Annotated in this window: 46 protein-coding genes and 1 pseudogene (2 of these 47 cut by a window edge); 19 read left to right on the forward strand and 28 right to left on the reverse strand. The window is 72.5% G+C overall.

Features of this window, described 5'->3' with window-relative positions; all coding sequences use genetic code 11:
• The 5 genes from ACFTZC_RS00210 to ACFTZC_RS00230 form a co-directional block, all read right to left on the reverse strand.
• Positions 1–366: the beginning of a 3-hydroxyacyl-CoA dehydrogenase NAD-binding domain-containing protein gene (locus ACFTZC_RS00210; protein WP_382885310.1), read on the reverse strand. It extends 1,770 nt beyond the left edge of the window; only the first 366 of its 2,136 coding nucleotides appear in the window; it begins with the start codon at positions 364–366; its stop codon lies off the left edge, out of view.
• On the reverse strand, positions 363–1,583 hold the full coding sequence (locus ACFTZC_RS00215) for a thiolase family protein (RefSeq protein ID WP_382885311.1): 1,221 nt from the start codon (positions 1,581–1,583) through the stop codon (positions 363–365). The genes ACFTZC_RS00210 and ACFTZC_RS00215 overlap by 4 nt, the downstream gene beginning before the upstream one ends.
• A gap of 120 nt (positions 1,584–1,703) precedes the next feature.
• Complete coding sequence (locus tag ACFTZC_RS00220) at positions 1,704–2,999, reverse strand: HRDC domain-containing protein (protein WP_382885313.1); 1,296 nt, start codon at positions 2,997–2,999, stop codon at positions 1,704–1,706.
• A 106-nt stretch (positions 3,000–3,105) separates the two neighbouring features.
• Positions 3,106–3,765, reverse strand: coding sequence for a response regulator transcription factor (locus ACFTZC_RS00225; RefSeq protein WP_329823583.1), 660 nt, complete (start codon positions 3,763–3,765; stop codon positions 3,106–3,108).
• 399 nt (positions 3,766–4,164) lie between these two features.
• On the reverse strand, positions 4,165–4,872 hold the full coding sequence (locus ACFTZC_RS00230) for a DUF3000 domain-containing protein (protein ID WP_382885315.1): 708 nt from the start codon (positions 4,870–4,872) through the stop codon (positions 4,165–4,167).
• A 91-nt stretch (positions 4,873–4,963) separates the two neighbouring features.
• Here ACFTZC_RS00230 and hemE point away from each other — a divergent pair, with 91 nt between their 5' ends.
• Complete coding sequence (gene hemE / locus ACFTZC_RS00235) at positions 4,964–6,028, forward strand: uroporphyrinogen decarboxylase (protein WP_382885317.1); 1,065 nt, start codon at positions 4,964–4,966, stop codon at positions 6,026–6,028.
• Positions 6,029–6,117: 89 nt separating this feature from the next.
• On the opposite strand, the gene ACFTZC_RS00240 is transcribed toward hemE, so the two are convergent.
• Both ACFTZC_RS00240 and ACFTZC_RS00245 read right to left on the reverse strand, forming a co-directional pair.
• Positions 6,118–7,497, reverse strand: a complete 1,380-nt coding sequence (locus ACFTZC_RS00240; RefSeq protein WP_382885318.1) for an FAD-dependent oxidoreductase — start codon at positions 7,495–7,497, stop codon at positions 6,118–6,120.
• A gap of 75 nt (positions 7,498–7,572) precedes the next feature.
• Positions 7,573–8,511, reverse strand: coding sequence for a DUF4349 domain-containing protein (locus ACFTZC_RS00245; RefSeq protein WP_382885320.1), 939 nt, complete (start codon positions 8,509–8,511; stop codon positions 7,573–7,575).
• Between the two features lie 161 nt (positions 8,512–8,672).
• Between ACFTZC_RS00245 and hemG the strand changes: the two genes are divergently transcribed.
• The 3 genes from hemG (at position 8,673) to ACFTZC_RS00260 (ending at position 12,558) form a co-directional block, all read left to right on the forward strand.
• Positions 8,673–10,118 (forward strand): protoporphyrinogen oxidase, encoded by a 1,446-nt coding sequence (gene hemG / locus ACFTZC_RS00250; RefSeq protein WP_382885322.1) that lies wholly within the window; start codon positions 8,673–8,675, stop codon positions 10,116–10,118.
• A gap of 4 nt (positions 10,119–10,122) precedes the next feature.
• Positions 10,123–10,839 (forward strand): hydrogen peroxide-dependent heme synthase, encoded by a 717-nt coding sequence (gene hemQ / locus ACFTZC_RS00255; RefSeq protein ID WP_382885323.1) that lies wholly within the window; start codon positions 10,123–10,125, stop codon positions 10,837–10,839.
• Between the two features lie 420 nt (positions 10,840–11,259).
• Positions 11,260–12,558, forward strand: a complete 1,299-nt coding sequence (locus ACFTZC_RS00260) for an alginate lyase family protein (protein ID WP_382885324.1) — start codon at positions 11,260–11,262, stop codon at positions 12,556–12,558.
• A gap of 58 nt (positions 12,559–12,616) precedes the next feature.
• Here the strand turns inward: ACFTZC_RS00260 and ACFTZC_RS00265 are convergent, their stop codons facing one another.
• Complete coding sequence (locus ACFTZC_RS00265; protein ID WP_382885325.1) at positions 12,617–13,690, reverse strand: alkene reductase; 1,074 nt, start codon at positions 13,688–13,690, stop codon at positions 12,617–12,619.
• 301 nt (positions 13,691–13,991) lie between these two features.
• Here ACFTZC_RS00265 and ACFTZC_RS00270 point away from each other — a divergent pair, with 301 nt between their 5' ends.
• Positions 13,992–14,450: a MarR family winged helix-turn-helix transcriptional regulator gene (locus tag ACFTZC_RS00270; protein WP_382885974.1), complete on the forward strand. Its 459-nt coding sequence runs from the start codon at positions 13,992–13,994 to the stop codon at positions 14,448–14,450.
• Positions 14,451–14,563: 113 nt separating this feature from the next.
• Here the strand turns inward: ACFTZC_RS00270 and ACFTZC_RS00275 are convergent, their stop codons facing one another.
• The 7 genes from ACFTZC_RS00275 to ACFTZC_RS00305 form a co-directional block, all read right to left on the reverse strand.
• Positions 14,564–15,130: a signal peptidase I gene (locus tag ACFTZC_RS00275; RefSeq protein WP_382885327.1), complete on the reverse strand. Its 567-nt coding sequence runs from the start codon at positions 15,128–15,130 to the stop codon at positions 14,564–14,566.
• Positions 15,127–15,714 (reverse strand): hypothetical protein, encoded by a 588-nt coding sequence (locus tag ACFTZC_RS00280; RefSeq protein ID WP_382885329.1) that lies wholly within the window; start codon positions 15,712–15,714, stop codon positions 15,127–15,129. The genes ACFTZC_RS00275 and ACFTZC_RS00280 overlap by 4 nt, the downstream gene beginning before the upstream one ends.
• A 518-nt stretch (positions 15,715–16,232) precedes the next feature.
• On the reverse strand, positions 16,233–17,915 hold the full coding sequence (locus tag ACFTZC_RS00285) for an alpha/beta hydrolase (protein ID WP_382885331.1): 1,683 nt from the start codon (positions 17,913–17,915) through the stop codon (positions 16,233–16,235).
• A gap of 122 nt (positions 17,916–18,037) precedes the next feature.
• Positions 18,038–19,447, reverse strand: coding sequence for a DUF692 domain-containing protein (locus ACFTZC_RS00290; RefSeq protein ID WP_382885333.1), 1,410 nt, complete (start codon positions 19,445–19,447; stop codon positions 18,038–18,040).
• 207 nt (positions 19,448–19,654) lie between these two features.
• Entirely contained in the window at positions 19,655–20,467 is an 813-nt protein-coding gene (locus ACFTZC_RS00295; RefSeq protein WP_382885335.1) for a DUF4142 domain-containing protein, read from the reverse strand.
• A gap of 210 nt (positions 20,468–20,677) precedes the next feature.
• Positions 20,678–21,790 carry a DUF4037 domain-containing protein gene (locus tag ACFTZC_RS00300; protein ID WP_382885337.1) on the reverse strand — a complete coding sequence of 371 codons (1,113 nt, stop codon included), beginning with the start codon at positions 21,788–21,790 and terminating at the stop codon, positions 20,678–20,680.
• A 66-nt stretch (positions 21,791–21,856) separates the two neighbouring features.
• Positions 21,857–22,711, reverse strand: coding sequence for a peptidyl-tRNA hydrolase (locus ACFTZC_RS00305; RefSeq protein ID WP_382885339.1), 855 nt, complete (start codon positions 22,709–22,711; stop codon positions 21,857–21,859).
• 98 nt (positions 22,712–22,809) lie between these two features.
• Between ACFTZC_RS00305 and ACFTZC_RS00310 the strand changes: the two genes are divergently transcribed.
• Genes ACFTZC_RS00310 through ACFTZC_RS00325 form a run of 4 tightly spaced genes read left to right on the forward strand, consistent with a single transcriptional unit; the run spans position 22,810 to position 25,435 of the window.
• The gene (locus tag ACFTZC_RS00310) at positions 22,810–23,499 is read left to right on the forward strand and encodes an AIM24 family protein (RefSeq protein WP_382885341.1); all 690 of its coding nucleotides are present in this window, start codon (positions 22,810–22,812) and stop codon (positions 23,497–23,499) included.
• A 12-nt stretch (positions 23,500–23,511) separates the two neighbouring features.
• Entirely contained in the window at positions 23,512–24,531 is a 1,020-nt protein-coding gene (locus tag ACFTZC_RS00315; RefSeq protein ID WP_382885343.1) for an ATP-binding cassette domain-containing protein, read from the forward strand.
• Complete coding sequence (locus tag ACFTZC_RS00320; RefSeq protein ID WP_382885345.1) at positions 24,528–25,211, forward strand: ABC transporter; 684 nt, start codon at positions 24,528–24,530, stop codon at positions 25,209–25,211. Before ACFTZC_RS00315 ends, ACFTZC_RS00320 begins: the two co-directional genes overlap by 4 nt.
• A gap of 14 nt (positions 25,212–25,225) precedes the next feature.
• A complete protein-coding gene (locus ACFTZC_RS00325; protein ID WP_382885347.1) occupies positions 25,226–25,435 on the forward strand; it encodes a hypothetical protein in 210 nt (69 codons plus the stop codon).
• Between the two features lie 46 nt (positions 25,436–25,481).
• Here the strand turns inward: ACFTZC_RS00325 and ACFTZC_RS00330 are convergent, their stop codons facing one another.
• The 5 genes from ACFTZC_RS00330 to zapE form a co-directional block, all read right to left on the reverse strand.
• Complete coding sequence (locus ACFTZC_RS00330) at positions 25,482–26,330, reverse strand: polysaccharide deacetylase family protein (RefSeq protein ID WP_382885348.1); 849 nt, start codon at positions 26,328–26,330, stop codon at positions 25,482–25,484.
• Positions 26,331–26,461: 131 nt separating this feature from the next.
• Positions 26,462–27,355, reverse strand: a complete 894-nt coding sequence (locus tag ACFTZC_RS00335; RefSeq protein WP_382885350.1) for a PPK2 family polyphosphate kinase — start codon at positions 27,353–27,355, stop codon at positions 26,462–26,464.
• 128 nt (positions 27,356–27,483) lie between these two features.
• On the reverse strand, positions 27,484–28,848 hold the full coding sequence (locus ACFTZC_RS00340) for an alkaline phosphatase PhoX (RefSeq protein WP_382885352.1): 1,365 nt from the start codon (positions 28,846–28,848) through the stop codon (positions 27,484–27,486).
• A gap of 107 nt (positions 28,849–28,955) precedes the next feature.
• Positions 28,956–29,381: an OsmC family peroxiredoxin gene (locus ACFTZC_RS00345; RefSeq protein ID WP_382885354.1), complete on the reverse strand. Its 426-nt coding sequence runs from the start codon at positions 29,379–29,381 to the stop codon at positions 28,956–28,958.
• A gap of 113 nt (positions 29,382–29,494) precedes the next feature.
• Positions 29,495–30,595 carry a cell division protein ZapE gene (zapE, locus tag ACFTZC_RS00350; RefSeq protein ID WP_382885356.1) on the reverse strand — a complete coding sequence of 367 codons (1,101 nt, stop codon included), beginning with the start codon at positions 30,593–30,595 and terminating at the stop codon, positions 29,495–29,497.
• Positions 30,596–30,632: 37 nt separating this feature from the next.
• Here zapE and ACFTZC_RS00355 point away from each other — a divergent pair, with 37 nt between their 5' ends.
• From ACFTZC_RS00355 to msrB, 4 genes are all read left to right on the forward strand, one after another.
• Positions 30,633–31,475 carry a pyrimidine reductase family protein gene (locus ACFTZC_RS00355; protein WP_382885358.1) on the forward strand — a complete coding sequence of 281 codons (843 nt, stop codon included), beginning with the start codon at positions 30,633–30,635 and terminating at the stop codon, positions 31,473–31,475.
• 150 nt (positions 31,476–31,625) lie between these two features.
• A complete protein-coding gene (locus ACFTZC_RS00360) occupies positions 31,626–32,096 on the forward strand; it encodes an indole-3-glycerol phosphate synthase (RefSeq protein WP_382885359.1) in 471 nt (156 codons plus the stop codon).
• Positions 32,097–32,168: 72 nt separating this feature from the next.
• Positions 32,169–33,575 carry a UDP-N-acetylmuramate--L-alanine ligase gene (gene murC, locus ACFTZC_RS00365; protein WP_382885361.1) on the forward strand — a complete coding sequence of 469 codons (1,407 nt, stop codon included), beginning with the start codon at positions 32,169–32,171 and terminating at the stop codon, positions 33,573–33,575.
• A 41-nt stretch (positions 33,576–33,616) separates the two neighbouring features.
• Positions 33,617–34,024 (forward strand): peptide-methionine (R)-S-oxide reductase MsrB, encoded by a 408-nt coding sequence (msrB, locus tag ACFTZC_RS00370; protein WP_382885363.1) that lies wholly within the window; start codon positions 33,617–33,619, stop codon positions 34,022–34,024.
• A 316-nt stretch (positions 34,025–34,340) separates the two neighbouring features.
• Here msrB and ACFTZC_RS00375 read toward each other — a convergent pair whose 3' ends face one another.
• On the reverse strand, positions 34,341–37,511 hold the full coding sequence (locus ACFTZC_RS00375; protein WP_382885365.1) for a tetratricopeptide repeat protein: 3,171 nt from the start codon (positions 37,509–37,511) through the stop codon (positions 34,341–34,343).
• Between the two features lie 289 nt (positions 37,512–37,800).
• Between ACFTZC_RS00375 and ACFTZC_RS00380 the strand changes: the two genes are divergently transcribed.
• Positions 37,801–39,057 (forward strand): hypothetical protein, encoded by a 1,257-nt coding sequence (locus ACFTZC_RS00380; protein WP_382885367.1) that lies wholly within the window; start codon positions 37,801–37,803, stop codon positions 39,055–39,057.
• Between the two features lie 439 nt (positions 39,058–39,496).
• On the opposite strand, the gene ACFTZC_RS00385 is transcribed toward ACFTZC_RS00380, so the two are convergent.
• The 3 genes and pseudogenes from ACFTZC_RS00385 to ACFTZC_RS00395 form a co-directional block, all read right to left on the reverse strand.
• Positions 39,497–41,632, reverse strand: a complete 2,136-nt coding sequence (locus ACFTZC_RS00385; RefSeq protein ID WP_382885369.1) for an ATP-binding protein — start codon at positions 41,630–41,632, stop codon at positions 39,497–39,499.
• A gap of 150 nt (positions 41,633–41,782) precedes the next feature.
• On the reverse strand, positions 41,783–44,299 hold the full coding sequence (locus ACFTZC_RS00390; RefSeq protein WP_382885371.1) for a GTPase-associated protein 1-related protein: 2,517 nt from the start codon (positions 44,297–44,299) through the stop codon (positions 41,783–41,785).
• Between the two features lie 182 nt (positions 44,300–44,481).
• Positions 44,482–44,888, reverse strand: a pseudogene (locus ACFTZC_RS00395) (VOC family protein).
• Between the two features lie 277 nt (positions 44,889–45,165).
• Here ACFTZC_RS00395 and ACFTZC_RS00400 point away from each other — a divergent pair.
• Positions 45,166–46,116 carry a hypothetical protein gene (locus ACFTZC_RS00400; RefSeq protein ID WP_382885976.1) on the forward strand — a complete coding sequence of 317 codons (951 nt, stop codon included), beginning with the start codon at positions 45,166–45,168 and terminating at the stop codon, positions 46,114–46,116.
• 246 nt (positions 46,117–46,362) lie between these two features.
• Positions 46,363–47,121: a class I SAM-dependent methyltransferase gene (locus tag ACFTZC_RS00405; RefSeq protein ID WP_382885978.1), complete on the forward strand. Its 759-nt coding sequence runs from the start codon at positions 46,363–46,365 to the stop codon at positions 47,119–47,121.
• A gap of 62 nt (positions 47,122–47,183) precedes the next feature.
• Here ACFTZC_RS00405 and treZ read toward each other — a convergent pair whose 3' ends face one another.
• Complete coding sequence (gene treZ / locus ACFTZC_RS00410; RefSeq protein ID WP_382885979.1) at positions 47,184–48,959, reverse strand: malto-oligosyltrehalose trehalohydrolase; 1,776 nt, start codon at positions 48,957–48,959, stop codon at positions 47,184–47,186.
• 181 nt (positions 48,960–49,140) lie between these two features.
• On the opposite strand from treZ, the gene ACFTZC_RS00415 reads away from it, so the two are divergent.
• Positions 49,141–49,689, forward strand: a complete 549-nt coding sequence (locus ACFTZC_RS00415; protein WP_382885373.1) for an FHA domain-containing protein — start codon at positions 49,141–49,143, stop codon at positions 49,687–49,689.
• 171 nt (positions 49,690–49,860) lie between these two features.
• Here ACFTZC_RS00415 and ACFTZC_RS00420 read toward each other — a convergent pair whose 3' ends face one another.
• The 3 genes from ACFTZC_RS00420 to glgX all read right to left on the reverse strand — a co-directional run bounded on the left by ACFTZC_RS00420 (position 49,861) and on the right by glgX (position 55,814).
• Positions 49,861–50,928 (reverse strand): lytic polysaccharide monooxygenase, encoded by a 1,068-nt coding sequence (locus tag ACFTZC_RS00420; RefSeq protein WP_382885980.1) that lies wholly within the window; start codon positions 50,926–50,928, stop codon positions 49,861–49,863.
• Positions 50,929–51,100: 172 nt separating this feature from the next.
• A complete protein-coding gene (gene treY, locus ACFTZC_RS00425) occupies positions 51,101–53,443 on the reverse strand; it encodes a malto-oligosyltrehalose synthase (RefSeq protein ID WP_382885375.1) in 2,343 nt (780 codons plus the stop codon).
• Between the two features lie 250 nt (positions 53,444–53,693).
• Positions 53,694–55,814, reverse strand: coding sequence for a glycogen debranching protein GlgX (gene glgX, locus ACFTZC_RS00430; RefSeq protein WP_382885377.1), 2,121 nt, complete (start codon positions 55,812–55,814; stop codon positions 53,694–53,696).
• 376 nt (positions 55,815–56,190) lie between these two features.
• On the opposite strand from glgX, the gene ACFTZC_RS00435 reads away from it, so the two are divergent.
• Together ACFTZC_RS00435 and ACFTZC_RS00440 are read left to right on the forward strand one after the other, a co-directional pair.
• A complete protein-coding gene (locus ACFTZC_RS00435) occupies positions 56,191–57,423 on the forward strand; it encodes an SAV2148 family HEPN domain-containing protein (protein WP_382885379.1) in 1,233 nt (410 codons plus the stop codon).
• Positions 57,424–57,526: 103 nt separating this feature from the next.
• Positions 57,527–57,671, forward strand: partial view of a 3'-5' exonuclease gene (locus ACFTZC_RS00440; RefSeq protein WP_382885381.1) — the 5' end (the start) only. The gene runs 560 nt beyond the window's last position; 145 of the gene's 705 nt are visible here — the first part of the coding sequence; the start codon lies at positions 57,527–57,529; its stop codon lies beyond the right edge, outside the window.

Genomic DNA, 57,671 nt, shown 5'->3' on the forward strand with positions numbered 1-57,671 from the left:
GGCGATCCGCTTGAAGACCTCGTGGCCGCCCCGGCCGATCGCGAGCGCGTCCTCGTGGCGCTTCAGCAGCTCCACACCCTTGAGGTCGGCGCCGACCGCGAAGATGAACGGCTTCCCGGTGATCCCGACCCCGACGATCGATCCCTCGGACGCCTCCGCGCCGACCTGGTCGAGCGCGGCGTCCAGGTTCGCCAGCGACTGCGGGCCGAACGTCGTCGGCTTCGTGTGGTCCAGGCCGTTGTCCAGCGTGATGAGCGCGAACCGCCCGGCTCCCGCCGGGAGTTCGAAGTGGCGTACGTGCGCCTGGGTGACGACCTCGCCGGGGAACAGCTCGGCCGCGCCCTTCAGGAGTTCAGCGGTGCTCACTTGGTGCCTCCGTCGAAGTGCGGGTTCTCCCAGATGACCGACGCGCCCATGCCGAAGCCGACGCACATCGTGGTCAGGCCGTACCGGACGTCCGGCCGCGCCTCGAACTGCCGGGCCAGCTGGGTCATCAGCCGTACGCCGGAGGAGGCCAGCGGGTGGCCGAAGGCGATCGCGCCGCCGTACTGGTTGACGCGCTCGTCGTCGTCCGCGATGCCGTAGTGGTCGAGGAACGCGAGCACCTGCACCGCGAACGCCTCGTTGATCTCGAAGAGACCGATGTCGGAGATGGAGAGACCCGCCTTGGCGAGGGCCTTCTCGGTCGACGGGATCGGGCCGTACCCCATCACCTCGGGCTCGACCCCGGCGAAGGCGTACGACACGAGCCGCATCCGGACCGGCAGCCCCTGCTCGCGGGCGAAGTCCTCGGCGGCGATCAGCGAGGCGGTGGCGCCGTCGTTCAGCCCCGCCGCGTTGCCCGCGGTGACCCGGCCGTGCGGCCGGAACGGGGTCTTCAGACCGGCGAGCATCTCCAGCGTCGTGCCCGGCCGCATCGGCTCGTCGGCGGTGGCCAGGCCCCAGCCGGTCTCCCCGGTCTCCGGGTTCGTCCGGCGGACCGAGATCGGCACCAGGTCCTGCTGGATCGAGCCGTTGGCGTACGCCTTGGCCGCCTTCTCCTGCGACCGCACCGCGTACTCGTCCGCGCGCGCCTTGGTGAGGTGCGGGAAGCGGTCGTGCAGGTTCTCCGCCGTCATGCCCATGAACAGCGCGGAGTCGTCGACGAGCTTCTCGGAGACGAACCGCGGGTTCGGGTCGACGCCCTCGCCCATCGGGTGCCGGCCCATGTGCTCGACCCCGCCCGCCACGACGACGTCGTACGCGCCGAAGGCGATGGAGCCCGCGGTGGAGGTCACGGCGGTCAGCGCGCCCGCGCACATCCGGTCGACCGAGTAACCGGGCACCGACTGCGGCAGCCCCGCGAGGATCCCCGCGGTCCGCCCGAGCGTCAGGCCCTGGTCGCCGATCTGCGTGGTCGCGGCGACGGCCACCTCGTCGATCCGGGCCGGGTCGAGGTCCGGGTTGCGGCGCAGCAGCTCCCGGATCGACTTGACGACGAGATCGTCGGCCCGGGTCTCGTGGTACATGCCCTTCGGGCCCGCCTTGCCGAACGGGGTGCGGACGCCGTCGACGAAGACGACATCCCTGACGGTACGAGGCACGATGGCTCTCCTCCAGGGTGCGGGATGGCACTGCGGGGCACGCCGAAAGGCGTGCTTCCGCCCCCATGCTACTTACCAGTAACCAAGTTGCCCAGCCCTGCTGTCCTTCCGGCCGTGCCCCTACGCCGCGACCAGCGCTTTCGCCAGGAGGGGGGCCACCAGTTCGACCTGCCACCGGCGGGCGCCGTGCGCGGTCAGGGCCGCCGCCACGTTCTCCACCGTCGGCTCCTTCGGCGGCTCCCAGCAGACCCGGCGGACCGTGTCCGGTGTGATCAGGTTCTCCTGCGGCATGGTGATCCGCTCGGCCAGTTCCGAGACCGCCGCGCGCGCCGCCGAGAGCCGCGCCGCGGCCTCCGGGTCCTTGTCGGCCCAGGAACGCGGCGGCGGGGGACCCGTGAGGGGCTGGCCGGGCTGGGGCAGCTCGGTGTCGGGCAGCGCCTTCGCCCGGTCGACCGCCGCCTGCCACTGTTCGAGCTGGCGTCTGCCCATCCGGTGCCCGAACCCGGGAAGGGCCGTCAGCGCCTGCACGGTCGCGGGCAGCGAGAGCGACGCCTCGACGATCGCGGTGTCGCTGAGCACCTTGCCGGGGGAGACGTCACGCCGCTGCGCGACGTGGTCGCGGGTCGTCCACAGTTCCCGTACGACCGCCATCTGCCGGCGGCGGCGCACCTTGTGCATGCCCGACGTGCGGCGCCACGGGTCCTTGCGCGGCGGCGCGGGCGGGGCCGAGGCGATCGCCTCGAACTCCTGGTGCGCCCAGTCGAGCTTGCCCTGCCGGTCCAGCTCCTTCTCCAGGGCGTCCCGCAGATCGACGAGGAGTTCCACGTCGAGCGCGGCGTACCGCAGCCAGGGCTCGGGGAGCGGGCGGGTCGACCAGTCGACGGCGGAGTGGCCCTTCTCCAGCGCGTACCCGAGGACGTTCTCGACCATCGCGCCGAGGCCGACCCGCGGGAAGCCCGCGAGGCGGCCCGCCAGCTCGGTGTCGAAGAGCGTGGTGGGGATCATGCCTATTTCCCGCAGGCAGGGCAGGTCCTGGGTCGCCGCGTGCAGGATCCACTCCGTACCGGAGAGTGCGTCGCCGAGCCCGGAGAGGTCGGGGCAGCCGACCGGGTCGATCAGCGCCGTGCCCGCGCCCTCGCGGCGGAGCTGGACGAGATAGGCGCGCTGACCGTAGCGGTAGCCGGAGGCGCGCTCCGCGTCGACCGCGACGGGGCCGGTGCCCGCGGCGAAGGCGGCGGTCACCTCGGCGAGCGCCGCGTCGGTGGCGACCACCGGTGGAATGCCCTCGCGGGGCTCCAGCAAGGGGATCGGCGCCGATTCGACGTCGTCCGGGGGCAGCGACACCAGCGACTGCCGCCGCGGGCCCCCGGTGGTTCGCAGTGCTGGCTCTGCTGCGGTCTCTTGGGCGTCGGTCACCTGTCAAGGGTATCTGTGAACGGACGGCGCCCGTCGACGGAACGTTCCGTCGACGGGCGGTGGGGGCGAGAAGCGGTCAGTGCTCCTGTCCGGTCGCGTGCCGGGTTCAGTGGATGATTCCGGTACGGAGGGCCACCGCGACCATCCCCGCCCGGTCACCCGTGCCGAGCTTGCGCGCGATGCGGGCGAGGTGGCTCTTGACGGTGAGCGCGGACAGGCCCATGGAGACGCCGATGGCCTTGTTGGACTGGCCTTCGGCGACCAGCCTGAGGACCTCGACCTCGCGGCCCGACAGCTCCCGGTAGCCACCGGGGTGGTTCGGGGCGCCCGGGGGGCGGCGGTGCATCCGCTGCCCGGCGCCCAGCGGGGCGACGCCGGGGCGGCCGGGGTGGCCGATGTTCGTACGGGTGCCGGTGACGACATAGCCCTTGACGCCGCCCGCGAGGGCGTTGCGCACCGCGCCGATGTCGTCGGCGGCGGAGAGGGCGAGGCCGTTGGGCCAGCCCGCCGCCCGGGTCTCGGACAGCAGGGTCAGCCCGGATCCGTCGGGCAGGTGGACGTCGGCAACGCAGATGTCGCGCGGGTTGCCGACGCGGGGGCGGGCCTCCGCGATGGACGACGCCTCGATGACGTCACGTACTCCAAGGGCCCACAGGTGGCGGGTGACGGTGGAGCGGACGCGTGGGTCGGCCACGACGACCATGGCCGTCGGCTTGTTCGGGCGGTAGGCGACCAGGCTTGCGGGCTGCTCAAGGAGAACGGACACCAGGCCTCCTGGGGAAGGTGCGGGACGGGGCCGGCTGCGGGGGATGAAGCCGGGGCGAACCGTGTGTGAAGGGTCATTGACCTCTTCGGCAGCAATCCCGCTCGCCTTTAGAGAATGATCACGAATTAGTGAGTAACAATTCGGGCAATTCGGATGCGTGATCGATCATCCTACGAGTGGTCCCCCGGACGGGGGAGCGCGGGGGACGTGGTGTGGCGGAGTGGTGAAGGCGCGTGCGGAGGGAGCGCCGAGGTGGGGGGCCCGGAGACGGGGCGTGCGACGGGAGCGCGGAAGCGGGCGCGCGGTGCCGCCGCCGGGGTGGCGGAGCGGTGCGGTCGGGCGGTCAGGGGGGGGGAAGTGGGGGAGTGGAGTGGGGGCGCGACGGGGCGTGAGAGGGCGTCAGGAGACCTGGGGGCCCCGTCGCTGGGGCAGCGACACCACGCCCGCCCCCATCGTGTCCCCCGCGTTCCCTGTGCTCCCCGTGGTCCCCGCGTTCTGCGGTCCGCCCGCACCCGGCGGCAGCCCCGCGACCTGGCAGAGCAGATCGCACCACGCCCCCAGGTGCGCCGCCGCGTCGGGCCCGCCGCGGTCCTCGCGCGGGGTCCAGGACGCCCGGATCTCGATCTGCGTCGCCGGCCTGCGCTCCGCGAGCCCCCCGAAGTAGTGCGACCCGGCCCGGGTGACCGTGCCGCTCGCCTCCTCGTACGACAGACCGCGCGCCGCCAGCGCCCCCGTCAGCCACGACCAGCACACCTCGGGGAGCAGCGGGTCGGCGGCCATCTCCGGCTCCAGCTCCGCCCGTACGAGCGTGACCAGCCGGAAGGTGCCCTGCCAGGCGTCGTGCCCGGACGGGTCGTGCAGCAGGATCAGCCGGCCGTCGGCCAGATCGTCGTCACCGTCGACCGCCGCCGCCTCCAGGGCGTACGCGTACGGCGCGAGCCGCTTCGGCGCCGGTGTCGGGTCGATCTCGACGCCGGGGCGCGGTCGCGCCGTCCGCAGCGCGTCGACCGCGGAACGGAACGCGGACGGGACGCAATCGCCCTCCCCGCCGTCCGTTTCCCCGGTGCCGTTGGAATGATCGGAAAACTGTCCCTGAGCCGCAGCCATGCGGGGAAGAGTAGGCGGAACGCGCGTCTCGCGCAGGGAGGGACACCCGGCCCGGGCCGGCGGCTTCCCCGTACATGGGAAGATTCTGTACGTGAGCGCCAACGAACGCCCCCCGGGCCAGCAGACGAAGACGTACGAATCGGCCTTCCTGAAGGCATGCCGACGGGAGCCGGTGCCGCACACACCGGTCTGGTTCATGCGCCAGGCGGGGCGTTCGCTGCCCGAGTACCTGAAGGTCCGCGAGGGCATCCCGATGCTGGAATCGTGCATGCGGCCCGAGTTGGTCACCGAGATCACGCTCCAGCCGGTACGGCGCCACAAGGTCGACGCCGCGATCTACTTCAGCGACATCGTCGTCCCCCTCAAGGCCATCGGCCTCGACCTGGACATCAAGCCGGGCGTCGGCCCCGTCGTCGCCGAGCCGATCCGCACCCGCGGCGACCTGGCCCGGCTGCGCGACCTCACGCCGGACGACGTCTCCTACGTCACCGAGGCCATCGGCATGCTCACGGGCGAGCTGGGCTCCACCCCGCTCATCGGGTTCGCCGGGGCGCCCTTCACGCTCGCCAGCTACCTCGTGGAGGGCGGTCCGTCCCGCAACCACGAGCACACCAAGGCCATGATGTACGGCGACCCGGAGCTCTGGGCCGACCTGCTGGACCGGCTCGCCGGGATCACCGCGGCCTTCCTCAAGGTGCAGATCGAGGCGGGCGCGAGCGCCGTCCAGCTCTTCGACTCGTGGGTGGGCGCCCTGGCCCCCGCCGACTACCGCCGCTCCGTGCTGCCCGCCTCCGCGAAGGTCTTCGACGCCGTCGCGTCGTACGGTGTGCCCCGCATCCACTTCGGTGTCGGTACGGGTGAACTGCTCGGCCTGATGGGCGAGGCCGGCGCCGATGTCGTCGGCGTCGACTGGCGCGTCCCGCTGGACGAGGCGGCCCGCCGCGTCGGCCCCGGCAAGGCGCTCCAGGGCAACCTCGACCCGGCCGTCCTCTTCGCCCCCACCCCGGCGGTGGAGACCAAGGCCCGCGAGGTGCTCGACGCGGCGGCCGGGCTCGAAGGCCATGTCTTCAACCTGGGCCACGGCGTGCTGCCGAGCATGGACCCGGACTCACTGACCAGGCTCGTCGACTACGTACACACGCAGACCGCTCGCTGATTGGCCGAAACCCGCTGGTGGCGCGGGGACGAATCGCCCCCGGGCGGGGGTGATTCGTCCCGCTCGGCGCCCCCGCCGCCCCCGGCGGCTCACCAGCCCGCCGCCCGGACCGCCGTCGTCGCCTTCCGCGCGGCGACGAGGATGGGGTCCCAGACGGGCGAGAACGGCGGCGCGTACCCCAGGTCCAGCGTGGTCATCCGCTCCACCGTCATCCCGGCGGTCAGCGCCACCGCCGCGATGTCGACGCGCTTCGCCGCCCCCTCCCGGCCGACGATCTGCACCCCCAGCAGCCGCCCCGTACGGCGCTCCGCGAGCATCTTCACCGTCATCAGCGCCGCGCCCGGGTAGTAGCCCGCGCTGTGCGTCGACTCGATCGTCGCGCTCACGAACTGGAGCCCCGCCCTGCGGGCGTCCTTCTCGCGCAGCCCCGTCCGCGCGATCTCCAGGTCGCAGACCTTGCTGACGGCCGTGCCCACCACGCCGGGGAAGACGGCGTAGCCGCCGCTCACGTTCGCCCCGATGATCTGGCCGTGCTTGTTGGCGTGCGTGCCCAGCGCGATGTGGCGGGTGGCGCCGGAGACCAGGTCGAGGACCTCCACGCAGTCACCGCCCGCCCAGACGTTCTCCTGGCCGCGCACCCGCATCGACAGGTCGGTGAGCAGCCCGCCGTGCGGTCCGACGGGCAGCCCGGCGGCGCGGGCGAGGGAGGTCTCCGGCTCGACCCCGATGCCCAGCACGACGACGTCCGCCGGGTACTCGGCGTCCGCCGTGGCCACCGCCCGCACCCGGCCGTCCGCGCCGGTGCGGATCGCGGTCACCTCCGCGCCGCCCACGGTGGTGATACCCAGCCCGTCCATCGCCCCGTGGACCAGCCGCCCCATGTCCGGGTCGAGGGTCGCCATCGGCTGCTCGTCGCGGTGCAGGACGGTGACCTCGTACCCCCGCTTCAGCAGCGCCTCGGCCATCTCCACGCCGATGTACCCGGCGCCGACGACGACCGCGCGCCCGCCCGTCGTCGCGGTGAGGGTGTCCAGCAGCGCCTGGCCGTCGTCGAGGGTCTGCACCCCGTGCACGCCCGGCGCGTCGATCCCGGGCAGCGCGGGACGTACGGGGCGGGCGCCCGTCGCCACGACCAGCTGGTCGAAGCCGGTCCAGTCCTCGGTCCCGGCGTCGACGTCGCGGGTGCGTACCCGCTGCCCCGCCAGGTCGATCTCCACGGCCTCCGTGCGGGTCCGCAGCGCGATGCCACGGGCCCGGTGCTCCTCGGGCGTACGGGCGATCAGCGCGTCCCGGTCCGTGACATCGCCGCTCACCCAGTACGGGATGCCGCACGCCGAGTACGAGGTGAAATGGCCGCGCTCGAACGCGACGATCTCCAGCTCGTCCGGGCCCCGGCCCCTGCGGGCCGCCGACGCGGCGGACATGCCCGCCGCGTCGCCCCCGATGACCACCATGCGCTGCGCCGCCATTGCGCGTCCCTCCGGTCGGTGTGCGCGTCGTTCGCGCGGTCCTGCCGGGAGGGAACGCTACGCGGGCGCGGCCGGTCAGTCCTCCTCGCGTCCCCGCTCGGCCGTTTCGGCGGGGTGCGCCGGCTCCGCGGGCCCGGCCGCCGGCGCCGGCGCGGGCAGCAGCCGGCGCACCAGGCGCCAGAGCAGGAGGAGCGCGCCGAGCACGGCGGCGAACGGCAGCACCGCGCCGAGGACCACCCCGATCCACCGCAGCGTCGCGAGGAGCGCGTCCCAGCCGCCGCCCAGCGCGTCCAGGAACCCCGGATCCTCCGCCTTCCGCTCCTTCTCCACGGCCTGCTTCTCGAAGAGCTCCAGGGTGATCGTGGCCAGCGTGGTGCGGTCCTTGAGCGACGCCTGCTGGGCGAGGAGCGCCTCCAGCGCCGACTGGCGGTTGCTCAACTCCCCTTCCAGCGCCACCACATCGCTCAGCTTCGTGGCCCGGTCCATCAACTCCCGTACGCGCGCCACACTCACGCGCTGCGAGGCGATCCGGCTCTCCACGTCCACGACCTGGTCGGTGACGTCCTCGGCCTTCGCCTTGCGCGCCAGCAGCGTTCCGGTGCCCGCCAGTTCGGACAGCACCGCGTCGTACGAGGCCCCCGGAACCCGGAGCACGACCCGCGACGTCACCCCGCTGTCCTCGTCCCGCTCCGTGACCTCGTCCTGCACCAGCCCCCCGGCGTTCCCGGCCGCCGCCCGCGCCGTGGCGAGCGCCTTGCGCGCGTCCTCGACCCGCACGGTCAGCTCGGCGGTGCGGATCACATGGACCCCGGCGGGCGTGCCGCTCTTCCCGTCCTTGCCCTGGGCGCCGGGCGCGGCCGCGTCACCGGCCTCCGTGCCGGCCCCGTCCGCCTGGCCGCCCCGCTCCCCGGCGGGCCGGGAGACGGCCTTCGAGGCCGTGTCCTGCGTACCGCCCGCGCTGCATCCGGCGAGCGCGAGCGAAGCGGTGAGCAGTGCCGCCGCGAGTGCGGGCATCGTACGCATGGTCCCCCCAGGGATTCGGTTGTCGTCGCGGGTTCGACGTGTGGGGCCCCTGCGCGGGTTGCTCCTCCACGGCTTCGAAGCGGTCACGGTCAGGACTCGTTCCGGACGGGACACCTGACGGGCCGAGGGAACCCGTTTGAGAGAGTGGAGCCATGGAGTCGAGCGCGCAGCACGTGGACACGCACACCGGCCATGCCGTCGTCATCGGGGGCGGCATCGCCGGTCTCGCCGCCGCCCACCGGCTGCTCGGCGCCGGCATCCGGGTCACCCTGCTGGAGGCCACCGACCGGCTCGGCGGCAAGCTGCGCACGGGCGAGATCGAGGGCGCCCCCGTCGACCTCGGCGCCGAGTCCATGCTCGCCCGCAGACCCGAGGGCGTCGGCCTCGCCGAGGAGGTCGGGCTCGGCGCGCTGCTCCAGCCGCCCACCGCCACCACCGCCTCCGTGTGGACCCGGGGCGCGCTGCGGCCCATGCCCAAGGGCCATGTGATGGGCGTGCCCGGCGACCCCGCCGCCCTCTCCGGGCTCCTCTCCGACGAGGGGCTCGCCCGGCTCGCCCGCGAACCGGAGCTGCCCCCCACCGAGGTCGGCGACGACGTGGCGATCGGCGCGTACGTCGCGGAGCGGCTCGGCCGCGAGGTCGTCGACCGGCTGGTCGAACCGCTGCTCGGCGGGGTCTACGCGGGCGACGCGTACCGCATCTCCATGAAGGCGGCCGTCCCACAGCTCTTCGACGCCGTCCGGAGCCACGACTCGCTGCTGGCCGGCGTCCGCGACCTCCAGGAGCGGGCCGCCGCGGGAGCGCGGCCCGGCGGCGCGGTCTTCGCGGGCATCGAGGGCGGCGTGGGCCGCCTCCCGGGCGCCGTCGCGGACGCCGTACGGGCCGGGGGCGGCGAGATCAGGACGGAGACCCCCGTCCTCGCGCTGGTCCGGACGGCGGAGGGCTGGCACATCCGTACCGACCGGGAGACCCTGGCCGCCGACGGCGTGGTCCTCGCCACCCCGGCGTGGTCCGCCGCCGCCCTGCTCGCCGACGAGTCACCGGCCGCCTCCGCCGAACTCGCCACCGTCGAGTACGCGTCGATGGCCCTGGTGACGATGGCCTTCCGGCGCGCCGACGCCGCCGCCCTGCCCGACCGCAGCGGCTTTCTCGTCCCGCCCGTCGACGGCCACGCCATCAAGGCGTCGACCTTCTCCACCCGGAAGTGGGGGTGGGTCGACCGGGCCGCGCCCGGCCTGTTCCTGCTGCGCACCTCGATCGGGCGGTACGGCGAGGAGGAGCAGCTGGAGCGCGAGGACTCCGAACTCCTCGACGTCTCCCTGCGCGACCTCCGCGAGGCGACCGGCCTGACGGCCCGGCCCGTCGCCCACGAGGTGACCCGCTGGACCGCCGGACTGCCCCAGTACCCGGTCGGCCACCAGGCCAGGGTCGCCCGCGTCCGCGACGCCCTCGCCAAACTCCCCGGGCTGCGCGTGTGCGGCGCGGCGTACGACGGCGTCGGCATCCCCGCCTGCGTCGCGAGCGCCCGGCGCGCCGCCGACGAGATCATCGCCACGTCGACCCTGGCGCCGGGCACCGGTCGGGGCGCGGGAGAATAGCCCCATGACTGCTTCTCCGGAGAAGGCCCCGAACGCGGGCAAGAAGGCCAAGGACCTCAACGAGGTCATCCGCTACACCCTGTGGTCCGTCTTCAGGCTGCGGGACGTCCTGCCGGAGGACCGGACCGGTTACGCGGACGAGGTCCAGGAGCTGTTCGACCAGCTCGGGACGGAGGACGTCACCGTGCGGGGCGCGTACGACGTGTCCGGGCTGCGCGCCGACGCCGACATCATGATCTGGTGGCACTCCGAGACCTCGGACGCGCTGCAGGACGCGTACAACCGCTTCCGGCGCACCCGGCTCGGCCGCGCGCTGGAGCCGGTCTGGTCGAACATGGCGCTGCACCGCCCCGCCGAGTTCAACAAGTCGCACGTGCCGGCCTTCCTGGCCGACGAGACGCCCCGCGACTACGTGAGCGTCTACCCCTTCGTCCGCAGCTACGACTGGTACCTGCTGCCCGACGAGGACCGCCGTAGGATGCTCGCGGACCACGGCAAGATGGCGCGCGGCTACCCTGACGTACGCGCCAACACCGTGGCGTCGTTCTCGCTCGGCGACTACGAGTGGGTCCTGGCCTTCGAGGCCGACGAGCTGTACCGCATTGTCGACCTGATGCGTCATCTGCGCGCGTCCGAGGCGCGGCTGTACGTGCGGGAAGAGGTCCCGTTCTACACGGGCCGCCGCAAGTCGGTCGCGGATCTCGTGGCAGGGTTGGCGTGACGGTATGACGTGGTGGCCGGGTCCGTGACCGTACGGACCGGGCCGCCCCACCCGGAAGATCAGACGGCCGGCGGCAGTCTCCTGCTGCGCGCACGGCCCGTCCAGCGACACCGGGTTCGGCTCCGGGTTCCCATCGGCCGCCGGCCTGCGGAAACGCGGTGGACGGGGAAGCCTCCTGTGCTTCCCCGTCCCTGCCCGTTCCGCCCCGGTCGCGGCCGATGGAACCCGGGTCGGTGTTCCGCCCCTTGAACGCGGCCCCTCACCGCCAATGACGCGCCCCATGGCGGGCGTCAGGCCGGGCCTGCGGCCGGGCGCACAACTTCCTTGTTCTGCAACGCCTGTTGTCAGCACTCCCCGTCGCCTCTACGCTCGCACGGTCTTGTTCGTGAATCGTGTTCACATACATGATGGGAGTGTTCGATGAGCGGAACTCCTCAGTCGCGTCCGGCAGCCGTGTTGTCCTCGGTGATCGTCGCCCTCACCACCCTCGCCGCGGTGCTCGCCCCGACCGCGTCCGCCGCCGCCACGGAGAGCGGGACGCGTGCCGCCCCCGCGACCGTGGTGATCGACGGCAAGCGGATGCGGGAGGCCCGCGCCGCCCTCCACCGGGGTGACCCCGCGCTCCGCAAGGCCGTCACCTCCCTGACCGCGCAGGCGGATTCCTGGCTCGGGAAGGGGCCGTGGACCGTCACCGACAAGCCGCGGCCGGCCCCCAGCGGCGACCCGCACGACTACCTGAGCCAGGCCCCGTACTGGTGGCCCTCACAGCCGAAGACCGAGGACAACCCCTGGGGCTGTCCGTACGTCCAGCGCGACGGCGAACGCAACCCGGAGATCGACACCGGCACGGACCGGCCCGAACTCAGCAAGGTGGTCGGCTCCGCCACCACGCTCAGCCTCGCGTGGTACTACACCGGCCGTCAGCGGTACGCGGAGCACGCCGCCCGGATCCTGCGCACCTGGTTCCTGGATCCCGCCACCCGGATGAACCCGAACCTGAACCACGGGCAGTTCATCCCGTGCAAGTACGAAGGCCGTTCCATCGGCATCATCGACTTCTCCCAGCAGTACACCAGCGTGCTGGACGCCCTCGCCCTCCTCGACACCGGGGCCCCGGGGTGGACCAGGAGCGACCTCGCCGGAATGCGCGCCTGGAACGAGGAGTTCCTGGACTGGCTGGTCAACTCCCCCTTCGGCAAGGAGGAGTCCGCCGCCGAGAACAACCACGGCACCTTCATGGACATGCAGGTCGCCGCCCTCGCCCTCGCCACCGGCGACCGGGCCCTCGCGCGCCGCACGGCCCTCGACGCCCGGACGAAGCGGATCGACGTGCAGATCGCCCCGGACGGCAGCCAGCCGCAGGAACTCGCCCGCACCCGCAGCTGGCACTACTCGACCTTCAACCTCGTCGCGTACGCGCGGCTGGCCGCCACCGGCCGGCAGGTCGGCGTGGACCTCTGGAGGTACGAGGGGCCCCAGGGCCAGAACCTGCGCAAGGCCGTCCGCCAACTGCTGCCGACGGCCACCGGCGCCGCCCCCTGGCCCCACCCCGAGCTGGAGTTCTACCGCTACGCGGCGACGGATGTCGTCCACGCGGCGGCGGACGCGGGCGACCCGGGGGCCCGCGCGGCGGTCCGGCGTCTGCAACCGCCCCCGGGCGGCGACCTGTGGGCGCTGCGCCCGGGGGCCGAACAGCTCGACGGGCCTCTCTTCCCCTGACGACCGCTCTTCCCCTGACGACGGCTGCTGTTCGCCGGATGCCCGTGCCGGGCCACCGTCAGCCGAGCGCGGGGTAGTCGGTGTAGCCGCGGTGGTCGCCCCCGAAGGACGTCGCGCGGTCGGGGGAGTTGAAGGGGCCCCCGGCGGCGAGGCGGGCCGGCAGGTCGGGGTTGGCGAGGAAGAGGCCCCCGTAGGCGATCAGGTCGGCGGTGCCGTCCTCGACGAGCGTGAGCTCGTCGGGGCCGGTGGGCTCCATGCCGGTGAAGGGGTTGAGGACGAAGGTGCCCGGCCATGCCTTGCGCAGCCGTACGACCAGGTCGCGGATCCCGGGCGCCTCCATGTGGTGCAGATAGGCCAGGCCGAGCGGGGCGAGCGCGTCCACCAGCGCGGTGTAGGTGGCCTCGACGTCGGTCCGGTCGCTCTCGTCGATGTCGTTGTAGGGGTTGCCGGGCGAGAGGCGGAAGCCGACCTTGTCCCCGCCGATGGCCTCGGCCACGGCCCTGGCGGTCTCCACGGCGAAGCGGATCCGCCGCTCGGGGCTGCCGCCCCAGGCGTCGGTGCGCCGGTTGGAGTTCGGCGCCAGGAACTGGTGGATCAGATAGCCGTTGGCGCCGTGCAGTTCCACGCCGTCGAAGCCCGCCTCGACGGCGTTGCGCGCCGCGGCGGCGAAGTCGGCGATGGTCCGCGCGATCTCCGCCTCGGTCAGCTCGTGCGGCGTGACGAAGTCCTGCGGCCCCTCGTGCGTGTAGACCTGGCCCTGGGCGGTGACCGCGGAGGGGCCGACCGGGGCGAGGCCCATGAGGCTCGGGTGACCGACCCGGCCGGTGTGCATGATCTGCAGGAAGATCACGCCGCCCTCGGCGTGCACGGCGTCGGTGACCTCGCGCCAGCCCGCGATCTGTTCGGCGGAGTGGATGCCGGGGGTGTCCGGGTAGCCCTGGCCGACCGCCGACGGCTGCGTGCCCTCGGTGACGACCAGACCGGCGCTCGCCCGCTGCGCGTAGTAGGTCGCCATCAGCTCGGTGGGGGTCTGCCCGGGGCCGTAGGCGCGGCTGCGGGTCATGGGGGCCATCACGATGCGGTTGGAGAGGCGGATACCGCCGAGGTCGTACGGGGCGAAGGCCGTCGTCATGATCGGGTTCCTGTCCGGTTCGGTTGCGTGACACCGCGCGGTGCCATTGCCTGTCCGAACAAGTAAATAGCCTGGCTCATTCCTTGAGGAACGTGACCTGTGTCACTTCTACGCATTCGGGTGCTGTCAGCGCTGCCCGTGCTGCCCGGTGTGGCCGGGGAGAGACGGCGATAGAGTGTTCCTGTCCGGGCAACGATCAATGCGAAGGGCTGTGAGCGACGTGTCGAGGGACCCAGACGCCGAACCGACCGAGGACTCCGTACCGACCGAGGGCTCCGCCGTGGACGTGGCCCGCCCCCTGATGCCGCCGTCGGTCCGGGCCGGGGCCATGAGCCACGCGATCTTCCGCGTGGCGCGTCTGCACCGGATGCTCGCCGGGCAGCTCCTGCGCCGCGTGGGGCTGCACCCCGGACAGGAGCTCGTCATGATGCAGCTGTGGGACCTCGGACCGCAGCGTCAGACCGACCTGGTACGGCTGCTCGGCTCGGACGCGGCCACCATGACCCGCACGGTCAAGCGGCTGGAGAACGCGGGCTTCGTCCGCCGGAGGCCCAGCGAGACCGACCGGCGCGCCACCATCATCGAACCCACCGCCGCCAGCCTCGCCCTGCGCAAGGAGGTCGAACAGGTCTGGGCGGAACTGGAGGACAGTGTCGCCGACGGCCTGGCCCCCGACGAGCGGGACACCATGATCCGCGTGCTGGCCGGTATCGAGGAGAGCCTCAGCCGGGCAGTCGAGCGTCAGGCCCCCCTCGGCTAACCGACGCGCTCGCGGGCGTTCCGGGACGCGGCGCCGGACCGGGCCTGCCACGCGGGCCGGCGTGTGCGGGCACGCGCTTCGGCGATGTCACGTTCGTCAGGAAGTCACCGGCGCTACGTGTGTCGGCCGGGGCTGTGCAGTGGCAGGGCGGCAAGCGCGAGCAGAGTGGCGAGTCCGAACAGCATGATCGCCTCGGGTACGGGTTGCCCGGCGCGCCAGAGCTGGATCGGCAGCCCGATCCAGGGCACGCGCAATCGTGCTACGCCTTGGAGCGCCGTGGGGCGTACCGGTGTGGAGTCCGGTGCGGAGTTGGCGTCACCTTTGGTGATCAGGTAGTTGTTGGGAAGTACCTGGTGGACCCGGTGGGTGAGAAGACGGCTGGGGCGAGTGGAGTCCTGGGTCAGCACGATGTGGCCCACCGCCGGTGTCTGGCCGGGTGGCGGTGGCTGGTAGAGAACGACGTCGCCCGGCATGAGGGCGGGACGCATGGAGCCGGACTGCACCACGCCCGCGGTCCAGCCCAGCGCCATCACGGGCACATGTGCCCATACCAGCAGCCCGAGCATCGAGCCGAGCACGGTTCGCGAAATGAGCGTCGTGGCCACGCGGATCGGGTGCGGGACATCCTTGGCCGTGGGGTGGGGGAGCGCGCCGACGGCCAGGTCACCGGGGAGGGTCACCCCTGTTCCCGCGCTTCCCAGGTGAAGGCCGCCTCGTTCGTGGCCACGCTCTGCGAGCCGTTGGGCGCGCTCGGACTGAACTTCCATGCGACGCGGAAGCCCAGCGAACTGAGTGGCTTGCCGGCCAGGGTCCAGGGGCCCAGGCCGGTGCGGTAGTCGGTGTACAGGGCCATGAACTCGTCCAGAGTGCCGTTGAACGCCGTCCTGTGGGCGGTGAAGCCTTTGCAGTTTCCGGAGGCGCCACCGCTGCCTACCTCGATGTGGAGGTTGATGAAGGACTGGAAGTTGCTGGGCCAGTTCGGAGAGTTGCCGTACAGCTTCAGCGCTGTGGGGAAGCCGGCGTTCGACTTGATCCTGATGCAGTTGGCGCCTGTGTCACCGGGGCGCATGTTGTCGACGCGGAACATGGGCACAGTGCTGTCGTTGGCCAGCCCCAGCGAGCCGGAGGTCCATGTGTTGCCGCTGTTGCTACTGGTGTCGCTCCAGTCGGCGTTGGTGGCACCCCAGACCAGAACACCGCTGAACAGTAACCCGAGCGGAACGGGCAACACCTGTGCCAGCACGTTCAGCCAGGGACGCGCCATCGCGGACTCCGTTCCATTTCGACTCCCGCGCAGCATATTGTCCCGTTTGCCCTGCCCGTGGTGGTGACGCTCCGTGTCGCAATCCGGGTCTGACGGAGGCTCGGCCCCCCGAGGGGGGCCGAGCACCGGACCGGGAGCGTCCGTCACAGGGCCGACGGCGATCCGTGGCGGCGCCGCCTGCCGACCCGCACCGGTGGTGACGGTGTACCTCGCTCGGGGAGGCGCGGAACCGCCGCATATCCACCTCCGAGTGCGGGTCGCACTGTCATGACATCGCGACTGTTGACCACCGGCGACCGCGGTCGGCCGAACGGCGTAACGCCGTGTATGCCGGTGGCGGCTCCGTATGTGCGCCCGCCGAGGCCCGGGTGATGACCGTGCCGACCCGGCGGCGGAGGAGTGCCGTGGCACGGGCCGGTCGGTCCAGGTGCCGTACGGAGAGCCGAGGAGAAGGTCAGGCCGCTGACGCACGGTCATTCATACGCGTGCGCCACGGCTGGAGACACTCGCCCCGTCGTTCACACCGTGCTCCCGAGCACGCGGGGACGAGGAGCAGGATCGAGCCTTCCTTGCCGGTCGAAAAGTCGTTTGGTCGATTCGGGCGACCCCGGGGCCGGCTCGGGGCGCGGTGCGCACGCGGCGTTCCGCCGGGGTGTCTCCCCCTTCAGCAGGTAGTTCTCCAGGTACGCGTTCACACACGGGTTGTCGCCGCCCGAGACCCCGTGCGTACCGGCGTCCCGCTCGGTCACCAGCGCCGAGCCCGCCAGCCGCCGCTGGAGCTCCAGCGCCCCTTCGTACGGGGTGGCCGCGTCCCGTTCCGCCGCCAGGATCAGGGTCGGCGGGAGCTGCCCGGGGCGGGTGCGGACGTCGACGGGCTCCTGGCGCGGCTCGGGCCAGTAGGCGCACGGCAGGTTCATGAAGGCGTTGTCCCATGTCTCGAACGGGGCGTGCCGGGCGAGCGCCGTGTTGTCGCGGTCCCACACCTCCCACCGGGTCGGCCACGGCGCGTCGTTGCACTCGACGGCCGTGTAGACCGCGCCGCCGTTCTCGCCCTCCTCGGCGGCCTCCGGGTGGGGCGCGGCCTGGTCGATCAGCGGCTCCGGGTTGCCCTTGACGTACTCGGAGAGCGCCGAGGCGCGGCTCGCCCAGTAGTCGTCGTAGTAGCCCACGCCGAGCATCGCCGCCTGGAGCTGCCCGGGACCGACCGTGCCGCCCGCCGGCTGCTCCGCGACCCCGGCGCGCACCTGCTCGTAACTCCGCTGCACCTGCGCGGCGTCGGTGCCCAGGTGGTACGTCGCGTCATGCTTGGCCACCCAGACCCGGAAGTCCTCCCAGCGCCGCTCGAACGCGGCGGACTGGTCGAGGTTGTTGCGGTACCAGATCCGCCGCGGGTCCGGGTTGACCGCCGAGTCGAAGACCATCCGCCGTACGTGCGTGGGGAAGAGCGTCGCGTAGAGGGCGCCGAAGTACGTCCCGTACGAGGCGCCCATGAACGTCAGCTTCCGTTCACCGAGCGCGGCGCGCAGGACATCGAGGTCGCGGGCGTTGTTGAGGGAGTGGTAGTGGCGCAGCGCGGTGCCCGCGCGCTCGGCGCAGCCCCGGGCGTACGCCTTCGCCTCGGCGATCCGCTCCCGCTTGTACGACGCCGACGGGTGCGTGGGCGCCTGGGTCGGGGCCTTCGCGTGGTCCGCCGGGTCCTTGCAGGAGAGCGGCGCGGAGCGGCCGACGCCGCGCGGCGCGTAGCCGACGAGGTCGTACGCGGCGGCGATCGGCCGCCACTGGGCCAGCTCGGCGGCGAGCGGGAAGTACATGCTGGAGGCGCCGGGGCCACCGGGGTTGAAGACGAGCGCCCCCTGCCGGCGGTCGGCGGGACCGCTCGCGGCGACCCGGCTGACGGTGAGGCTGATCGCCGGGCCGTCGGGCTCGGCGTAGTCGAGGGGGACCTTGACGGTGCCGCAGGTGACGGGCGCGGGCAGCATCTCGGTCTTGGGGCAGGCGCCGAACGCGATCCCGGCGGCCGCGGCGCGCGCCGCCGCCCGGGCCACCCCGCGGGCCTCGACGGAGCCGGAGCCGGACCCGGAGCCGGAGCCGGCGGCCGGGGCGCCCGCCGCGGACGCGCCGTCCGCCGGGACGGCGACGAGGGCCGACAGGACCAGGGAGCCGAGGGTCGTCAGAGCCCCGTACTTCGCTACTGCTCTCATCGCGTTCCCTTCGTGCGCGCGGACGAGCGGACCGCGGCGCTCCCCGAGGACGGGGAGCGGCGGCACGACGAGGGTCGCAGAGGGCCGGGGCGTGGCAAGGACCGGTGATCGGTGTCGGCGGGCTATGACCCCGATGCGCCCCGGGGCCACTCGCGGGCGCCGCCCGGCGTGCGGAACGGGCGGGAGTGTGCAACGCGGGTCAGGCCCTGGGCCAGCGCGGCGCGGGCCGCCCTGGCCAGCCGTACGGGCCGGCGCGGCGGGCGCGCGGCCGCGCGCTCCCGCCACCACAGGGCCAGCCGCCGCCGGGCCGCGGGGTCCCCGGGGCGCCCCTCGGTCAGCAGCGCCTCGGCGAAGTCCAGCGCGTCCCTGCGGTATCCGCCGCGCATCGGCCGGCGCGCGGCGTACGCGAGGAACGCGGGGCGGAAGCCGTCGCCGAGGATGCCGGGCAGTTCGGGCGCCACCTTGGCGACGACACCGGCGCGCTTGGCGGCGAGGGCGCGGCTCTGCACGCCGAGGCGGCGCCGGTCGAACCCTTCCGGTACGGGGGTGCCCGCGACCAGCGCGGAGAGCAGCGCGGTCTCGGCGAGCGCCAGCCGCTGCCGCGCCGCCTCGCCGGCGCCGGACGGCTCCTCCGCCGCCGGTGCGGGGGACCGTACGGAGGAGGACCGTACGGTGGCGGAGTCCCGTACCGGCGCCGGGTCCCCGGCCCGCAACGTCTCGCGGATCAGCGTCAGTTCGCCGGCCAGCTCCGCCGCGGGCGGGAAGTCGTCGTCGCGCTCCAGCAGCACGCCCGGCGGCGCCACCCGGGAGCGCAGCTCCGCGAGGACGTCGAGCACGGGCCGGGTGACCGGATGGGCGTGCGTGTCGTGCCAGACGCCGTCGCGCTCGATCCCGCCCGCGACATGGACGTACGCGATGGCCTCGACCGGCAGTTCGTCGAGCGCCCTCGCCCGGTCCTCGCCGCGGTTCACGTGGTTGGTGTGGAGGTTGGCGACATCGATCAGCAGCCGCACCCCGGTGCGTTCGACCAGCTCGGCGAGGAACCGCCCCTCGCTCATCTCCTCGTCCGGCCAGGAGATCAGGGCGGCGATGTTCTCCACGGCGAGCGGCACGGGCAGCGCGTCCTGGGCGATCCGTACATTCTCGCAGAGCACGCGCAGCGCGTCCCGGGTGCGCGGCACCGGCAGCAGATGTCCCGCTTCGAGCGCGGGGGACGCGGTGCGCTCCCCGCCCGCCCGTACGAACGCGATGTGCTCGGTGACCAGGGGGGACCCCAGCGCCTCGGCGCGCTCCGCGAGATCCGCCAGCCGCCGCGGGTCGGGGCGGTCCGCGCCGCCGAGCCCGAGCGAGACCCCGTGCGGGACGACGGTGACGCCGCGCTCGCGCAGCCGGACCAGCGACTCGGGGAGATGACCGGAGCAGAGGTTCTCCGCGACGGCCTCGACCCAGTCGACCCCGGGCAGCTCCTCCACCGCGCCGGCTATCTCCGGGCGCCAGCCGATACCGATGCCCAGACGTGGTGTCTCGTTCATGGTCTCCCCCTGTCGCGGACTCCTCCGTGCGCGACGTCGTTCGCGGTTGCAGGGGTCATGGCCCCGGGAACGCCTCGGTGAATCCTTGAGGGAGGACGTTCAGAGGTTCATTTGAGGTTCCGCCCCACCGCCGGAGAACGGTGCCTCCCCAAGCCGTACGTACGGAGGAGGAGGCACCGTGCCGCCGGGCGGCGGAAGCGCGGCGGATCAGCTCTGGGCGGGGGCCGGTGCGCCCTGCCCACCCGGCGCGGCAGGCTCGCCCGGGTCCGGCCGGTCGGTGTTGACCACGCCCGGCGCGCCGGCCGAGGGCTTCGAGGTCAACTCCCCGTTCGCGCCCGGCTCCAGCGGGGTCGAGGCCGGGGGCAGGTTGCCGTTCGGCGGCGGCGGGCCGGTCGGGCTGGCGGTGGCGAGTCCGGCGGCCTCGTCGGCGATCTTGTCGAAGTCGACCTTGCCGGTGGACTCCAGCATGGTGATGTGGTCGAGGACGGTGACGTTGGCGTCACTCGCGAGCTGGCGGATCAGAGTGTTCCTGGTGGTGTGCCGCACCTGCGCGATCAGGGCGAAGACCTTGCCGTGGGCGTCGCGCAGCAGGTTGGCGAACTTCTGCTCGTACTCCGGACCCGTGGCCGCGGACAGCTCCCTGAGCCAGCCCTGCTGCGCCTCGTTGGGCTGGTTCGGCAGTTCCACGCCGAGCTTCGCCGCCACGTCCCGGGCGCGCTTGTCGAGGTCGGTGTGGCCCACGACGAGGTGGTCACCGGTGTCCCTGATCGCCTGGGTCGGCGCGCGCTCGATGGCCTGCTGCCCGGCGGGCAGCTCCCAGAGCCCCGCGAGCCTGACCTTGACCAGGAAGTCACGGTCGGTGGCCGTCAGCGGTCCCCACTGGGTGGAGACGGTCGACGCGGCGATATTGGCCTGCCCTGTCCCGGAACGGTCGGCGTACGACCACACGGGGAAGGCCAGTGCTGCCACTGTGGCGACCAACCCCACGATGATGATTGCCGAACCGTTGATGCGTCGCAACAATGTGCTGCCTCCCGAACCGAAAACTGACACCGCTGAATCCACCGCGGGGAGCGCGGCAGTTCCACCCGCTTGGCGGTATCGAAGAGTACGTACGGCGCGTAGGGAGTGTTCAATCGGGCAGCGAACGATGACCGGCGGCACGGACGCGGTGCGCCCGCGCGGCGGCGGTCGGGGGGCGACCACCGCGCGGGAGCGGCGCCGGTGGGGTCAACTCCGCCTGGAATGCAGCATGGTGCGGCTCGCGGTGCGGGTGAGCTCCGGGCTGCTCAGGACGTCGGTGCTGTCGAGGTACTGGTCCACGGAGCCGACCGGTGGCAGCTCGCGCAGGGCCGGATCCGTGATCCGGGCCGTGAGGGCCCTGGTGAAGCGGTCGGCGCGCAGGACCTGGAAGGGCCTGGAGTGGTAGGGGCGGACGGCGGGGTCGACACGGTCCGTCAGGCGCAGTTCGTTGTGGTGGCCCGCGACCGACTCGTACACGTGCGAGAGATGCCGCTCGCGCGTGTGCCAGTCGGTGGCGGCGAGGACGGCGGTGAGGTCGGGGGTGAGGCGCGGGCCCAGGGAGGTGCGGGCGAAGGCGCTGCCGAGCCACTTGCCGTAGGGCGGGTAGCGGCGGTCCATCAGGAGGCACAGGCGCATCAGGTCGCGTACGAGGCGGGCGGCGACCACGGCGGATCCGAGCTCGTCGCCGACCTCGCCGCAGCGGCCGACGAAGGCCTCCTCCTGGGATATGCGCTGCCACTGTCCGGCCATCACATGGAGCCAGACGTCGTGCGGGTACCAGCGCAGGGCCGCCCGTAACGGGGCGAGTTCGCCGAGCCCGTCGTGGAAGACGGCGCCGCCGGTGACTTCGGCGAGCAGTTGGGTGGGGGTGGCGAGCCAGTCCTCCGAGGTGATGGAGGACGAGGGGTAGAAGCCGAGTGTGTGGTGGAACCAGGCGGTGAGGTGGGTGACTTCGACCCGGTGGTGCACGGGGCGGTCGGTGGCCCGCATGACGCGGATGTCGCGGTCGCCGGTGGGGGCGAAGTGGGTGGGATAGCCGTGGAAGGTCTTCGGGAGGTGCTCGGAGAGGAGGCGTCTGACGCGCCCTCCGTGCCGGGACACGTCCTGGTGGCGGAGGAAGAGCTGGAGGCGCGGCCCCCATTCGTGGTCGGCGGAGCGCGGGGTGTCGAAGCCGAGCACCTCGGAGCCGCTGCCCAGGCGCGCGGCGGAGTGCGGGATCGCCGGGGAGATTTCTTCCAGCAGGGGGCGTACCGCTTCGGTGTAGAAACGGCGGGAGAGTTCCAGGCCGGGAATGAAGACCGGCATATTCGTGACGCTCATGCCAGGAAGGTGTGCCCATTAAGTGAGGGGGCATGCGGAATATTTTCACATCCTGACACGGTCCTGTCACGGTCGCCGCGGTCGCCCCGGGGCACCGGCACGGTGGCCTCCCTCGACGGCCACCGTCATCCCGGGGGCGATCTCGGTGAAGCCCGCGTCGTGGACCACCGGCAGCCCGGCGGTGGTGAGTTCCCGCCAGTGCGCGGCGTCCGCGGTGCGGACGGAGAGCGGGAAGCCCGCCGCGCGCCAGGCCTTGCGGTCCGTCTCCGACAGCTCCCACCAGGCGAGTTGGGCGCCGTGCCCGACCTGGGCCATGGCCTTGCCCGCCGACAGGGTGAGGCCGGGGTTCAGCCACAGCACCGGGTGCGCCGGGTCGGCCGGGGGCGGCGGCGCGGGGTCGTCCAGCTCGGTGCCGGAGACCTGGAGCCTGGCCAGCTCCTTGGGCCAGCCGTCGAGTGGCACGGGCGGGAAGACCCGCACCTCGGCGACCGGCGGAGCGGCACCGCCCGCGGCGGGCGTACCACCGCCGTCGGGCGCCGTACCGGGCAACGCGGCACCGCCCGCGGCGGGCGCAGGGTCCGGGCCGCGGCCCGTCACCGTGATCCCGGGCAGCGCGCAGGCGCGCCGCCACTCCGCGCCGCGCGCCCGCCGCACCACCTTGCGGATCCGGGCGTCCTCCCAGTTCCGTACGGCCCGGGCCCATTCGCCCTCGTACTCGCCCTCGCCCAGGGCCCGTTCGTCGGAGAGCAGCGTGAGCACCGCGCGGGCCGCCGTCTCCAGGGCGTCGGTACGGGCCGGCGGCGCGGCCTTCTCGATGTGGACCACCAGCGGCAGTACGTACTGCGGGGCCTCGTCACGGGCGGCCGGTTCATGACGGAAGGGGCCCCCGGCCGGGGCGCTCACGCTGCTGTCGCTGCTCACAGCCCCAGTCTGCCAGCCCTCCGGCCCCTGCCCGCGCGCCGTTTTCTTGGCCGGACTCTTCTTGGCGGAGCGTTCCGGTCCAGGCGACGATGCGCGGTATGAAAAGCGATCTCTTCTCCACGGACCACATGGCGCAGCCGGCCACCGCACCCGGAATGACCCTCCAGAACATCAAGTCGATCAAGTACGTCGTCGACGGCGAGATGTACGCGCGGCAGGGCGCGATGGTCGCCTACCGTGGCTCGCTCCAGTTCGAGCGCAAGGGCCAGGGCGGCCTGGGCGGGCTCCTGAAGCGAGCCGTCACGGGCGAGGGGCTGCCGCTCATGGCGGTGAAGGGCCAGGGCGAGGTGTGGTTCGCGAAGGAGGCCGCCAACTGTTTCATCGTCGACATCGACCAGGGCGACGCGCTCACCATCAACGGCCGCCACGTGCTCTGCTTCGACCCGACCCTCAGCTACGAGATCACGACGGTGAAGGGCGCGGGGATGACCGGCGGAGGTCTCTTCAACAGCGTCTTCAGCGGATACGGCAAGCTCGGCGTCATCTGTGAGGGCACTCCCATCGTGATTCCCGTCACGGCGCAGGCGCCCGTGTATGTCGACACGGACGCCGTCGTCGGCTGGAGCTCGCAGCTCGACACATCCCTGCACCGCTCCCAGTCCGTGGGCTCGGCGATCCGCGGCGGATCGGGCGAGGCCGTCCAACTGATGCTCCAGGGCGAGGGGTTCGTGATAGTCAGGCCGACCGAGGGAATGCCGCCGTGTCCCGCGGCGCACGGCGGGAGCTGAGATCATGCCCCGATGAACCTCCAAGGTGTGGGCCGCCGTTACGGCCTCGCCGGACCTTGGGTGCTGCGCGGGATCGATCTCGATCTCCCCGCGGGCGCCCTGGTCCGGGTCGAGGGCGTCAACGGCAGTGGAAAATCGACCCTGTTGAGGCTGATCGCGGGCATTGATGTGCCGACCGAGGGCCGCCTCCGTGACCGGCCCCGCACGGCGTACGTCCCCGAGCGCTTCCCCGTCGCGCTGCCGTTCACGGCCGCTGGTTACCTGATGCACCTCGGCCGGATCCACGGGCTGCGGCGCGGTGTGGCGGCGGCCTGCGCGGTCGAGTGGCTGGAGCGGTTCGGGGCGGAGGAGTACGCCCGTACGCCGATGGCCGAGCTGTCCAAGGGCACCAGCCAGAAGGTGGCCGCCGCGCAGGCGCTGCTGGCCGAGCCCGAGCTGCTGGTCCTCGACGAGGCGTGGACGGGGCTGGACGCGCCGGCCCGTACGGAACTGGACCGGGCGGTCGCCGAGCGCCTCGCGGCGGGCGGCACGGTCGTCTTCGTCGACCACGATCCGCGGCGGCTGGCCGGGGAGTCGGACGCGGTGTACGGGGTCGTGGACGGCGGCCTGGTGCCCCGTACCGAGAGCCCGGACCCGGCCGGGGCCGAGGGCGGCCCGGACCGGGCCGGGGAGCACGGCCCGGTGGTCCGGATCCTGGCCGAGGCACCGGCGGGCACCGCGCTCGACGGAGCCGGAGCGGACGGACTCCCCGCCGGGCTCCCCGCCGGACTGCTCGCGGAACTGCCCGGGGCGCCGGCCTGCGACATACGCGCCGAGGACGGCGCCGTCCTGCTGACGGCGCCCGCGGCGCACTCCGACGCGCTGCTGCGCGCGCTGCTCACCGCCGGCCCGCCCTGGCACATCAGGGAGGTGGGCGAGGCCGACGGGCCCGCCCCGGCGGACCCGGCCGGCCGGTCCGCCCCCGTACCCAGGACCGCCCGGCCGGCCGGGTCCGGTTCCGCCGCCACGGAGACGGAGCACCTCCCCTCATGACCGCACTGCTCAGCTATCAGATCGCCCTGCTGCTGCGCTCGCAGCGCTGGCTGCCGCCGCTCCTGCTGTACGGGATCTTCCTGGTCGTCGGGGTACAGGTGGGACAGCCGATCCTGGACTCGCTCGGGTACGCGGCTGCGGCGCTGCTGCCCGTCACCGCCTGGCTGGTCCGGATCTGTGTCACCCAGGAACCGGCGGCCTCCCGCGCCGTCGTCGGCGCGGTGACCGGGACGCGCCGTGCCCATCTCGCCGCGCTGCTGGCCGGCGTGGTCTGCGCGGGCGCGATGGCCGTGGCGGGCACGCTGATCGTCACGCTGATCAGCGAACCGAAGAACGCGGACTTCACGGTCGAGGTGGACACGGTGTCCGCGGGTACGGCGGGGCTGCTCGCCGCGGTGGTCTGCCTGCTGCTCGGCGCGGCGGTCGGCGCGCTGTGCAACAGACCGCTGCTGCGCGCCCGGGGCTGGTCGATCGCGGCCACGGTACTGGTCTCGCTGGCGGCGCTGGTGACCAGCGGCTCCCCGGCGCGGTACGCGGTCGGCGACCTGGTGACCGGCTCGCTCACCGGGGAGGTCAGAACGCCGGGGCTGACGCTGGTGGCCGCGGTGCTGGTGGCGGGCGCCGCGGCGGCGGTGGCGTGCGTGCTGGGCGCCCTGCGGGACGACACGGCGGGCGACTGAGTACGCTCGGCCGTATGAGCGAGCAGACGGCCGGGCCCGCGGCGCGCACACCGCGCCCGGAAGCGGCGGAAGCGGCGGAGGCAACGGAAGCGGCGGAAGCGACCGCGTACGCGGAGTGCGTGCTGTGCCGGAAGCCGACCGAGCACCCGGAGACGGTCAGGGGCGTGACGCTCTGTCCCGTCTGCGAGTGGCAGGAGGCCCAGCGGACGGCGTGCTCGGGCTGACAGGCGCGAACGGCCCCCCCCGCGGGGCCTTTCCCCAGGGCCGTGCTCAGTGCGCCATCAGCTCGGACACCCGGACGAAGCGGTAGCCGCGCTCCCGCAACTCCGGCACGATCCGCCGCACCGCCTCCTCCGTCACCGGTGCCGCGCTGCGCGTGCAGTGCATCACCACCAGGGAGCCCGGCTTCACCTCCGCCAGCACCTGGTCCGCGACGGCGTCCGGGTCCGTGGCGAAGGCGTCACCGCTGACGACGTCCCACTGGACGGCCGTCACCTTCTCCGGGGCGAGCGCGCGCAGCGACTCTTTGTCGTAACAGCCGCCGGGGAAGCGGAAGTACGGCACCACATTGCGCGCCCCCGCCGTACGGAACGCCGCGAAGGCCCGCCGTACGTCGTCGGCCATCCGCTCCTTGCCGATGACCGGCAGCCCGTAGCAGTCGGCCGTGAAGGCGTAGTGGCTGTACGAGTGGTTGGCGATCTCGAAGAGCGGGTCCGTGCCGATCGACTTCGCCTGGGTCGGGTACTCCTCGGCCCAGCGCCCCGTCATGAACACGGTCGCCGGCACTTCGAGCCGGCGCAGCAGGGCGATCAGCGACGGGTTGTCGAAGCGCTCGCCGCCCGCGGCCCGTGGTCCCTGGTCCGCCGTCATGTCGGCGTCGAAGGTGAGGGCCACGGCCTTGCCGGCGGCGGGGGTGCCGCGCTGGAAGACCGGTGTCAGCCCGTCGCGTCCCGGGGCCGTGGTCGGCGGCCCCTTCGCCACGGCGGGGCCGGGCGTCGCGGTGTGGGGGGAGGAGGTGGCGGGGACGGTCCCGGCGGGTGCCCGGCCGGCGCCCGCGCACCCGGACAGGGCGACGACGAGCAGGCCGAGCGCCCCGAGCGCACCGACGATGGTTCGCATGTGTGCATATCTGGTCACACGCGGAAAATATATGATGATCTACCTGGAGTCGGTGTGCGGCACGCACCCCCGGCCCGGCCAGGACACGAGCCCGGCCAGGACTCCGTGCCGGCCGGGACCCCGTGCCGGGCTCAGCCCGGCGGGCCCGTGGCCAGCAGCAGCCTGCGGCTCTCCTCGACGTCGAAGCCGCCCGGCGGATACACCGGGTCCAGTGCGTCCAGGTGTTCGAGCAGCAGCGTACTGATCGCCCAGTTGCGGTACCACTTGCGGTCCGACGGGACGAGGAACCAGGGCGCGGCCTCCGTGGAGCAGCGCCGCAGCGCCAGTTCGTACGCCTCCTGGTACGCGGGCCACAGCGCGCGGTCCGCGATGTCGGACGGATGGAACTTCCAGTGCTTGTCCGGGTTGTCGAGCCGGGCCAGCAGCCGGTCGCGCTGCTCCTCGTACCCGATGTGGAGGAAGACCTTCACGAGCGTCACCCCGTTGTCGGCCAGCCCCCGCTCGAAGCGGTTGATCTGCCCGTAGCGGGCGCCGAGGGTCCGCCCGGAGGCCAGCCCGCGGACGCGGGCGACCAGGACGTCCTCGTAGTGCGAACGGTCGAAGATGCCGATCTCGCCCGGCTGGGGGAGCGCCCGCCGGATCCGCCAGAGGAACGGGTGGCTCCGCTCCTCCCGTGTCGGCTCCTTGAACGCTCTGATCCGGCAGCCCGACGGGTTGAACAGTCCGATCACATGCTTGACGGTGCCGCCCTTGCCGCTGGTGTCCATGCCCTGGAGGATCAGCAGCAGACGGCGCCGGTCGCCCGCGGTGGAGGACGCGTACAGGCGCTCCTGGAGCCCGGCCAGACGTCCGGCGAGGGCGCTCACGGCCGCCTGTCCCGCGGTCTTGTCCCGTGGACCGCCGGGGGTCGCCCGTGTGTCGTACGCGGAGAGGTCGACGGCGCCGCTCTCGGGGACGCGCAGCAGCTCACGGAGGCGGGGCGCCGGTTCCGGCCGCTTCCCGGCCTTCTTGTCCTTCATGGCCATGACGCGCCCCTTCCGTCCGCCGGCCTCGCACCGGTCGCCCTGATCAGAGGATGCGACGGATCGGCGCGCCCGGCGACCCCGGGTGGGGACGCCGGCCGCGCCAGGGACTCATCAGTGCCAGGGACCCGTCAGCGCCAGGGACCCGTCACCGCGAACGTGGTCCCCGGCCGGTAGCAGTTCACGTACATCGTGGCGCCGTCCGGCGAGAACGTCACCCCGGCGAACTCGCCCCACTCCGGCTCCTCCGGGGTGCCCACGTTGTTGGCTCCCCGGGCCATCGTGTACACCTCGCCGCGCCGCGTCACGCCGAAGACGTACTGCGCGCCGCCGCCGTCCTCGCAGACCATGAGGCCGCCGCTCGGCGCCAGGCAGATGTTGTCCGGGGACTCGCCGGGCAGCTGGATGTCCGTGTCAGGGCCGAAGACGATCACCAGCGTGAGCCGGCGCCGGTGCGGTTCGTACTTCCACACCTGCCCGAAGTGGTCGCCCGCTGAGCCCTCCGAGCTGTGCGCGAAGCTGGACACGAAGTAGACCGCCCGGTCGCCCCAGTAGCAGCCCTCCAGCTTCTGCGCGTGGGTGATGCCCCCGGCGCCGAAGTCCTGGAAGCGGATCGGGGTCTCCCGGGCCAGCGGGTCCGGTACGGGGACCCACTCGACGCGGTCGAAGGTGGCGCCGGTCTCCATGACCGTCGACAGGTCCGGCACCCCGGGCACCCGCATCGCCTCCAGCGCGCCGCCCGCGCGCAGCGACCCGACACCGCCGCGCGGCTTCTCGGGCAGGAAGCGGTAGAAGAGCCCGAACGGCTTGTCGAACGCGTCCTCCGTCTCGTACACGACGCCGGTTCCGGGGTCGACGGCGACCGCCTCGTGCTGGAAGCGGCCCATGGCGGTCAGCGGTACGGCTCCGGTACGGCGCGGGTCGGCGCCGTCGACCTCGAAGACGAAGCCGTGGTCCTTGGTGTAGCCGTTGGTGCCCGCTCTGTCCTCGGTCTCCTCGCAGGTCAGCCAGGTGCCCCACGGGGTAGGCCCGCCCGCGCAGTTGACGGCGGTACCGGCGATGGCGACCCGCTCGCCGAGGACGTTGTTGCGCCCGTCGAGTTCGAGCGCCGTACAGCCGCCCTTGCCCGTCGGGTCGTACGTGATGCCCTCGACGACCGGTACGCCGATCGGGGCCGTGACGCGGTTCTCGTGGTTGCGTACGAGGTGGACCCGGCCGCGCCGGCCCGCGAAGGCGGCCATTCCGTCGTGGTTGCCGGGCACCTTGCCCTCGCCCGAGCGGAGCGGGTCGCCCTCCCGGGAGAGGACCTTGTAGCGGAACCCCTTGGGCAGATCGAGCAGGCCGTCCGGGTCGGTGACGAGGGGGCCGTAACCGCTGCGGCCCGTCGTCTGCGCGGCGGCGGTACCGGCGAACAGCTCCGATACGGCCCCGGCGAAGGCGATGCCCGCGGCGGTCGCACCGCTGCGGGCGAGGATCTGACGTCGTGTTGCGGACATGAGGCAACTCCCTGCTGGCGGACAGGAGACGTGACCCGCATGTGTGTATCACGTGCCTGTGGGACACGTGAACCATGCGGGTCACCGGGAGCCCCTGGTGTCGCGGGTCAGACGAGTGTGGCGCTCAGCGTGATGGTCGTGCCCGTCAGAGCCTGGCTGACCGGGCAGTTCGCCTTGGCGTCGGCGGCCGCGGCCTGGAAGGCCTCCGCGTCCAGACCGGGGACCTCGCCCTCCACGGTGAGATGGATGCCGGTGATGCCCTCACCCGGCTGGAACGTGACGTCGGCCTTGGTGGTCAGCTTGGCCGGCGGGGTGCCCGCGCCGGTCAGGCCGTGCGACAGGGCCATGGAGAAGCAGCTCGAATGAGCCGCCGCGATCAGCTCTTCGGGGCTGGTCTTCCCATTGGCCTGCTCGGCGCGCGAGGGCCAGGAGACGGCCTGCTCACCGATGCCGGAGGAGTCGAAGGTGACGGTGCCCGACCCCTTGATCAGTTCGCCTTCCCAGACCGTGTGAGCGGTGCGAACAGTAGCCATGATGGTTCCTTCCGGTGATCAACTGACCGATGACGGTCCGGGGGCGACCACGGGAGGCGACCGCCCCGGCACGCGCCAGAAGCGTGGTGCGCAGGCCCCCAACCTACTGGAACCTAAGGGGTGACCAGCCCCTTCGCGTCCCTCGCCAGCGCGGTGAGACGGGAGATCGCCCGGAAGTACTTCTTGCGGTAGCCGCCGTTCAGCATCTCGTCACTGAACAGCCGGTCGAACGGCACACCGGAGGCGAGCACCGGCACCTCCCGGTCGTACAGCCGGTCCGCGAGGACCACGAGCCGCAGCGCCGTCGACTGGTCGGGCACCGGGACGACATCCGTGAGACAGACGGCCCGTACCCCCTCCGTGAGCGCCCCGTAACGGCTCGGGTGGACCGAGGCGAGATGGCCGAGCAGCCCGGGGAAGTCGTCCAGGCTGGCGCCCTCGGTGGCGTACGCGGCCCGGGTCACGGCCTCGTCGGAGTACGGGGCGGGCGCCTCCGGCAGCCCCCGGTGGCGGTAGTCCTCGCCGTCGATGCGCAGCGGCCGGAACCGGGCGGAGAGCCCCTGGATCTCCCGGAGGAAGTCGGCGGCGGCGAAGCGGCCCTCACCGAGCTTGCCCGGCAGGGTGTTCGACGTCGCGGCCAGCGCCACGCCGCGGTCGACCAGCCGGCCGAGCAGGCTGGAGACGAGGACGGTGTCGCCCGGATCGTCCAGTTCGAACTCGTCGATGCAGAGCAGCCTGTGGCCGCCGAGGGTCTCCACGGTCTGCTGGAAACCGAGCGCGCCGACGAGGTTCGTCAGCTCCACGAACGTGCCGAACGCCTTCTGCTCGGGCGCCGCCGGGGTGGCGTGCCACAGCGACGCCAGCAGATGCGTCTTGCCGACGCCGTACCCGCCGTCCAGATAGACCCCGCGCGGCCCCGTGGGCGCCGGCGGCTTCCGCGCGAACCAGCGGCGCCGGGTGCCTCCGGAGCCGTTCGCCAGGTGCGCGCCGCCGAGCCCGGCGGCGAAGGCGTCCAGGACGGTGACCGCCTCGGTCTGGCTGGGCTGGTTCGGGTCGGGTACGTACGTGGCGAAACGTACGGAGTCGAAGCGCGGCGGCGGCACCATCTCCGCGACCAGTCGGTCGGCGGGGACGCGCGGCTCACGGGCGCAGAGCGAGAGGGGGGTCGCCTCGGCTGCCGAGGCGGGACCGGAGGCGGTGGTGGAGGACGACACAACCCCTCACTCTATGCTCCGTGCCAGACTGCTGGACATGCGACGGCTGTTCCCTGTGACCGATCAGACAACGCCCGGCACCCCCGCTGACCTCGGGGTCGGTGCCGACGGCACGGACCGGGAGTGGAGGCTCGACGAACTGGCGGAGGCGTACGGTTACCCGGAGTACGCACCCGGCGAGGCTCCGGCGGGCGAGGCTCCGGCGGGCGGCCGGGCCTGGCTGCGCGCCAACATGGTCTCCACCCTGGACGGCGCCGCCCAGCACGACGGTCTGTCCCACGCCCTCTCCTCCGACGCCGACATGCGGATCTTCGGGGTGCTGCGCGGCCTCGCCGACGCGGTGGTCGTGGGGGCGGAGACGGTTCGGCGCGAGGGCTACCGGCCGGCCCGCGCCCGGGAGGCGTTCGCCGCGCGCCGCGCCGCGGCCGGGCAGCGGCCCGCGCCGGTGATCGCCGTCGTCACCGCGAGCCTGGACCTGGACCTCGCGGCGCCGCTGTTCACCGCCCCCAGCGTTCCCACGCTCGTCCTGACCGGCGCCGCCGCGCCGCCCGACCGGGTGCGCGCCGCCGAGAAGGCCGGCGCGGTGGTGGTCGTCGCGGGGGACGGCGCCGGCGTCGACCCGGCCCGGGCCGTGCGGGCCCTGGCGGAGCACGGGCTCGTCCGGCTGCTCACCGAGGGCGGCCCGCGGCTGCTGGGTCAGTTCGTGGCGGCGGACGTCCTGGACGAACTGTGCCTGACGCTCTCGCCGACGCTCACCGCCGGGGGCGCGCAGCGCATCGCGGGCGGCCCCGGCGTCGCCGTACCCGAACGATTCGCACTGGCGTCCCTGCTGGAGCAGGACGGGTTCCTCTTCACCCGGTACCGCCGGGTCCGACAATGAGCGGAATTAACCGTTCCGGTTAGCTTCCGGTGGGCAGACTTACTCTCAAGACCCCGTGCGGGCACGGGGAAGGATGGTTTCCGCAGCGGGTCCGGAGGGCCCGTGCACCAAGTGGCTCAGTTGGCTCAGTGGAACAGAAGGGCGCCTGTCGTGTTCACAAGCGTATTGATGATCGAGAAGCCCCTGACGCCGGAGGACGTGGAGTTCGTGACCACCCTCCACGGTGACGAGGGGGTCTCCTTCGTGCTGCTCATGCAACCCCGTGGCGACCAGGCGGACGTCCTGCTGCGCGCCATCGACGACGTCGCGATCGGCGAGCTCCGGGACGCCACGCGCGAGGGTGACCTGCCGGAGGGCACGGCGGCCAGACAGCCGGCCGAACTGGCACTGGAACACTCGCTGAGGGCGCTGCGCGGGGCCGGCTCCGAGGCGGTCGGACAGGTCGTCGAGGACCACCCGCTCGACCTGCTCAAGTCCGTCGTGGAGGAGTCGGCGGCCGACGAGGTGATCGTGCTGACCGAGCCGCACTACGTGGAGGAGTTCTTCCACCGGGACTGGGCCTCGCGGGCTCGGCACAAGGTCGGCGTACCGGTGCTCAAGCTCTTCGCCCACAGCGAATAGGCTGGGCCGACACTCACCGTCATGCCCGGTCCGTGCTGCCCGGCACCCCGCTCGCACCTTGGAGAAACACCTATGGCATCCGCTACCGGTATCCCCGTCGCCATGGAACGGCCGCACTTCATCGGTATCGGCGGCGCCGGGATGTCGGGCATCGCGAAGATCCTCGCCCAGCGCGGCGCGAAGGTCGCGGGCAGCGACGCGAAGGAGTCGGAGACCGCCGAGGCACTGCGCGCGCTGGGGGCCACCGTGCACATCGGCCACGCCGCGGCCCACCTCGCGGACGACGCCTCGTGCGTGGTCGTCTCCAGCGCGATCCGGGCCGACAACCCGGAGCTGGCGCGCGCGGCGGAGCTCTCCGTGCCCGTGGTGCACCGCTCCGACGCGCTCGCCTCACTGATGGGCGGCGGCCTGCGGCCGATCGCCGTCGCGGGCACCCACGGCAAGACGACCACCACCTCCATGCTGGCCGTCGCCCTCACCGAGCTGGGCCTCGACCCGTCGTACGCGATCGGCGGCGACCTCGCGGGCCCCGGCACCAACGCCCGGCACGGCGGCGGGGAGATCTTCGTCGCGGAGGCGGACGAGAGCGACCGCAGCTTCCAGAAGTACGACCCCGAGGTCGCGATCGTCCTCAACGTCGAGCTGGACCACCACGCCAACTACGCCTCGATGGACGAGATCTACGAGTCCTTCGAGATCTTCGCCGGCAAGATCGTCCCCGGCGGCACCCTGGTGATCTCGGCGGACCAGCCGGGCGCCGTGGAGCTGACCGCCCGCGTCCGTGACCTGGCCACGGTGAAGGTCGTCACGTACGGCGTGGCCGAGGACGCCGACGTACGGGTCCACAAGATCACCGCACGCGGGCTGACCAGCGAGGTCACGGTCCTGCTCGACGGCCGTCTGCTCACCTTCGCGGTCTCCGTGCCCGGCCGGCACTACGCCCTCAACGCGGTCGCGGCGCTCGGGGCGGGCGTCGCCCTCGGCATCCCGGCGCACAACCTCGCCTCGGCGCTCGGCGCGTACACCGGTGTCAAGCGCCGCCTCCAGCTCAAGGGCGAGGCCGCGGGCGTCCAGGTCATCGACTCGTACGCGCACCACCCCACGGAGATGACGGCCGACCTGGAGGCGATGCGCGGCTCGGCGGCCCCCGGCTCCCGGCTGCTGGTCGTCTTCCAGCCGCACCTGTTCTCCCGTACGCAGGAGCTCGCCACGGAGATGGGCCAGGCGCTCGCGCTCGCGGACGCGTCGCTCGTCCTCGACATCTACCCGGCCCGCGAGGACCCGATTCCGGGCGTCACCAGCGACCTGATCGTCCAGGCGGCCGGAGCCGCGGGCGCCACGGTCACGGCCGTCCACGAGAAGGACGCGGTGGCGGACGCGGTGGCGGGAATGGCGGGCCCCGGTGATCTCGTTCTCACCATGGGCGCGGGCGACGTCACGGACCTCGGCCCGCGGATCCTGGCCCGCCTGGCCGGCTGATCCACCCGACCGACCCTGTCCGACGCAGAGAGGCACGAGCGATGGCGTACGAGATCGACAAGCCGGAGGAGCAGTGGCGCGCGGAGCTGTCGCCCGCGGAGTACAAGGTGCTCCGCGAGGCCGGCACGGAGCCCGCCTTCGTCGGTGAGTACACGGACACGAAGACGACCGGGGTCTACTCCTGCCGCGCGTGCGGCGCCGACCTCTTCCGCTCCGACACGAAGTTCGAGTCGCACTGCGGCTGGCCGTCCTTCTACGACCCGAAGGACAGCGACGCGGTCGAACTGATCGAGGACCGCTCGCACGGCATGGTCCGGGTGGAGGTCCGCTGCGCGCGCTGCGGCTCGCACCTGGGCCATGTCTTCGAGGGCGAGGGCTATCCGACCCCGACGGACCAGCGCTACTGCATCAACAGCATCTCGCTGCGGCTGGCGCCGTCCGAAGAGTGAGCGGCCCGAGCTTCCCGACGCGAGGCCGGGGCAGGAATTCGCAGGACATGCGAGCGAAACCTGCTCCGGTCGGGCGACGGCACAACTAGGTTTTGCCCGAGCCGACATGATCATCACGTCGGCCGTGTCAAAGCACTAGTTGCAAGGAGCAAAGTGAAGTTTCACAAGCTGTACATCGCTACTGTCCAGGTCCTGGCTGTCGCCTACATGGCGCCGGCTGTGCTCCGCTGGATGTGGTGATCCCGTCGCGGACCATCGGTAGCGGTGTTCCCGGCTGACAAAGCCGGGAGGAAAGTGCCGGCTCCTGGGAGGGGGCTCAGGAGCCGGTCGATCTGTGCGTCGTCAGGAACTGGATCAGCTTCTCCGCCTCTGCTTCCGCGCCCAGGCTGCGATAGAGCGCGACGGCCTGTTCGCCGTACTCGGCGGCCCGCTCGGCGGGGCGGGGGGACAGAGAGGCAGTTCGGGCGAGCCCCGCGAGCGCATGTGCGGAGCCCATGGGGAAGTTGATGCGCCCAGCCACCTCAAGAGCCTGCTCGTAGCCCTTGGCCGCGGTGTCGAGCCGCCCCGATTCACGCTGGACGTCCGCCGCGCCGGTCAACGCGCGCAGTCTCTCGTACGGATTGTCGATGCTGGTGGCAACCTGTTCCGCCATGGTGAGATGCAGCAGGGCCTCGCCCCGGCGCCCCGACCGGGCATAGGCCGTCCCCATGCTGATCAGCACGTCGGCCTCGCCCAGGGCGTCGCCGCTGGCTCGATGGGCGGCGAGCGCCCTCTGGAAGTAGGCGAGTGCCTGGTCGCTCTGCCCGATGGCCTGGTGCACGGCGCCGAGATTGGTCGAGAGAATCGCCAGGTCGACCCGCCCGCCGTGCTGCCGCATCAGGACCAGCGAGCGTTCGTAGCAGTCACGGGCGTCGGCGTACCGCCCCTGGAGGAAGTGCAGTTCGCCCCGGTTGTTCAGGGCCTGCGCCAGTCCGTGCGGGTCGGGCAACTTCTCGTAGATCGCCTCCATCAGCTGGACCTTGTGGAGGGCCTCGTCGTACCGCCCCGCGTAGAACAGGACCACTCCCTCGACATTGAGGCAGTCGGCCTCCCCGGAACGGTCGCCGACCTCGCGGTACAGCTTCAGCGCCTGTTCCAGGTCACGCAACGCGGTGTCGCCGTGGCCCGCCGCGAGGTGGGCACGGCCCGACTGGAAAAGGGCGTCGGCACGTCCGTGCGCGTCGCGTAGTTCCGCGTAGATCGAAAGGGCTTCGGTCGCGCACCGCAGAGCCTCACCGTGGTTGCGCTGCGCCAGCAGATCCGCGTGGTCCGTCAGGGTCCGGGCGAGTACGGAACGGTCGCCGGACGAACGCAGGCCCGGTACGGCCGCGTCGAAGAGTTCGGCCGCGATGTCCCACGCGCCCCACAGCTTGAGGCATCTCGCCAGGACGTGCGGGAACAGCGCGGCGTACTCCGGGTGTTCGGCGGCAGCCGTGCGCGCGGCCGCGACGAGATTGGCGCGTTCCATGGACAGCCACACCGAGGCCCCGTCCGCGTCGGAGAACACCGGTGTGCGCAGTGGCTCCGCTTCCGGGGGAAGGGACAGGGGCAGGACCCGGCGATGAGGATGGACAAGCAGGTCGGCCCGGTACGCGGTGGTGGCGTAGTGGGCGAGGAGACGGTCGGCCGCAGCACGCCGGACCGCCTCCGAATCCGTGCGGAAGCTGACCTGAAGGGCGTAGGCCCGGGTGAGATCGTGCAGCCGGTAGCGTCCGCGGACCGGCTCCTCCAGAAGGCTGGAGTCGAGCAGTTCCTCGATGCATCGCTCCAGCAGTCCGGGCTCCGTTCCGAGGTCCGGGCCGGTCAGCGCGGCGGCCGCCTGGAGGGTGATGTCGGAGCCGGTGTGCAGGGCGAGGAGGCGGAACAGCTCTCGCGTGGGGGTGCCCAGTTCCCGGTACGAGAACTGGAACACCGCGCTGATCAGCGCGTCGAACTCCTGGAGAGGGCTGGTCGCGTGCTCCAGCCGGTCGAGCAGATACTGCAGGTCCCACGAGTCCCGGTGGCGGAAGCGGCTCGCCAGGACTTGGAGCGCCAAGGGGTGGCACGCACACGCGTCCACGATCCGCCGCAGGTTCCGTGGCTCGCTGGACACTCTTGACGTGCTGACGATCCGGGTGAAGAGAGCCGCTGCCTCCTCCCTGGACAAGGTGTCCACGAACAGGGACATGGCTCCGGCCAGCCCGGCCAGCCGGCTCCGGGTGGTCACGAGAACACAGCAGGTGGGGGAGCCGGGCAGCAGAGGTCTGACCTGAGCGGCGTCCCGCACGTTGTCGAGGACCACAAGCGCACGACGCCGAGCGGTCCACTCGCGCCATCTGGCCGCTCGTTCGTCCGTCATGGCCGGCAGCTCACCGGGCCATCCGGCCGCGTGCAGCAAGTTGGCCAGGGCCTCCGACGGATCGAGCGGCTGCTGACCGCTGTAGCCCCGCATGTCCACGTAGAACTGGGCGTCCGGATAGGCCGTGGCCAACTGGTGCCCGGCATGCACGGCCAGGGCGGTCTTCCCGATGCCGGGCATTCCGTGGATCACGGTGACCGGCAGAGCGGTCGTCGCGCCGTCCCCGGCCGCGGAACCGGCGAGCAGGATACGCAGTTCGCCGACCCGCCCGGTGAAATCCGGGATGTCGCGCGGCAAGCAGTTGCGGGGTTCCGGAGGCGGGGCCAGATCCGTGGGGCCGGTCTCTGTCCGCAGGAGGCCACGGTCCTGTTCGAGTATGCGGAGGTGAAGCTGCTGAAGTTCCGAGGCCGGCTCGATGCCCTGGCTCTCATGTAATCGCGCGCGTGTGTTCCGGTAGACGGCGAGCGCTTCCTCGTGACGTCCGGAGCGGTACAGGACCAGCATCAGGGAACTGATCACCTGCTGGGCGAAAGGATGCTGTGCGGCGAGTTCCCGGAGTTCGCCCACCAGATCCGCGTGCCGGCCCAACTCCATCTCCAGACGGATCCGTTCCTCGCGCACCCGGCGGTGGTCCTCGACCAGCCGGGAACGTGCCGCCTGTGTCCAGGAGGTTTCGGCGAACTCGGTCAGCGGCTCGCTCCGCCACAGAGCCTCGGCGGTCCGCAGCAGCCCGATGGCCAGCTGTCGTTCGCCCCGGGCGGCCGCGGCCACCGCGTCCGAACGCAGCCGTTGGAAACGCAGCAGGTCGATGTCGTCCGGATCGGCACGCAGTTGGTACAGCCGGGGGGACGGCCGATGCACCAGCGCCTTGTCGTCGCCGACCGCCCGGCGCAGCCGTCGCCTCAGCCGGGAGAGGTAACTGTGCAGTGTGTCCACGGCCGTCGGAGGCGGTTCGCCGTCCCAGACCCGGTCCATCAGGGTGTCCCTCGTGACCGGTTCGCCGCGGGCGTGCAGCAACACGGCCAGCACACAGCGTTCCTTCGGTGATCCGAGTTGGTACTGCTGCTGGTCGTGCCAGAGTTCAAGAGGTCCCAGAGCAAGAAGTTCCACCACTACCCCCGACGGGTGTGCTTCTTCCCACGGCCTTCGGCGACGTCCCCCACGTTCATGTGACGCGCACCACTGTTCTACGGCCGATCCATGGAGTCAGGGGTGGAGACAGAGGCGCACTGAAGCGCGACAGGCGCACGGGCACAGGTGTTTTGCCGTCCCACCGGAGTGCAGGGTTCCTGCAAGTCCTCCGTCCAGCTCTCCGGGCATCCCCCTTTCAGCGGCCGCGAAAGGTCGCGGCCACCAAGGCCACCAAGGCCACGAAGGAAGAACCGGGGGGACGACAACGATGAGCGTGACAGTGCCGGAGCCGCATGGGCGGCATGTGCCGATGCGTCTGGATGTCGAGCGCTGGGCCACTCGCCGGACTCGCAGAAGAGTCCTGGTCGTGGTGCACACCGTGATCGCGGGTCAGCGATTACTCGACGCGATACGTCTGCTCGAAGGCGACATAAGGGTGCAGATCGTCTTCACCCAGGCACCCGACGTGTTCAGTAACGGGGTGAGCGAGTTCCTCGACCGGCTGGGCGGCCTCGTACTGCCGTGGAGCCAGGCGGTACAGACGCATTTCGACCTCGCGCTGGCCGCCGGCCATGGCAGCCTGCACGACCTGATGGCGCCCGTCGTCGTGCTTCCGCACGGCGCCGGGCACAACAAGATCACCACAGTCGCGCAGCGCGGCCGCCCGGTGGCGCATCGGAGTGTCTACGGCCTCAGCAGGCAGCGGCTGGTGCGGGACGGCGCGGTGGTGCCCGAGACCATCGTGCTGGCCCATCACGAAGAGCTGGCCAGGCTCGGCCACGAATGCCCCGAGGCTCTGGCAGCGGCGGAAGTGGTGGGCGACCCGTGCTTCGACCGCATCGCCGTGAGCCTTGCCTTCAGGGCGTTGTACCGGCAGGCACTGGGCGTCGGGGCCCGGCAGCAACTGGTCCTCGCCTGTTCCACCTGGGGGCCCGACTCACTTCTGGGACAGGGGTGGGACACGCTGGAACGGCTGGTCACCGAACTGCCCCGGGACGAGTTCCGGATTGCCGCGCTCCTCCATCCGCATGTCTGGAACGCGCACGGCGACTTGCAGGTCCGTACCTGGCTCGCCGAGCTGACGCGCTCCGGCCTGATCCTGGTCAGTCCGCGCGCGGACTGGGCCGGAGCGGTCATCGCCGCCGACCGGATCGTGGGCGATCACGGCTCGGTCTCGCTCTACGGTGCGATGACCGGTGCGCCGGTGCTGATGGCGGGCCGCTCCGACGCCGGCGTGGACCCGAGCTCGCCGATGGCCGAGCTCATGTCGTTCGCACCGAGACTGCACGGAGACCGTCCGGTGTGCCCGCAGCTCAAACGGAGTTCCGCGACCCGTCGTTCGCATCGGTACGAGCGGGTCGCGGCCCGGATCACGTCGGAACCCGGCCGGTTCGCGCGCAGGATGCGTGCGTTGCTCTACCGGAAGCTCCACCTGCGGGCACCCGCCGTACGGACGACCACGGAACCGGCGCGCCTCCCGCTGGTGGTGCGGCACGACGAATCCGGCAGGGTGGCGCCGCGATGACGCTCCTTGCTCTGGTGTCCCATACGGTGGTGCCCGTGGCCACCGGTGTCCGCGGTCCGGCACACCGGGTTCGGACCGTGCTGGTGAACCGGGAGTCCGGGACGCTGTCCGTGGACGAGCACGTCAGGGTCCGGGGATCCGCCCGGGGACGGTGGCCTGTGTTCGGCGACGTGCTGATCGAGCACGGTGCGGGAGCGCGGGAGGCCGCTCAGCTGGCCGCGGCGTGTCCGGGCGCTCTGGTCGTGGCGGTGCATCACGGTCTTCGCTGCTGGGTCGGTCTCTCTTCGGGAGGCCACGTACTTGAGCTGATTGCCGGCGGACCGGGGCAGCCTGACAGGGAGTGGGAGATGGTGGCCTCGCTGGCTCATTCCTGTCTGGTGGCCGGGCTGCCCGCCACCGCTCTGGGTTCCGCGGTCGTACCCCTTCTGCGGACTCGGGTTCAGGACTCGTCGCGCTCCAGCTGCCCGAGCCGGTATCGGGTCGCCTCGGCTTCGTCCGAGTGCGACCGGCCCACGGAGGAGTAGAGGTCCAGCGCCTCCCGGTAGTGGTTCCGGGCGAGGTGCGTCTGCCCGCGTCGCTCGGAGAGCTCGGCGAGGCTCCCGACGGCGCGGGCGATCTCGTAGTTCGCCGCCATGCCACGCAGCGTCACCAGCGCTGAGGACAGCAGCTCCGCTGCCCGGTCGAGCCGGTTCAGAGCGAGATGCGCACGGCCCAGGAGTGTGGCCGCGCGGGCGGCGTTGTACGTGTCGTCCGCTTCCCGAAGCGTGGTGTGGGCGAGACCGGCCTGGCGGACTGCCTCCTCGGCCTGCCCTGAGGCGAGCGCGACATCGGCGAGGTTGAGGAGGGCGAGCCCGGCGGCCCGCTTGTCGCCGTTCGCCGACAGCTCCGTGGCGGCGCGCAGAAAGAACTTCGCGGCCTCGTCCGGGCGCCCGAGCCGCTGGAGAGCGAGACCGCGGTAGTTGAGCGTGCGGGCATGACCGAGCCGGTCACCGTGTTCGAGGAACCGCCGTGCCGCTTGCTCGAACATCTCCAGGGCACGGTCCAGGTTCCCGGAACCGAGTTCCCCCACCCCACCGGAGGTGAGCATCCGGCACTCAGCCGCCTCGTCCTCCAGGTCCCGTGCCGCTGCCAGACCTTCCTGATGCGCGGCGCGCCAGTCGTCGTGGAACTTCCGCCGGAGGAAGAGCGGCCACAAGGCATCGGCAAGTTGCCAGCAGACGGTCGGGAACCCGGCGGAACGAGCCTGGTGGATCAGGGCCATCAGATTGGGCAACTCACGCTCCAGCCAGTCCAGAGCGGCTTCGGAGTCGAGGCCCACATCCGCGACGACCACTGGTCCGGCCCCGTAGTCCCGGGCCATGGTCCGGTGCTGGGGATCGATGATCTCCTCGGCGCGGGTGGCGCTCGCAAGGTAGTGATCGGCGATACGGCGCCTCGCCTTGACACGCTCCTGCGGTGATTCGTCCTTCACCGCCTTGGCGGCGGCATGCAGTCGTACGAGATCGTGAAAGCGGTGACGTTCTCCCGCGGCATCGATGAGCAGGCTCGCGTCATGGAGGGCTTCCAGCGACTCCGTCGCCTCCCCCTCCGCGGTGAGCAACGCCGAGGCCACCGAGCCGTCGAACTCCCGGCCGAAGTGCAGCCCCAGCAACCGGTAGAGGCGGGCAGCCGCAGGAGGCAATGCCTGATATGACAGATCCAGTGCCGCTCTGACGTTGTGGTCGCCGTCGATGGCCAGCGCCTCCAGTCGCCGATGCTCCTCGGTGAGCGCGCGGACCATCGTGCTGATACGCCGCTCGGGGCGTGCCGCGAGCCGGGCACCGGCCACACGAACGGCCAATGGCAGCCCGGCGCACAACTCGACCAGGGTGCGCGCGTCATCGGGCTGCTCGGTCACCCGCCCGTCCGACAGGGTGTCCGAGAGCAGTTCGACGGCCGCCTCGGGGGCGAGTGGTTCCAGGTGGACGGCATAGCAGCCGTCGACCGCCAGCCCTGTCAGCCGTCTGCGGCTGGTCACCGCGGTGACGCTGCCGCCCGCAGGCAGCAACGGTCGGACCTGGGCCGCGGTCGCGGCGTCGTCGAGCAGTACCACCAGGCGTCGGTTCGCGGTCAACGACCGGTACAGCGCGGTCCGTTCGGCCAGCACCGCGGGGACTTGCCGCGCGGGGACACCCAGGGCGCGAATGAAGCGCCCGAGTACCTCTCCCGGATGCTCCGGTCCGTCCGGCGACTGAGCCCCGAGGTCCGCGTGGAGCTGGCCGCCCGGAAACTGCAGCCGCAGAGCGTGCAGCCACCTCAGCGCGACAGTGGTCTTACCGACTCCGCCCAGTCCACTCACCGAGGCCAGCGCCGACCGCCCCTCCTCCGTGGCGCGGGCACGATGACGTTCCAGTGCCGCCAGCTCCGATGACCGGTCGACCACCCGCACGAGCGGGGGAAGCTGCCAGGGCGTCCGCCCGGCAGAGCTGCTCTCCGTATCGATGTGGATACCGCCGTGCACGACACCTGCCTGGACGACCGCGCCGTGCACGGTGCCACCCAACTCGTTGTGGGTCTCGCCCCCGTCCCTCGGCACTCGCACCCCCCGACCCCGTGTGTACGTAAGTACCGATTCCTCGGGTGGATCCTTTCCGTGCCAGTGATCGATAGCCGCGGATCCAGGAACGGATCGCCTTCTTTCGCGGCGTCGGCAGCAGTACGGGGAGCGGCGCGGGCACCGCGCCGCTCAGCGCTGCCGGCCGAGGGTGCCCAGGCGCCGGCCCAGTCGGCCGAGCGCGCCCGTGGGCCGGTTCCAGGCGCGGAACTCCTCGGCGCGGTGGGTCCCCACCTGTTCCAGGCGCCGCTCGACGGCGGCGATGTCCGCGTCGGGCAGCGCGCGCACCACCGGCCGCAGGACCTTGTCGAGGAGTGGGATACGGGTCCGGTCCCACTCCGCGCTCGCGCCGGGGAGCGAGCTCCACGCGACGAAGCAGTGGGCGGCGTACGCGGGGGACATGCGCAGCCGCTCGGGTACGCCGGGCTCCTGGGCCGCCGTCGCGTACGCCGTGAGGAGCGCGGGCTCGCCGCAGTGGATCAGCGTGTACAGCTCGCCCTCCGGCCGGTCCTCCGAGAGCAGTTGGCGCCCCAGCGTCTCGAACACCCGGGCCCGCAGGGTCGGTTCCACCGGCTCGGCGTCGCGCAGCAGGGACAGCGCCCGATCTGTCCACGGCGGGTCGGCCCGGCCGGAACCCAGACCGCCGACGAAGTCGAGGAGCAGCAGCGCACCGCGTACCCGCGGCTCCAGTGTGTCGGGGAAGCAGCGCAGCAGATCGTGCGCGAGGTCCGGGGCGTCCGGGTCACCGGCCGGGCTGTCGAGCGCCGCCCTGACGAGCGTGGTCCAGGTGCCCGCCGCGCGGTGCGCGTCCGAGCCCGTCTCGCCGAGCAGCCGCCGCGCCTCGCCCGCGGTCGGCGCGGAGCCGTCCCACACCAGCCGGACCGCGGTGCGCAGCACGAGCGGATCGGTGAACGCCGAGACGCCGCCGGTCCGCAGCGCGGCGTGCAGCGCGGTCAGCCCGTCGCCGCCGGCCTCGGGTACCCAGGGGGCGCCCGCGCACATCCGCAGATGCGGCAGCGTCTGGACCGCGCCGAGGGGGAGGCCGACCGCGCCCAGCAGCCGCGCGGCGGCGACGGGATCCTCGGCCGCCCGTGTGTCGAGCGCGCCGAGCAGCGCGGTGCGCAGCTCGAAGTGGTCCTCCAGCATGGTGCGTACGGCCGGGACGCGGCCGGTGTCCGGATCGGCGGCCAGGGTGCGCGCCAGCCGGGTGGCGAGGCCGGGCAGCGGCTCCGCGCAGTCCACGCCGAGGATGCCCGCGATCCGCAGGAGCCCGACGGGGCGGGCGATGTCCGGCGCGGTGTCGTCCGCGATGCCCGCGAGGATGCCGGGGGCCAGCTCAGCCGCCAGCCGCCGCCGGAGATCCTCGGGGAGCGCGGACAACTCGGCCTCGGGGAGCGGTTCGTGGGGCGCGCCGTCCATCCGGACCGCCGTGGTCAGCACGAGCGCGCCGAGGACGCCGAGGGTGGCCGCCGCCCGGTCGCCGTCCCGGCCCGTCAGCCGTGCCCGGTCGCAGAGGGCGGTGAACAGCCGTGCCAGGGCGGCGCATTCGGCCGGCGTCCGGCGGTCCTCGGCGGGGGCGGCGAGCGCCTCGACGAGCCGGTGCAGCCGCTCGGGGGCCAGCGTCCTGATCTGTTCGTACGCCCATGCCGCCGCTTCCGTACGGCCCTCCGGGCCCAGCGTGACATCCGCGCACAGCGCGACGCAGGCCAGCGCGCCGGGGGAGAGGACACCGCCCGGCAGCGCCGCCGCGTCCGTGAAGACCTCGGGCGCCCTGCCGAGCCAGACGCGCGCGGCGATCTCACCCCAGACGTACGGGACATGCGCGGCCCCGGGCGACGCGGCACCGTGAAACGCCGCCGGAGCCGTCGGGGCGGGCGGCCGGCCGGTGCAGTCGAGCACCCGGCATCCGTGGTCCGCGTCGGTCAGCTCCCGCGCGCCGTCCGGGAGCACCCCGACGATCCGCCGGCGGGCCGCCCGCGGCCGGCGGGTGTACGTGGTGAACGTCAGCGCCTCGGCGTGGTCGCGCGGCAGGACGGCGCAGGCCAGCGCGATCCACTGGGCGACATCGGAGCTGCTCCGCTCGACCAGGACGATCCGCGGGTACCCGTCATCGCCGGACCCGGTGGCCGCGCCGGCCCCGGCCTGCTCCCGCAGCCCCGCGAAGAACCCCGCGAGCCACGGGGCGCGCGCGGCGGCGAACCCGGCCAGCACGTCCCGGCCGAAGAGCCCCAGCGGCGGCAGGGCCTCCAGCGGCGCCGGGGTCGCGCTCTCCGGCGCGGAGGCGGCCCAACGTACCGAATTCCAGGCCGAGATGGGCAGACCGCCACCGGGCAGCCCGGAGCCCACGGGCAGCAGCACGGCATGGGTGTGGGCGCCGGTGCCGGGCCCCGTTCCGGCGCCCGTGGGGACGGTACGGGCCAGGAGCCGGCTGCCGTCGGCGAGCACGCTGTGGCTGAACGCCTGGGGCAGCGCGGCGAGTTCGGCGGCCGTGGGGTGTGGCGGGGCGTCCTCGGGCGGTTCGTACGCGAGCAGCCGCTCCGCCTCGTCCAGCAGCGGCCCGGGTATGCCGGGGGTGACCGAGACGAAGCCGGAGCCCGGCCCGTCCTGGCCCGCGGGGACCGAGGTGTAGTGCAACTGCGCCAGGCCCATGGGCCGGCCCCCTTCGTTCCTGGCTGGTCCGGTCCGCGCCCGCCGTGAACCCGGCCGGGGCGCGCCGGATTTCGGCAGCACGAAGGTACCGCCCCGCGCGGCCCCGCGCGCACCACCCCCGTGACCTCGCCCGTGACCTGGCCCTGTGCCCTTGCTCCGTGCCCTTCCTCCGGGGGCCGCCGCTACGCGGGCTGGAGCAGGTCCCAGAGGTTGCCGTACAGGTCCTCGAAGACCGCCACCGTTCCGTACGGCTCCTGGCGGGTCTCCCGCACGAAGCGGACCCCGGCGGCGCGCATGCGGGCGTGGTCGCGGGCGAAGTCGTCGGTGTACAGGAAGAACCCGACCCGCCCGCCCGTCTGCGCGCCGATGCTCGCGCGCTGCGCGTCGTCCTCGGCGCGCCCCAGCAGCAGACCGGTCCCCGGACCGGCGTCGCCGGGCAGGGCGCGTGGGCGGACCACGACCCAGCGGGAGCCGTCCCCGCGGTCGGTGTCCTCGACCAGTTCGAAGCCGAGGGCCCGGGTGTAGAAGGCGATGCGTAGTCGTAGTCCTAGTCGTCGACGACGAGGGTGACGAGAGCGAGAGGGGACATAGGGAGAAGTTATACGTATGACTCCTTGCCTGGCAAGGCGGTACGGCGCGTGCGCGGACCGTGGTCGCCGCGTTGTCACACCCGGGGACTAGCATCGGTAGTCGGACGATCACGGGGGACGGCCGCAGGGGGACGAGCGCGGGGATCGGCCCGGCCGTCGCCGGGATCGCCCGCCGGGCGATCCCGGGTCGCTCACGTGATCCCCCGGGACCGGTGTTTTCCGGGGAGTCCGGCAGGAAAGTTACGACGCGGGATGGACACGGGCGGAGGCGATGGTGTGGGGCTGTTCCGGCGAGGGCCGAGGCGTGACGGACGTGACACGCCCCGGGACCCCGCGTTCTCGTTCTTCTCGGTGGACGAGGCCGCGCTCTTCCGCGGCCAGGTCCGCGAGGCGTTCGCGGAGCACGGCCTGGAGGTCACGCTCTACGCCGACATGGTGACCGACAGCTCCGGCCGCCAGTTCGGGCTGGGCAACCTCGCCGCCGTCTGCCACAACGACGACCGCGGGCCCCGTGTCTGGGGCGATCTCGCGCGCCGGCACGCGGGCATGGTGCTGCGCACCATGGACGGCCCGTCCGCGCTCGACACCCTGCCGCCCGAGCAGATCCGCGCCCAGCTCTACCCCCGGGTGATCAGCGAGGACGGCCTCGACGCCCAGACGTTCGGGTACGCGCGCTCGGTCGCCCCGGGGCTGTACGAGGTGCTCGCGCTCGATCTGCCGGAGAGCGTCATGATGCTCACCGACGAGGCACTGGAGCCGCTGGGCGAGGTGAAGGACCTCCGCGAGCGCGCGCTGCGCAATCTGCGCGACCTGCCCATCGAGGGGCGCGAGACGGTCAAGGACAAGGGCCCCGACGGGATGCGGTTCGAGGTGATCCTCGGCGACTCCTTCTACACCGCCAGCCGCGTCCTGGCCCTGGAGACGGTCGTACGGCAGGTCACCGGCGGGCGGATCACGCGGGACGGCGCGCTTGTCGCGCTCCCCTTCCGGCACCAGCTCGCCTTCCACGTCATCCGGGACAGGACGATGATCCCCTCCCTGAACGCGATGGCGTCCTTCGCCGCCTCCGGGTACGAGGACACGCCGGGCGCCATCAGCCCGTACGTCTACTGGTGGCGCGGCGGCACGCTCACGCAGCTCAGCGAGGCGGACGACGACGGCGAGGGGCTGCGGATCGTCGTCGGCGACGACTTCCAGGAACTCCTGGAACGGCTGGACCCGGAGTAGCACGGCCGGCCCGACAACACCTCGCGCGAGACGGCGATCGTCGAGCAGCCGGAAAGGGCCCGCTGACGGGGACCCGCGGGGTGCGGGAGGCAGTGGTACGGGGGGTCCGGTACGGGGAGCTTCCCGGCTTCCCGTACGGCCGTACCGCCCCCGCCCGCGCGGCCCGCCCCTCCTCCCGGAACCGGTCCCGACCTGGCCTTCTCCAGCTTCCGATGGCACGGTTTCCCCATGACGGAAGGGGAGTTGATGGACCGGGACATACACACCGTCGAGGATGTGCTGAGGCTGCTGGACGGCCTGTTCGCGCCGGAGGCCGATCGCTGGACGGCCGGGGCGGCCGGCTGGTGGGACGCCTTCTACGCGGACCGGGACAGGCCGGTGCCGTTCTTCGTGGCGAAACCGGACGAGAGCCTGGTCTCGTACCTCGACCGGGGCCTGGTCGGCGGACCGGGGCGCGCGCTCGACCTGGGGTGCGGCCCCGGCCGTAACTCCCTCCATCTCGCCGCCCGGGGCTTCCGGGTGGACGCCGTCGACCTCTCCCCGGCGGCCGTCGACTGGGCACGGGAGCGGGCCCGCGAGGCCGGTGCCGATATCCGGTTCCACCTCGGTGACGCCTTCGCCCTCGGCGCGGAGGCGCTGGGCGGCCCGTACGACCTGATCCACGACTCGGGCTGCTTCCACCACCTGCCGCCCCACCGGCGCGTCAGCTATCTCGCCCTGGTCGACCGGCTCCTCGCCCCCGGCGGCCATCTCGCCCTCACCTGCTTCGCCGGCGGGCGGATGGGCTCCGAACTCCCCGACGCGGCCTTCTACCGGCCGTCCGGCCCGTCCGGCGGGCCCGGCCTGCACGGCGGCCTCGCCTACGCGCCGGAGTCCCTGCGCCGGATCTTCGGTGACCTCACGGAGGTCGAGATCCGCCGCATGAACGACGAGCCGCCCGAGTCCCCCCACTTCGGCGAACCGTTCCTGTGGACGGCCCTGTTCCGCCGGGACCGGGTCGGCTAGGCGAGGCGTGCGGTGGGCCGGCCGCCGGGGGCCGCGTCCCCCCAGCGGCCGGCCCGGGAAGCTCAGCGGTCGGCCAGGACCACGCACGACTCCGGCGGCAGCCGCAGCACCCCGTCCGCCCCCGGCGCCGCCACCGGCTCCCACGCGGCGAGCACCCGCCCGGCGCCGTTCCCGGACCCGCCGTCCAACGGGATCCCGGCCTCCCGCCCGGAGAGGTTCACCGCGATCCGCAGATCCCCTCTGCGGTACGCCAGCCAGCGCGCCCCCTCGTCGTACGCGACGCGCACCGCCGCGAGGTCCGGATCCGCCAGGTCCGGGTGGGCGTGGCGCAGGGCGATCAGTTCCCGGTGCCAGGCCAGCAGGCGGGCGTGCGGCGCGCGGCTCTGTTCCGAGCGGTCCAGGCAGGAGCGCTCGCGGGTCGCCGGGTCCTGCGGGTCCGGGATCTCCTCGGCCGCCCAGCCGTGCGCCGCGAACTCCCGGCGCCGGCCGCTGCGTACGGCCTCCGCGAGGACCGGATCGGGGTGGTCGGTGAAGAACTGCCAGGGCGTGGCCGCGCCCCACTCCTCGCCCATGAAGAGCATTGGCGTGTGCGGCCCGGTCAGTACGAGGGTGGCCGCGCAGGCGAGCAGCCCGGGGGAGAGGGTCGCCGAGAGCCGGTCGCCGAGCGCCCGGTTGCCGATCTGGTCATGGGTCTGGGCGTAGCCGAGGAACCGGTGCGCGGGTGTTCTCGTACGGTCGACGGGGCGGCCGTGCGTACGGCCCCGGAACGTCGAGTACGTGCCGTCGTGGAAGAAGACGTGCGTGAGCGTCTTGGCCAGCGCGGCCAGCGGCGCGCGGGCGAAGTCGGCGTAGTAGCCCTGGGATTCGCCGGTGAGCGCGGTGTGCAGGGCGTGGTGGAAGTCGTCGTTCCACTGCGCGTGCAGCCCGAGGCCGCCCTCCCCGCGCGGCCGGGTGGTGCGCGGGTCGCCGAGGTCGGACTCGGCGATCAGGAAGAGCGGACGGCCCAGATCGGCGGCGAGCGCGTCGACCGCCGTGGAGAGCTCTTCGAGGAAGGTCAGCGCCCGGTGGTCGGCCAGCGCGTGCACCGCGTCGAGGCGCAGCCCGTCGAGCCGGAAGTCCCGCAGCCAGGCCAGGGCGCTCTCCCGCAGATAGGCGCGCACCTCGTCCGAGCCGGGCGCGTCGAGGTTGACGGCGGCGCCCCACGGGGTGTGATGCGTGTCGGTGAAGTACGGGCCGAACGCGGGCAGATGGTTGCCGGCGGGGCCCAGGTGGTTGTGGACGACGTCGAGCACGACGCCCAGCCCCAGGCCGTGCGCCGTGTCGACGAATCGCTTGAGCGCCTCGGGGCCGCCGTACGGCTCGTGGACCGCCCACAGCGACACCCCCTCGTACCCCCACCCGTGGGTCCCGGGGAAGGGGCACACGGGCATCAGCTCGACATGGGTGATCCCCAGCTCGGCCAGGGGCGCGAGCCGCGCCGCCGCCGCGTCGAGGGTGCCCTCATGGGTGAACGTGCCGATGTGCAGCTCGTACAGGACCGCGCCGGGCAGCGGCCGTCCCGGCCAGGGGACGCGCCAGTCGAACGCGGCCTGGTCGACGACGGCGCTGCGGCCGTCGGGGCCCTCCGGCTGGCGGCGGGAGCGCGGATCCGGCCGCACGGGGCCGCCGTCGAGCGAGAAGCCGTACCGCGTCCCGGCGGGCGGCACGGTGGCCGTCTCGGCGGTCCACCAGCCGGGTCTGCCCTGGTCACGCTCCATGGGCAGGACGACGGGCGCCGTTCCCCCCAGCTGGAGGTCGACCCGTTCCTGCGCCTTCGGCGCCCACACCTCGAACTGCACGGGTGGTTCCCCCTTGTCGTCGGCACCGTCCGTCACGGTTCTGTGACGGTGACACCCCCCATGGTGGCAAGGGAGACGGCCCACAGCCTGGTGATCAGAGGGAATCGGGTGGTCGTGGCGCCCCTGCGGGAGGTACGGACCATCTGGACAGGCCAGGGCCGTCGGCAGGAGAATCACCTCCGTGACGTCCTCCTTCGAGTCCCGGGCGTATCCCGCAAGGCTCTCCGACACCGAGCGTGACCGTGTCCTGGCGGTGCTCAGGGATGGCGTGGCGCAGGGCAAGCTCTCGCACGACACCTTTATCCGCCGGACGGACCTGGCGCTCGCCGCCCGCGGAGTCGATGAACTGAAGCCGCTCACCGCGGATCTGGAGGCCGAAGGCCGCTGGTCCCGGGGGCTGTTCGCGGCGGTCGGCCGGATATCCGCGTTCTCGCACCGGCTGAGCAGGGTGTGGCAGGCGGAGCGGCTGCCGAAACTGCTGCTGCCGCAGCCGGGCCCGTATCCGCTGCGGATCGGCCGCGACCCGGTCAACGGGCTGCGGCTCAGCCATGACACGGTCTCGCGGCTGCACGCCGAACTGAGCATGCAGGGCGGGGGATGGGTCCTGCGCGACCTCGGCTCGACCAACGGCACGACCGTCAACGGACGGCGCGTCACCTCGACCGTCGTCGTGCGGGACGGGGACATGGTGACCTTCGGTCAGATGAGCTTCCGGCTCTCCTCCCACTAGGGTCGATGCCGCCGGGCTCCGTGCTGTCGTCCGGGCCCGGCCCGCCGTCCGGTGTGGGGGGTGTGACGGCGGGCCGGGTGGTGTCCGGTGTCCGGGTGGGGGCCGGACACCGGAGTGTGCGGGTGCGCCTGTCGGTGTGTGGGGACGCCCGTCGGCGCGCGGGCGTGCCGGTCAGTGCACGGAGCAGGGTGGTGAGGTGGCGGTGTCCGGCGGGCCGCCCGAGGCGACGTAACTGAAGGTGGTGGAGGCGCCGGCCGCCAGGGATCCGTTCCAGTCGACGTTGTGGACCATCACCTCCTGGCCGCCGTAGGTGGCGTTGCCGTTCCAGAGGCTGTCGACCTTCTGGCCGGACGGCAGGGTGAACTCGACCATCCAGCCCAGGATCGGGTTGGCGCCGGTGTTCTTGACGGTGATCTCGGCCTGGTAGCCGCCCGACCAGGAACCGGTGGTCCTGCGGGTGGCGGTGCAGGTGGCCGTGGGGTCGGTCGGCGGGTCGTTCGGGCTGCCCGGCTCACCGATGCCGGTCACCTCGCCCTTGCCGCCGTCGAAGACCACGTCCGAGCAGCTGTAGAAGGTCTCGGTGCTGTCCGAACGCTTCCACACCATGTAGATGATGTGGCGCCCGCTCTTGGCGGTCGGCAGGTTGCCGGTCCACTTGTACGCGCCTTCCACAGTGCCGACGCTGCCGGTGACCTGGGGGTGGTCGACCGTCAGGAACGGTGTGGACTCCAGGTCGTCCCAGGTGAACGTCTTCGTGGGGTCGAAGCCGTCCTTGGTGACGTACACGTAGAACCAACCGGGGTGCGCGGCCCACGCGTTGTACGAGAAGTCGAGGGACGCGCCCGAGGTCAGGTGGGTGAGCGGCCAGTCGCTCCGGTTCTTGTTGAAGCCGCTGAACGTGGCGTTGCCGCCACTGCACAACTGGCCGTCGGGGATGAACCCCTTGGTCCGTCCGGCGCCGTCGGAGCGCAGTACGGAGAACCAGTTGTAGAGCGGGGTCGTGCCGCTCTCCGCGACCGCGGCCTTGCACGCGGGGTTGACGGGCTTGATCTCGCCGGTGCTGGTGAGACCGTCCCGCCAGCACATGAAGGTGCGGCTGGCGGGTTTCATCGGGGTGCCGTGTGCGGACGACGGCTCGCTGTCCGTGACGACCAGGAGCAGGGCGGGGAGCACGGCGAGAAGCGCGAGGAGTACGGCTCTGCGGGGGTGCGACAGCCACGGTGGGGGGCGTTTCATCATGCGGGTCATGCGGGTCCCTTCGGCATGATCATGACAATCTTGCGACTGGCGGGTGGGTGGGAGCGCTCCCATTTCGGAACGTAGCGCGGCTCGGTCACTCTGTAAACGCCGCGCGCCGAACTTCCGGTCACAGGCCGCGCGCGGGGCCCCGGGACCGGCCCCGCGAGCCCCCTCAGACCGCCGTCAGCAGCGCCACCGGAAACTGGTCGCACAGCTCCGCGAGGCGTACCGTCCCCGAGACCTCACGCCCCGTCAGCACATCCCGCCACTGCCCCGGCGGCAGCGGCAGCTCCGTCGTACGCCAGCCGCCCGCACGCTCCAGACCGTACGGCAGCCGCGTCGCCACCGTGACCGCGGCGCCCGTGCGGACGAAGGCCAGCGCGTGCGCGGCGGCCGGGCCCAGCGCGTGCAGCGGGGTGTACGTACCCGACTCGGCGAAGAGCTCGGGGCGCTCCCGGCGCAGCCGCAGCGCCGCCGTCGTGACCACCGTACGGTCGTCGGGCGGGCCCGTCCTGAACGGCCGCCGGTTGTCCGGGTCCACCAGCGCCAGGTACTCGCGCTCGGTGCCCTGGTAGAGGTCCGGCACCCCCGGCATGGTGAGGTGCACCAGCGCCGCGCCCAGCGCGCTCGCCCGTACGTAGGGCGCGAGCGCCCGGTTGAACGCGGTGACCGTCCGCCGCCCGGGGCCCGCCGGGCCCGCCTCGACGAACGCCGCCACCGCCTGCTCGTACAGCGGCTCCGGCTCCGTCCAGCTCGTCCGCAGCCCCGCCTCCCGCACCGACTTCAGCAGCGCGGGCACCATCCGCGCCCCGTCCGGCGGCGTCCCGTCCACGGCCGGGGTGAAACCGACCGCCGTCTGCCACGCCTGCCACGCCAGCTGCGGGTCCGGCGCCGCCACCCCCGCCACCTGCTCCAGCAACTGGTCCCACCGCTCGGGGCACTCGGCCAGGATCGCGATCCCGGCCCGTACGTCCGCGCTGCGCTTGGTGTCGTGCGTGGTCAGTACGGTGCCGGTGGAGGGCCAGTCGCGCGCCAGGCGCAGGCAGTACGCGTGGAACCGCTCCGGGCTCACCGCCGGGCTGCCCGGGTCGCCGCCCACCTCGTTCGCCGAGAGCAGCGGCACATAGCGGTAGAACGCCGTGTCCTCCAGCGACTTGGCGCGCAGCGCGGACGCGGTCTGCGCGAACCGGGCGCAGAACTCGCTCTGGTCCTCGCCGGTGCCGAGCCGGCCCAGCGCCAGCTCCCGCACCACGTCCACGGCGGTCGCCTCCCGCTCCACCGCGAACGCCGTCTTCGCCTGTCGCACCGCCTCCTCGGAGACCGCCGCCTCCGCCGCCTCGGGGCAGGGCCCGCCCGCGGTCGTGTACGGGCGGTAGACCGGCATCCGGACCAGCAGCTCGCGGACCGCCGTGCGCAGCGCCCACGGCGCGTGGTCGCGCAGCGCGGGGTCGGCGGCGCAGACGCGCCGCGCCGTACGGACCAGGAACTCGGTCTCGGCGGCCAGTTCGTGGAAGACCACCTTGTACGCGGCGCGCCGGGCGGTTCCGTGCCAGTAGCCTCCGCGGTCGCCCGCCGGGCCCGCGACGTCCCGGTAGCGCCGCTCCAGGGCCTCCGCGCCCGCCCCGTCCGTGAACACCCCGTCGATGTGGCGCAGCGCGTCGTAGCCGGTGGTGCCGGCGACCGCCCACCCGGCGGGGAGCACCTCGTCGTCGGCGAGGATCTTCTCCACCACCGTCCAGCAGCCGCCGGTCGCCTCGTCGAGCCGGCGCAGGTACTCCTCCGGGTCGGCGAGCCCGTCCGGGTGATCGACGCGCAGCCCCTCGACGACGCCGTCCCGTACCAGCTCGACGATCTTGGCGTGGGTGGCGGTGAAGACCTCCGGGTCCTCCACGCGGACCCCGATCAGCTCGGGGATGGTGAAGAACCGCCGGTAGTTCAGCTCGGTGCGGGCCAGCCGCCACCACGCGAGCCGGTAGTGCTGGGCGTCGAGCAGTGCGGGCAGCGGCAGTTCCTCGCTCCCGGGCGCGAGGGGGAAGCGCCGGTCGCCGTGGTGGAGCGCGCCGTCCTCGACGCGGAGCGTCCCCGCCGCCAGCTCGTCGCCGACCGGCGACGGCAGCACCGGCAGGAGCACCTTGCCGTCGCCCGCGGCCCAGTCGATGTCGAACCAGCGGGCGTACGGCGACGCGGGGCCCTCCCGCAGCACCTCCCACAGGGCCCGGTTGTGGACGGGCGCGGCGGCCATGTGGTTGGGCACGATGTCCAGCACGATCCCGAGGCCGTGCTCGCGCGCGGTGCCGGCGAGCCGCCGCAGCCCCTCCTCGCCGCCCAGCTCGGCCCGTACGGCGGAGTGGTCGACCACGTCGTAGCCGTGTGTGGAGCCCGGTACGGCCTCCAGCACCGGTGACAGGTGCAGATGCGAGACCCCGAGCGCGGCGAGATACGGCACGGCCCTCTCGGCGGCCGAGAACGGGAATTCCGGCTGGAGCTGGAGCCGGTAGGTCGCAGTGGGCGTCATACGGTCGTACGTACCCCGCTTCTCGGCTTCTGTGTCATGGGTGTGACGCGTGTTCCGTCTCCACCGTAGGCCCTGCGGCCCGCGGTGTGGGGGCGGATGGCGTGGTCGTGCTCAGGACGGCGAAGTCGGAACGGGGAACAGGCGCGGGCGGACGGGCGCGGGCCGCCGGGCGCGCGGGCGCCCGCCAGGCCCGACGGACGCCCGGACTGGCGCGGACGCCGGCCGGACCCGCGCTGCTGGCGAACAAGGCCTACGCCGGGCGCATCAGCACCGTCATGCTGCGGCCGATCATCTTGAGCCGCTCGCCCGCGTCGACCATCTCGCCCTGCCCCCGCACCACACCCTCCGGCCGCGCCGTGTCCACCATGACCTGCCACTGCCGCCCGTGGTTCACCGGCACCTTGAACTCCAGCTCGTCCCCGCTCGCGTTGAACAGCAGCAGGAACGAGTCGTCCGAGATCCGCTCGCCGCGCGGACCGGGCTCGGAGATCGCGCGGCCGTTCAGGAACACCGTCATCGCCTTGGCGTGCGCCGCCTGCCAGTCCTGCTGGGTCATCTCCTCACCCTCCGGGGTGAACCACGAGATGTCCGACAGGTCGTCGTGCGTGCCCTCCACCGGGCGTCCGTGGAAGAAGCGCCGGCGCCGGAAGACCGGATGGTCCCGGCGCAGCCACACCATCGCCTGGGTGAAGGCCAGCATCGTCCGGTCGGTCTTCTCGCCCGGCTCCGGCCAGCGGACCCAGGAGACCTCGTTGTCCTGGCAGTACGCGTTGTTGTTGCCGTGCTGCGTACGGGCGAACTCGTCGCCGTGGCTGAGCATCGGCACGCCCTGGGACAGCATCAGCGTGGCCATGAAGTTGCGCATCTGGCGGTTGCGCAGCTCCACGATCTCCGGGTCCTCGCTGTCGCCCTCCACCCCGCAGTTCCAGGACCGGTTGTGGCTCTCGCCGTCCCGGTTGGACTCGCCGTTGGCCTCGTTGTGCTTCTCGTTGTACGAGACGAGATCGCGCAGGGTGAAGCCGTCGTGGCAGGTGGTGAAGTTGATGGAGGCGAGCGGCCGGCGCCCGTCGTCCTGGTACAGGTCGGACGAGCCGGTCAGCCGGGACGCGAACTCGGCCAGGGTCCGGGGCTCGCCGCGCCACAGGTCCCGTACGGTGTCGCGGTACTTCCCGTTCCACTCGGTCCACAGCGGCGGGAAGTTCCCCACCTGGTAGCCGCCCTCGCCCACGTCCCACGGCTCGGCGATCAGCTTCACCTGGCTGACCACCGGGTCCTGCTGGACGAGGTCGAAGAACGACGACAGCCGGTCCACCTCGTGGAACTGGCGGGCCAGCGTCGCCGCGAGGTCGAAGCGGAAGCCGTCGACGTGCATCTCGGTCACCCAGTACCGCAGCGAGTCCATGATGAGCTGGAGGACGTGCGGGCTGCGCATCAGCAGCGAGTTCCCGGTGCCCGTGGTGTCGGTGTAGTAGCGCTGGTCCTCGGAGAGCCGGTAGTACTGCGCGTTGTCCAGGCCGCGGAAGGAGAGCGTCGGGCCGAGATGGCTGCCCTCGGCGGTGTGGTTGTAGACGACGTCGAGGATGACCTCGATGCCGGCCTGGTGCAGCGCCCGTACGGCCTGCTTGAACTCCAGGACCTGTTCGCCCCGGTCGCCCCACGACGCGTAGGCGTTGTGCGGGGCGAAGAAGCCGATGGTGTTGTACCCCCAGTAATTGGCCAGTCCGGCGTCGGCCAGCCGGTGGTCGTTGACGAACTGGTGCACCGGCATCAGCTCCAGCGCCGTGACCCCCAGTTCGGTCAGGTGCTCGATCACCGCCGGATGGGCGAGCCCGGCGTAGGTGCCGCGCAGCTCCTCGGGCAGCTCCGGGTGGAGCATCGTCAGGCCCTTCACATGGGCCTCGTAGAGCACGGTGCGGTGGTAGTCGGTACGCGGGCGGCGGTCGTCGCCCCAGTCGAAGTACGGATTGACGACGACCGAGGACATCGTGTGGGGGGCGGAGTCCATGTCGTTGCGCGAGTCCGGCTTGCCGAAGTGATAGCCGTACACCGACTCGCCCCACTCGACGGAACCGCTGATCGCACGCGCGTACGGGTCGAGGAGCAGCTTGGCGGAGTTGCAGCGGTGCCCGCGCTCCGGCTCGTACGGACCGTGGACCCGGAAGCCGTAGCGCTGGCCCGGCATGATGCCGGGCAGGTAGGCGTGGCGCACGAAGGCGTCGGTCTCGCGGAGCTCCACCGCCGTTTCTGATCCGTCGTCGTGCAGCAGGCACAACTCGATCCGGTGCGCGACCTCGGAGTAGACCGCGAAGTTCGTACCGGCGCCGTCGTACGTGGCGCCGAGGGGATATGTCTGTCCCGGCCAGACCTGCATAGATAGGACTCTTCCATTTCTGATCCGGGTGGAGCGGGCTGTTGAGCCAGATCTTCCCCGAAAGTAGGGCAAGCACCTAGGAACCCGGGGCGTTCTTGGCGCTTCTTGCCCGGAGGGTCAACCGGGCGCGTCACCCTGTCGCCCGGACCGGTCATCCTTCCCGGTGGTCCCACAGGACTCCTCCCGCCCCGCCGGTACGCGGTGAGGACCGGGCGTAATCCCTATGAACCATCTCACTCCGGCAGAAGTCGGCACCAGGAACAAGCCTCACGAACAAGGGAGTTGAGAAAGGAGCCTGTGCATCCTGCTGCACCTGGTCCGGTCGGCGGAGTACCCTTCCTTGATCGTTGAAAAGGGAGAGAAGGCGGGTGCGCGGGTGAGCTCGGGAGGGCTGGAGCTGCCCCCCGGTGACGCAGGTCATGCGGGGGAGTCCGGCGACATCCCGCCCGGAGCGGTCTCCCTGGCGCGACCGATGGAGATCGGGGCGGAACTGGACTGGGGCGCGGACGCCTGGAACGAGGTCCGTACGCGCGCACAGCGGGCCGGGCGTGCCTACATCTGGCTGAATCTGGTGGAGCAGCGGCTGCGCGCGGTCGTCGCCGCGGTACTGCGGCCCATCTACGAACCCGTGCACGGCGAGGAGTGGGTGGTCGCCGCCGCGGGACCGGCGGGACAGGAGTGGGTGCAGCGTGCCGTCGCCGTACGGGAGGTGTCCCGGCGCAAGGGCTACCTCCTCGACCCGGCCGACGACAACGTGCTGAGCTTCCTCACGCTGCCGCAGCTCAGGGAGCTGATGGTCCAGCACTGGCCCTGCTTCGAGCCGTACTTCGACGACCGCCGCGACGTGGAGCTGGCCCTCGACGAGCTGGAGGTCGCGCGGAACGTCGTCTCCCGCAACCGGGCGCTCTCCGAGACGGTCCTCGCCCAGGCGGAACGGGCCTCCGCCAGGCTGCTGGAGATCCTCGGCGGCGGCAGCGGCGTACCACCGTCGCAGCGGCTGCCCGTCGACGCGGTGGAGGACCTGGTCGGCGACCGGTACGGGGACGTCGTCTCCGTCCACTCCGACCGGGTCAGGCTGCAGCGGCAGCTCCCCGCGGAGGACCTCTTCGGCGGCGCCCGGCGGCTCGACGCCATCGGTATCGGCCTCAACCTCCTCGTCCAGAACTTCTCCGGACGCCGGCTCATCCGGCTCGCGGAGTCCGGCTGCCGGACGCGGCTGGTCTTCCTCAACCCGGCGAGCAGCGCGGTCAAGCGCCGGGAGCGCGAGCTGGGGCTGCGCAAGGGGGAGCTGAGCCGTTCGGTGGAGATGAACATCCTCCACATGCGCCGGGTGCGCTCCAAGCTGCGCGACCCGGGCGCCTTCGAGATCCATGTCTTCGACGAGACGCCGCGCTTCACCGCGTACCTGGTGGACGGGGACGGCCCCGACGGCCTCGCCGTCGTCCAGTCGTATCTGCGCCGCGCGCGCGGGATGGAGGCCCCGGTGCTGGTCCTGCGGGGCGGGGGGCGTGAGGTCGTGCGCGCGGGGCAGGACACGGAGCACGGACTCTTCCAGACCTACCGCGAGGAGTTCGACTCGGTCTGGACGGACTCCCGGCCGGTCTCCTGAACCGGGCGTTGTCAGTGGGGCGTGGCAGGGTGAAAGTCCGGCGGGGAGATCCGACGGGGGGAAGCGGGGGAAGCACCACCGCACCACGAAGGAGGGCCACACCATGACTTGGCACGGGGAAACACTCGTCGGTTTCGACCTGGAGACCACCGGTACGGAGCCGCTGGAGGCCCGGATCGTGACGGCCGCGGTCGTCGAGGTCAAGGGCGGCGAGGTGATACGGGAGCGGAGCTGGCTCGCGGACCCGG

Origin of the sequence: Streptomyces sp. NPDC056987 (assembly GCF_042673865.1) — a bacterium.
GTDB lineage: Bacteria > Actinomycetota > Actinomycetes > Streptomycetales > Streptomycetaceae > Streptomyces.

Bases quoted from the DNA above. Each gene is read 5' to 3' on its own strand.
- ACFTZC_RS00315 (WP_382885343.1), top strand. From the start codon at position 23,512: ATGAACCTCCAAGGTGTGGGCCGCCGTTACGGCCTCGCCGGACCTTGG.
- ACFTZC_RS00380 (WP_382885367.1), top strand. From the start codon at position 37,801: ATGAGCGTGACAGTGCCGGAGCCGCATGGGCGGCATGTGCCGATGCGT.
- ACFTZC_RS00320 (WP_382885345.1), top strand. From the start codon at position 24,528: ATGACCGCACTGCTCAGCTATCAGATCGCCCTGCTGCTGCGCTCGCAG.
- treY (WP_382885375.1), bottom strand. From the start codon at position 53,443: ATGACGCCCACTGCGACCTACCGGCTCCAGCTCCAGCCGGAATTCCCG.
- ACFTZC_RS00345 (WP_382885354.1), bottom strand. From the start codon at position 29,381: ATGGCTACTGTTCGCACCGCTCACACGGTCTGGGAAGGCGAACTGATC.
- hemQ (WP_382885323.1), top strand. From the start codon at position 10,123: ATGACTGCTTCTCCGGAGAAGGCCCCGAACGCGGGCAAGAAGGCCAAG.
- ACFTZC_RS00355 (WP_382885358.1), top strand. From the start codon at position 30,633: ATGCGACGGCTGTTCCCTGTGACCGATCAGACAACGCCCGGCACCCCC.
- murC (WP_382885361.1), top strand. From the start codon at position 32,169: ATGGCATCCGCTACCGGTATCCCCGTCGCCATGGAACGGCCGCACTTC.
- ACFTZC_RS00335 (WP_382885350.1), bottom strand. From the start codon at position 27,355: ATGGCCATGAAGGACAAGAAGGCCGGGAAGCGGCCGGAACCGGCGCCC.
- ACFTZC_RS00240 (WP_382885318.1), bottom strand. From the start codon at position 7,497: ATGGCGGCGCAGCGCATGGTGGTCATCGGGGGCGACGCGGCGGGCATG.
- ACFTZC_RS00310 (WP_382885341.1), top strand. From the start codon at position 22,810: ATGAAAAGCGATCTCTTCTCCACGGACCACATGGCGCAGCCGGCCACC.
- ACFTZC_RS00420 (WP_382885980.1), bottom strand. From the start codon at position 50,928: ATGATGAAACGCCCCCCACCGTGGCTGTCGCACCCCCGCAGAGCCGTA.
- ACFTZC_RS00230 (WP_382885315.1), bottom strand. From the start codon at position 4,872: ATGGCTGCGGCTCAGGGACAGTTTTCCGATCATTCCAACGGCACCGGG.
- ACFTZC_RS00390 (WP_382885371.1), bottom strand. From the start codon at position 44,299: ATGGGCCTGGCGCAGTTGCACTACACCTCGGTCCCCGCGGGCCAGGAC.
- ACFTZC_RS00260 (WP_382885324.1), top strand. From the start codon at position 11,260: ATGAGCGGAACTCCTCAGTCGCGTCCGGCAGCCGTGTTGTCCTCGGTG.
- ACFTZC_RS00265 (WP_382885325.1), bottom strand. From the start codon at position 13,690: ATGACGACGGCCTTCGCCCCGTACGACCTCGGCGGTATCCGCCTCTCC.
- ACFTZC_RS00280 (WP_382885329.1), bottom strand. From the start codon at position 15,714: ATGGCGCGTCCCTGGCTGAACGTGCTGGCACAGGTGTTGCCCGTTCCG.
- glgX (WP_382885377.1), bottom strand. From the start codon at position 55,814: ATGCAGGTCTGGCCGGGACAGACATATCCCCTCGGCGCCACGTACGAC.
- msrB (WP_382885363.1), top strand. From the start codon at position 33,617: ATGGCGTACGAGATCGACAAGCCGGAGGAGCAGTGGCGCGCGGAGCTG.
- hemG (WP_382885322.1), top strand. From the start codon at position 8,673: ATGGAGTCGAGCGCGCAGCACGTGGACACGCACACCGGCCATGCCGTC.
- ACFTZC_RS00285 (WP_382885331.1), bottom strand. From the start codon at position 17,915: ATGAGAGCAGTAGCGAAGTACGGGGCTCTGACGACCCTCGGCTCCCTG.
- ACFTZC_RS00325 (WP_382885347.1), top strand. From the start codon at position 25,226: ATGAGCGAGCAGACGGCCGGGCCCGCGGCGCGCACACCGCGCCCGGAA.
- ACFTZC_RS00270 (WP_382885974.1), top strand. From the start codon at position 13,992: ATGCCGCCGTCGGTCCGGGCCGGGGCCATGAGCCACGCGATCTTCCGC.
- ACFTZC_RS00340 (WP_382885352.1), bottom strand. From the start codon at position 28,848: ATGTCCGCAACACGACGTCAGATCCTCGCCCGCAGCGGTGCGACCGCC.
- ACFTZC_RS00300 (WP_382885337.1), bottom strand. From the start codon at position 21,790: ATGAGCGTCACGAATATGCCGGTCTTCATTCCCGGCCTGGAACTCTCC.
- ACFTZC_RS00330 (WP_382885348.1), bottom strand. From the start codon at position 26,330: ATGCGAACCATCGTCGGTGCGCTCGGGGCGCTCGGCCTGCTCGTCGTC.
- ACFTZC_RS00405 (WP_382885978.1), top strand. From the start codon at position 46,363: ATGGACCGGGACATACACACCGTCGAGGATGTGCTGAGGCTGCTGGAC.
- ACFTZC_RS00290 (WP_382885333.1), bottom strand. From the start codon at position 19,447: ATGAACGAGACACCACGTCTGGGCATCGGTATCGGCTGGCGCCCGGAG.
- ACFTZC_RS00245 (WP_382885320.1), bottom strand. From the start codon at position 8,511: ATGCCCGCACTCGCGGCGGCACTGCTCACCGCTTCGCTCGCGCTCGCC.